Annotated in this window: 33 protein-coding genes and 1 pseudogene (2 of these 34 cut by a window edge); 19 read left to right on the top strand and 15 right to left on the bottom strand. The window is 74.0% G+C overall.

Annotated elements, in window-relative coordinates:
* The 7 genes from ACIPYS_RS09425 to ACIPYS_RS09455 form a co-directional block, all read left to right on the top strand.
* Nucleotides 1-3959 carry the end of an SDR family NAD(P)-dependent oxidoreductase gene (locus ACIPYS_RS09425; protein WP_400745061.1) on the top strand. It extends 7891 nt beyond the left edge of the window, so the window shows 3959 of its 11850 coding nt (coding positions 7892-11850); its start codon lies beyond the left edge, outside the window; it ends in the stop codon at nucleotides 3957-3959.
* 181 nt (nucleotides 3960-4140) lie between these two features.
* Nucleotides 4141-14337: a type I polyketide synthase gene (locus ACIPYS_RS09430; protein WP_400745209.1), complete on the top strand. Its 10197-nt coding sequence runs from the start codon at nucleotides 4141-4143 to the stop codon at nucleotides 14335-14337.
* A gap of 31 nt (nucleotides 14338-14368) precedes the next feature.
* Nucleotides 14369-20830 (top strand): type I polyketide synthase, encoded by a 6462-nt coding sequence (locus ACIPYS_RS09435; RefSeq protein WP_400745063.1) that lies wholly within the window; start codon nucleotides 14369-14371, stop codon nucleotides 20828-20830.
* 17 nt (nucleotides 20831-20847) lie between these two features.
* The gene (locus ACIPYS_RS09440) at nucleotides 20848-21717 is read left to right on the top strand and encodes a 3-hydroxyacyl-CoA dehydrogenase family protein (protein WP_093858290.1); all 870 of its coding nucleotides are present in this window, start codon (nucleotides 20848-20850) and stop codon (nucleotides 21715-21717) included.
* 35 nt (nucleotides 21718-21752) lie between these two features.
* Nucleotides 21753-22034, top strand: coding sequence for an acyl carrier protein (locus tag ACIPYS_RS09445; RefSeq protein ID WP_400745065.1), 282 nt, complete (start codon nucleotides 21753-21755; stop codon nucleotides 22032-22034).
* A complete protein-coding gene (locus ACIPYS_RS09450; RefSeq protein WP_400745067.1) occupies nucleotides 22027-23142 on the top strand; it encodes an acyl-CoA dehydrogenase family protein in 1116 nt (371 codons plus the stop codon). The genes ACIPYS_RS09445 and ACIPYS_RS09450 overlap by 8 nt, the downstream gene beginning before the upstream one ends.
* 35 nt (nucleotides 23143-23177) lie before the next feature.
* Nucleotides 23178-24278, top strand: a complete 1101-nt coding sequence (locus tag ACIPYS_RS09455; protein ID WP_400745068.1) for an HAD-IIIC family phosphatase — start codon at nucleotides 23178-23180, stop codon at nucleotides 24276-24278.
* 56 nt (nucleotides 24279-24334) lie between these two features.
* Here ACIPYS_RS09455 and ACIPYS_RS09460 read toward each other — a convergent pair whose 3' ends face one another.
* A complete protein-coding gene (locus ACIPYS_RS09460; protein ID WP_400745069.1) occupies nucleotides 24335-24997 on the bottom strand; it encodes a class I SAM-dependent methyltransferase in 663 nt (220 codons plus the stop codon).
* A 140-nt stretch (nucleotides 24998-25137) separates the two neighbouring features.
* Nucleotides 25138-26970, bottom strand: coding sequence for a BTAD domain-containing putative transcriptional regulator (locus tag ACIPYS_RS09465; RefSeq protein ID WP_400745210.1), 1833 nt, complete (start codon nucleotides 26968-26970; stop codon nucleotides 25138-25140).
* 676 nt (nucleotides 26971-27646) lie between these two features.
* On the opposite strand from ACIPYS_RS09465, the gene ACIPYS_RS09470 reads away from it, so the two are divergent.
* The 4 genes from ACIPYS_RS09470 to ACIPYS_RS09485 all read left to right on the top strand — a co-directional run bounded on the left by ACIPYS_RS09470 (nucleotide 27647) and on the right by ACIPYS_RS09485 (nucleotide 31650).
* Nucleotides 27647-28408: a thioesterase II family protein gene (locus ACIPYS_RS09470; RefSeq protein WP_400745071.1), complete on the top strand. Its 762-nt coding sequence runs from the start codon at nucleotides 27647-27649 to the stop codon at nucleotides 28406-28408.
* Between the two features lie 30 nt (nucleotides 28409-28438).
* Complete coding sequence (locus ACIPYS_RS09475; RefSeq protein ID WP_400745073.1) at nucleotides 28439-28792, top strand: helix-turn-helix transcriptional regulator; 354 nt, start codon at nucleotides 28439-28441, stop codon at nucleotides 28790-28792.
* A 304-nt stretch (nucleotides 28793-29096) separates the two neighbouring features.
* Nucleotides 29097-30389, top strand: a complete 1293-nt coding sequence (locus ACIPYS_RS09480) for a hypothetical protein (RefSeq protein WP_400745074.1) — start codon at nucleotides 29097-29099, stop codon at nucleotides 30387-30389.
* 76 nt (nucleotides 30390-30465) lie between these two features.
* Nucleotides 30466-31650, top strand: a complete 1185-nt coding sequence (locus ACIPYS_RS09485; RefSeq protein WP_400745075.1) for a macrolide family glycosyltransferase — start codon at nucleotides 30466-30468, stop codon at nucleotides 31648-31650.
* 95 nt (nucleotides 31651-31745) lie between these two features.
* Here the strand turns inward: ACIPYS_RS09485 and ACIPYS_RS09490 are convergent, their stop codons facing one another.
* Both ACIPYS_RS09490 and ACIPYS_RS09495 read right to left on the bottom strand, forming a co-directional pair.
* Nucleotides 31746-32768, bottom strand: coding sequence for an ArsR/SmtB family transcription factor (locus tag ACIPYS_RS09490; RefSeq protein ID WP_400745077.1), 1023 nt, complete (start codon nucleotides 32766-32768; stop codon nucleotides 31746-31748).
* Between the two features lie 92 nt (nucleotides 32769-32860).
* A complete protein-coding gene (locus tag ACIPYS_RS09495; protein ID WP_400745078.1) occupies nucleotides 32861-34123 on the bottom strand; it encodes an alpha/beta hydrolase family protein in 1263 nt (420 codons plus the stop codon).
* A 262-nt stretch (nucleotides 34124-34385) separates the two neighbouring features.
* Between ACIPYS_RS09495 and ACIPYS_RS09500 the strand changes: the two genes are divergently transcribed.
* The 3 genes from ACIPYS_RS09500 to ACIPYS_RS09510 all read left to right on the top strand — a co-directional run bounded on the left by ACIPYS_RS09500 (nucleotide 34386) and on the right by ACIPYS_RS09510 (nucleotide 36930).
* On the top strand, nucleotides 34386-35588 hold the full coding sequence (locus tag ACIPYS_RS09500; protein ID WP_093858278.1) for a sensor histidine kinase: 1203 nt from the start codon (nucleotides 34386-34388) through the stop codon (nucleotides 35586-35588).
* Complete coding sequence (locus ACIPYS_RS09505) at nucleotides 35585-36241, top strand: response regulator transcription factor (RefSeq protein WP_093858277.1); 657 nt, start codon at nucleotides 35585-35587, stop codon at nucleotides 36239-36241. Before ACIPYS_RS09500 ends, ACIPYS_RS09505 begins: the two co-directional genes overlap by 4 nt.
* A gap of 119 nt (nucleotides 36242-36360) precedes the next feature.
* A complete protein-coding gene (locus ACIPYS_RS09510; RefSeq protein WP_400745081.1) occupies nucleotides 36361-36930 on the top strand; it encodes a hypothetical protein in 570 nt (189 codons plus the stop codon).
* A gap of 156 nt (nucleotides 36931-37086) precedes the next feature.
* On the opposite strand, the pseudogene ACIPYS_RS09515 reads toward ACIPYS_RS09510, so the two are convergent.
* Nucleotides 37087-37318, bottom strand: a pseudogene (locus ACIPYS_RS09515) (transposase); the annotation flags it as partial.
* A gap of 180 nt (nucleotides 37319-37498) precedes the next feature.
* Nucleotides 37499-38854: a glycosyltransferase gene (locus tag ACIPYS_RS09520; protein WP_400745083.1), complete on the bottom strand. Its 1356-nt coding sequence runs from the start codon at nucleotides 38852-38854 to the stop codon at nucleotides 37499-37501.
* Nucleotides 38855-39038: 184 nt separating this feature from the next.
* On the opposite strand from ACIPYS_RS09520, the gene ACIPYS_RS09525 reads away from it, so the two are divergent.
* Together ACIPYS_RS09525 and ACIPYS_RS09530 are read left to right on the top strand one after the other, a co-directional pair.
* The gene (locus ACIPYS_RS09525) at nucleotides 39039-41144 is read left to right on the top strand and encodes a glycosyltransferase (RefSeq protein ID WP_400745085.1); all 2106 of its coding nucleotides are present in this window, start codon (nucleotides 39039-39041) and stop codon (nucleotides 41142-41144) included.
* Between the two features lie 377 nt (nucleotides 41145-41521).
* The gene (locus ACIPYS_RS09530) at nucleotides 41522-41740 is read left to right on the top strand and encodes a DUF6480 family protein (protein WP_400745086.1); all 219 of its coding nucleotides are present in this window, start codon (nucleotides 41522-41524) and stop codon (nucleotides 41738-41740) included.
* Between the two features lie 248 nt (nucleotides 41741-41988).
* Here the strand turns inward: ACIPYS_RS09530 and ACIPYS_RS09535 are convergent, their stop codons facing one another.
* The gene (locus ACIPYS_RS09535) at nucleotides 41989-44298 is read right to left on the bottom strand and encodes an ATP-binding protein (RefSeq protein ID WP_400745087.1); all 2310 of its coding nucleotides are present in this window, start codon (nucleotides 44296-44298) and stop codon (nucleotides 41989-41991) included.
* Nucleotides 44299-44526: 228 nt separating this feature from the next.
* Between ACIPYS_RS09535 and ACIPYS_RS09540 the strand changes: the two genes are divergently transcribed.
* Both ACIPYS_RS09540 and ACIPYS_RS09545 read left to right on the top strand, forming a co-directional pair.
* Entirely contained in the window at nucleotides 44527-46353 is a 1827-nt protein-coding gene (locus ACIPYS_RS09540; protein ID WP_400745088.1) for a PP2C family protein-serine/threonine phosphatase, read from the top strand.
* Nucleotides 46350-46784, top strand: a complete 435-nt coding sequence (locus ACIPYS_RS09545; protein WP_093858270.1) for a response regulator — start codon at nucleotides 46350-46352, stop codon at nucleotides 46782-46784. Before ACIPYS_RS09540 ends, ACIPYS_RS09545 begins: the two co-directional genes overlap by 4 nt.
* A 107-nt stretch (nucleotides 46785-46891) precedes the next feature.
* Here ACIPYS_RS09545 and ACIPYS_RS09550 read toward each other — a convergent pair whose 3' ends face one another.
* Nucleotides 46892-48724: a stealth conserved region 3 domain-containing protein gene (locus ACIPYS_RS09550; RefSeq protein ID WP_400745089.1), complete on the bottom strand. Its 1833-nt coding sequence runs from the start codon at nucleotides 48722-48724 to the stop codon at nucleotides 46892-46894.
* A gap of 913 nt (nucleotides 48725-49637) precedes the next feature.
* On the bottom strand, nucleotides 49638-50405 hold the full coding sequence (locus ACIPYS_RS09555) for a hypothetical protein (RefSeq protein WP_400745091.1): 768 nt from the start codon (nucleotides 50403-50405) through the stop codon (nucleotides 49638-49640).
* Between the two features lie 418 nt (nucleotides 50406-50823).
* Between ACIPYS_RS09555 and ACIPYS_RS09560 the strand changes: the two genes are divergently transcribed.
* Nucleotides 50824-51018 (top strand): hypothetical protein, encoded by a 195-nt coding sequence (locus ACIPYS_RS09560; protein WP_400745093.1) that lies wholly within the window; start codon nucleotides 50824-50826, stop codon nucleotides 51016-51018.
* A 250-nt stretch (nucleotides 51019-51268) separates the two neighbouring features.
* On the opposite strand, the gene ACIPYS_RS09565 is transcribed toward ACIPYS_RS09560, so the two are convergent.
* From ACIPYS_RS09565 to ACIPYS_RS09590, 6 genes are all read right to left on the bottom strand, one after another.
* Nucleotides 51269-51415 (bottom strand): hypothetical protein, encoded by a 147-nt coding sequence (locus ACIPYS_RS09565; RefSeq protein WP_400745094.1) that lies wholly within the window; start codon nucleotides 51413-51415, stop codon nucleotides 51269-51271.
* A 1318-nt stretch (nucleotides 51416-52733) separates the two neighbouring features.
* The gene (locus ACIPYS_RS09570; RefSeq protein WP_400745096.1) at nucleotides 52734-53015 is read right to left on the bottom strand and encodes a hypothetical protein; all 282 of its coding nucleotides are present in this window, start codon (nucleotides 53013-53015) and stop codon (nucleotides 52734-52736) included.
* 242 nt (nucleotides 53016-53257) lie between these two features.
* Nucleotides 53258-53608 carry a hypothetical protein gene (locus ACIPYS_RS09575; RefSeq protein WP_400745097.1) on the bottom strand — a complete coding sequence of 117 codons (351 nt, stop codon included), beginning with the start codon at nucleotides 53606-53608 and terminating at the stop codon, nucleotides 53258-53260.
* A gap of 228 nt (nucleotides 53609-53836) precedes the next feature.
* Nucleotides 53837-54406, bottom strand: coding sequence for a hypothetical protein (locus tag ACIPYS_RS09580; protein WP_400745099.1), 570 nt, complete (start codon nucleotides 54404-54406; stop codon nucleotides 53837-53839).
* A gap of 798 nt (nucleotides 54407-55204) precedes the next feature.
* Nucleotides 55205-55735, bottom strand: a complete 531-nt coding sequence (locus tag ACIPYS_RS09585; RefSeq protein WP_400745100.1) for a hypothetical protein — start codon at nucleotides 55733-55735, stop codon at nucleotides 55205-55207.
* Between the two features lie 89 nt (nucleotides 55736-55824).
* A protein-coding gene (locus tag ACIPYS_RS09590; protein WP_400745102.1) for a polymorphic toxin-type HINT domain-containing protein crosses the window boundary here: on the bottom strand, nucleotides 55825-57671 show its final stretch. 5341 nt of this gene lie beyond the right edge of the window; only the last 1847 of its 7188 coding nucleotides appear in the window; the start codon falls outside the window, past its right edge; it ends in the stop codon at nucleotides 55825-55827.

Consider the following 57671-nt stretch of genomic DNA (forward strand, 5'->3'; position numbering starts at 1 on the left):
CGGCGGAGGCCGCGGGTACGGATGCGGCGGTGCTGGGGACGTTGCGGCGTGGCGAGGGCGGTCGCGAGCAGGTGCTGCGTGCGGTGGGCCGTGCGTGGGAGCGGGGGTTGGGGGTGGACTGGTCGGGTGCGTTCCCGGGGGCCCGCCGGGTGGACCTGCCGACGTACGCCTTCCAGCGCACCCGCTACTGGCTCGACGTACCGACCACCAGCCAGGACATCGCCTCGGCGGGCCTCGCCACGACCGGGCACCCGCTGCTCGGTGCGGCGATGCGGGTCGCGGACTCCGGCGAGCTGCTGCTCAGCGGCCGGATCTCGCTGCGCACCCACCCCTGGCTGGCCGACCACGCGGTGTCGGGCGTCGTGCTCCTCCCCGGCACGGCCTTCCTCGAACTCGCGCTGCGCGCCGGGGCCGAGGCGGAGTGCCCGGTGGTCGAGGAGCTCACCCTCGGAGCGGCGCTCGTGCTCCCGGCCGAGGACGCCGCTCACCTGCAGCTCAGGGTCGCCGGGCCCGACGGCGACGGCCGGCGGCGGCTCAGCCTGTTCGCCCGGACGACGGCGGACGCCGACGCGCCCTGGACCGAGCACGCCACCGGCACCCTGGCACCCCGGCCCGCCGGGGGCCCGGCCGGAACCGCGGCCGCCCTGCTGAGCTGGCCGCCGACCGGTGCCGAGCCCGTGGACACCGGTGACCTCTACGAGCGCTTCGCCGGAGCCGGCTACCACTACGGCCCCGCCTTCCGCGGCATCCGGGCCGCGTGGCTGCGCGGCGGCGAGGTGTTCGCCGAGGTCGTGCTGCCGGAGCGGCAGCACGCCGACGCCGCCGGATGCGTGCTGCACCCGGCACTGCTGGACGCGGCCCTGCAGACCGCCGCGCTGCTGCCCGAGCAGGACGGCGGGGCCCGGCTGCCCTTCAGCTGGAACGGTGTGACCGGCGGGATCACCGGGGCCACCACGCTGCGCGTGCGGCTCGCCACCGCCGGGCCGGACGCCGTGACCCTGCACGCCCACGACCTGTCCGGACGGCAGGTGCTCGGCGTGGAGAGCCTGCTGCTGCGGCCTCCGGCCGCCGGCGGGCCGCTCTCCGCGACCGCCCACGGCGACCTGCTGTACCGCCTCGACTGGACCCCGGCCACCGACCCGGTCGACAGCGCCGTGCCCGGCTGGGCCGCCCTGGGCGGTGCCGTCCCCGGTGCGGTGTCGTGGCCGGACCTCGACGCCCTGGGGGCCGCCCTCGGAGCCGGCGCCGCCCTTCCCGAGGTGGTGGTGGCGGCCGTCGCCACCGCCGACCTGCCCGACCCCGCCGACCGGGTCCGCGCCACCCTGCACCAGGGCCTCGCCCTCGTCCAGCAGTGGCTGGCCGACGAGCGGTTCGCCGCCGCCAGGCTGGCCCTGCTCACCAGGGACGCGGTCCGTACCGGGCCGGTCGACCGTCCGGTCGATCCCGCCCAGGCCGCCCTGTGGGGCCTGGTGCGCAGCGCGCGGGCCGAGCACCCCGGGCGCTTCGTCCTCGTCGACGCGGCCGGCCCCGGCGGGCCGGGCGACGCCCTGCCCGCGGCGCTCGCCGCCGGGGAACCCGAACTCGCGCTGCGGAACGGCCCGCCGCTGCTGCCGCGGCTCGTCCGCGGCGGTCGGCCGGACGGCACGCTGTCCCTGCCGGAGGGCACCGCCTGGCGGCTCACCACCGACGGCCGGGGCTCCGCGGAGGACATCGTGGCGGAGCCCGCTCCGGCGGCCCTCGCCCCGCTGGGCAAGGGCGAGGTACGGATCGCGGTGCGCGCCGCCGGGCTGAACTTCCACGACGTCATCGCCGCGCTCGGCCTGGACCCCGACCCCGAGCAGCAGGGACTGGGCAGCGAGGGCGCCGGGACCGTCGTCGAGGTGGGCCCGGGCGTGGACGACCTGGTGCCCGGGGACCGGGTGATGGGGATCTTCGGGGGCGCGTTCGGCCCGACCGCCGTCGCCGACCGCCGCACCGTCGCCCGGATACCGGCGGGCTGGTCCTTCGCCCGCGCCGCATCCGTGCCGGTGGTGTTCCTCACCGCCTACTACGGTCTGTTCGACCTCGGCGGACTGCGGCGCGGGGAGTCGGTCCTGGTCCACGCGGCGGCCGGCGGTGTCGGCACGGCGGCGGTGCAGCTGGCCCGGCACGCCGGTGCGGAGGTGTTCGCGACGGCCTCCCCCGCCAAGTGGGAGGTCCTGCGGGCCGCCGGACTGGACGACGCGCACATCGCCTCCTCCCGTACCACCGACTTCGCGGAGGAGTTCCTGACGGCCACCGGCGGGCGGGGCGTCGACGTCGTACTGGACAGCCTGGCGCGGGAGTTCGTCGACGCCGGTCTGAGGTTGCTGCCGAACGGCGGCCGGTTCGTGGAGATGGGCAAGACCGACGTCCGTGACCCCGAGGCGGTGGCCGGGCAGCACCCCGGGGTCCGCTACCGGGCGTTCGACCTGATGGAGGCCGGTCCGGAGCGCATCGGCGAGATGCTCGCCGAGCTCCTCGACCTGTTCGAACAGGGGGTGCTGCGTCCCCTGCCCGTCACCGGCTGGGACGTCCGGCAGGCCCCGGCCGCCCTGCGCTCGCTCGGCCGGGCCCGGGGCATCGGCAAGAACGTCCTGCTGCTGCCCGCTGCGCCGGACCCCGAAGGGACCGTCCTGATCACCGGGGCCACCGGCACCCTGGGACGGCTCCTGGCCCGGCACCTGGTCGTCGCGCACGGGACCCGGCACCTGCTGCTGGCCGGCCGCCGGGGCGGATCCGCCGACGGCATGCCGGAGCTGGTGGGGGAACTGACCGGGCTCGGGGCGTCGGTGACCGTCGCGGCCTGCGACGTCGGCGACCGCGCCGCGCTCGCCGCCCTGCTCGGGTCGGTGCCCGCCGCGCACCCGCTGACCGCCGTCGTCCACGCGGCCGGTGTCCTGGACGACGCCACGATCGCCGGACTGACCCCGGACCGGCTCGACCGCGTCCTGCGGCCCAAGGCGGACGCGGCGCTGGCCCTGCACGAACTCACCCGGGACCTCGACCTCGCGGCGCTGGTCCTGTTCTCCTCGGGCGCCGCCCAGTTCGGAGCGGCCGGGCAGGCGAACTACGCGGCCGCCAACGCGGTCCTCGACGCCCTCGCCGCCGAACGCCGGGCCGAGGGGCTGCCCGGGCTGTCCATCGGCTGGGGCCTGTGGGAGGAGCGCAGCGGGATGACCGCCGCGGTCACCGCGGGCCGGGGCGCCGGGGCGGGCGCACTGACCTCGGCGGAGGGCCTCGCGCTGTTCGACGCGGCGCTGGACTCCCCGTACGCCTACCGGCTCGCGGCCAGGATCGCCCCGTCCGTGCTGCGGGCGGACGACCGACTGCCCGCCGTGCTCCGCGGTCTGCTCCGCCCCGCCCGGGCCGGTGCCTCCGCCGCCGCGGAACCGGTCCGCTCGATGGCGCGGCAGCTCGCCGAACTGCCCGAGGCCGAGCTGCACCGCACCCTGCTCGACCTGGTGCGCGGCACCGCCGCGGCGGTGCTCGGCCACAGTTCGCCGAACCTGGTCCGGCCGACCCGCCCGTTCAAGGACGTCGGCTTCGACTCCCTCACCGGGGTCGAACTGCGCAACCGGCTGGCGTCCGCGACCGGGCTGCGGCTGCCGGCGGCGCTCGTCTTCGACCACCCCACGCCGGAGGCGCTGGCACGTCACCTCGCCGAGCGGGCGACCGCTGCCCGCCCGACCGGCGACGCGGCGGTCCGGGCCGGGCTCGACACCCTGGAGACCCTGCTCGACGCCCTGCCGCCGGACGGCGTCAGCGACGAACTCGCCGCCCGGATCAGGGAAGTGCTGTCCCGCCCGCTGCCCGGCGGGACCGCGGCCGGCAGCGTCCGCCCCACGGGCGAGGTGGACGACCTGGCCGCCGACCTGATCGAGGCGGCCAGCGACGACGAGGTGTTCGACTACATCGACCGGCAGTTGGGATCCGCATGACCGGGGCACCGGTCCACGCCGTCCGCGCACCCCGCGCACCCCGCGCACCCCGCGCCCTCCCGGCCGTCCGCGCACCCCGCGCACCCCGCGCCCTCCCGGCCGTCCGCGCACCCCGCGCGGCCAGGGACGAGACCCGAGCAGCCCGAGACGAAAGCAGCGGTGTCCAGTGAGCGACCAGAGGATGCGCGACTACCTCAACCGGGTGACCATCGACCTGCGGGACACCCGGTTGCGGCTCCGGGAGGCCGAGGCCCGCGCGAGCGAGCCGATCGCGATCGTTGCGATGAGCTGCCGCTTCCCGGGCGGTGTCCGCACCCCGGAGGACCTGTGGGACCTGCTCGCCGAAGGCCGCGACACCGTCGGGTCCGTCCCCGGGGACCGGGGCTGGGAGACCGCCTGGCCGTCCGGCGGCACCGTCCCCGGGCGGGGGGCGTTCCTCGACAGCGCGGCGGACTTCGACCCGGAGTTCTTCGGCATCTCGCCCCGTGAGGCGGTCGCGATGGACCCGCAGCAGCGGCTGCTGCTGATGGCGTCCTGGGAGGCCGTCGAGCAGGCCGGCATCGACCCGCTCACCCTGCGGGGCAGCCGCACCGGGGTGTACGCCGCGGCCATCGACCAGGGGTACGCGACGCTGGGCTCCGGCGCCGCCGAAGCCGTCCAGGGGTTCCTGATGACGGGGAACTCGATGAGCGTGATGTCCGGGCGGGTGTCCTACGCGCTCGGGCTCGAAGGCCCCGCCGTCACCGTGGACACCGCCTGTTCGGCCTCGCTGGTGGCGCTGCACCTCGCGGCGCGGGCCCTGCGGGCCGGTGAGTGCTCGCTCGCCCTGGCCGGCGGGGTCAGCGTGATGGCGCTGCCGGCGGTGTTCGTCGAGTTCAGCCGCCAGGGCGCGATGTCCGCCGACGGCCGCTGCAAGCCGTTCGCCGCGGCCGCGGACGGCACCGGCTGGGGCGAGGGCGTGGGGATGCTGCTGCTGGAGCGGCTGTCGGACGCGCGCCGCAACGGCCGTACGGTGCTGGCCGTGCTGCGCGGTTCGGCGATCAACCAGGACGGCGCCAGCAACGGCCTGACCGCCCCCAACGGCCCCTCCCAGCAGCGGGTGATCCGAGCCGCCCTCGCCGACGCCGGCCTGACCGCGTCCGAGGTGGACATGGTGGAGGCGCACGGCACCGGTACCACCCTCGGCGACCCGATCGAGGCCGACGCGCTGCTCGCCACGTACGGCCAGGACCGGCCTGCCGGGCGTCCGCTGTGGCTGGGGTCGCTGAAGTCGAACATCGGGCACACCCAGGCCGCCGCCGGGGTCGCGGGGGTGATCAAGGCGGTCCTCGCGCTGCGGCACGGCGTCCTGCCGCGCACCCTGCACGTGGACGCGCCCACCCCGCACGCCGAGTGGTCCTCGGGCGCCGTCGAACTCCTCACCGAGGCCCGTGACTGGCCCGCGCTCGACCGGCCGCGCCGGGCCGGGGTGTCCTCGTTCGGCATGAGCGGCACCAACGCGCACGTCGTCCTCGAACAGGCACCGGAGCCCGAACCGGCCGACGGACCGGAAGCAGCGACCGACGGGCCGGACACCGCGGCCGCGCCGGGCGCTCCCGGGGCCGTGCTGCCCTGGGTGCTCTCCGGCCGCACCGCCGCCGCGCTCGGGGACCAGGCGGCCCGGCTGCGTGCCCGGCTCGCCACGGACACGCCCGCACGGCCGGCCGACATCGGGTTCTCGCTGGCGACCACCCGGTCCGCCTTCGAGCACCGGGCCGTGGTGATCGGCGACGGACACCCCGAACTGCTGGACGGCCTCGCCGCCCTGTCCGGACCGGGCACGGACGTCCTCACCGGCGCGGCCCCGGATCCTGCCCCGGCTGCGCCCGCCGATGTCGTAGCGGGCACCGGCCGGGTCGTCGAGGGCCGGACGGCCCTGGTGTTCCCCGGCCAGGGCTCCCAGTGGGCCGGCATGGCACAGGACCTGCTCGCCACCAGCCCCGCCTTCCGGGACCGCCTCACCGCCTGCGACGCCGCCCTCTCCGCCCATGTCGACTGGCGGCTCCCCGCCGTCCTGGAGGGCGCGCCCGGGGCACCCTCGCTGGAGCGGGTGGACGTCGTGCAGCCGGTGCTGTGGGCGGTGATGGTGTCCCTGGCCGCGCACTGGGAGTCCTGGGGCGTCCGGCCCGACGCCGTGGTCGGGCACAGCCAGGGCGAGATCGCCGCCGCCGTGGTGGCGGGGGCGCTGAGCCTGGAGGACGGGGCGAAGGTCGTCGCCCTGCGCAGCCGGGCCATCCGGGCCCTCGCCGGACTCGGCGGCATGGTCGCGGTGTCCCTGCCCGAGGACCGGGTCCGCGCCGAGATCGCCCCCTGGGCCGGGAAGCTGTCGCTGGCCGCCGTCAACGGGCCCGCCGCCGTGGTGGTCTCGGGGGAGCCGGGTGCCCTGGCCGAACTGCTCGCCCACTGCGCCGCCCGGGGCGTACGGGCCCGGTCCGTACCCGTGGACTACGCCTCGCACTCGGCCCAGGTCGAAGGAATCAGGTCCGAGGTGCTGACCGCGCTGGCCGGCGTACGCCCGCTCCCGGCCCGGATCCCGCTCTTCTCCACCGTCACCGGCGACCGGCTCGACACCACGGTCATGGACGCCGACTACTGGTACCGCAACCTCCGCGGGACCGTCCGCTTCGACGCGGCCGTACGCGCCCTGGTCGAGCAGGGCCACGAGGTCTTCGTCGAGGTGTCGCCGCACCCGGTGCTCACCATGGCCCTCCAGGACACCGCCGAGGCCACCGGCGCCGAGGAGCCGCCCGTGGTCGTCGGCACCCTGCGCCGCGACGACGGCGGACTGCGCCGGGCCCTGCGCTCGGCCGCCGAACTGTGGGTGGAGGGCGCGGCCGTCGACTGGTCCGCGGTGTACGCCGGCACCGGCGCCCGCCCGACCGCCCTGCCCGGATACCCCTTCCAGCTGCGGCGCTACTGGCTGGAGCCGGAGGCCGCGCCCGACCCCGGACCGGCCGCCGCCGACCCGCACGACACGGCCTTCTGGCACATGGTCGACCACGACGCCCCGGCCGAGATCGCCGCCCACCTCGCCGTCGACGAGGAGGCCCTCGCCCCCGTCCTGCCCGCCCTGCGCGGCTGGCGCAAACAACGGCGCGACGAGAGCGTCGTCGACTCCTGGCGCTACCGCGTCGGCTGGCAGCCCCTGCCCGACCCGCCGGCCGCCACCCCCGCCGTCGGCACCTGGCTCGTCGTCCTGCCCGCCGGACACGCCGACGACGCACGGGTGCGCGGCCCGCTGCTCGCCCTCACCGAGGCGGGCGCCACCGTCGTCACCGCCGAACTCACGGCCGACGCCGTCCGCCGCACGGACCTCGCGGACACGCTCGCCACCGCCCTCGGCGACCGCGTCCCGACCGGTGTGCTGTCGCTGCTGGCCGCCGACGACCGGCCCCACCCCGACCACCCGGCCCTGCCCACGGGGACGGCACTCACCGTCGCCCTGGTGCAGGCCCTGGGCGACCTCGCCCTCGCGGCACCCCTCTGGTGCGCCACCACCGGGGCCGTGTCCACGGGCCCGGACGACCCGGTCACCCACCCCCGCCAGGCACTGGTCTGGGGCACCGGACTGGTGGCCGCGCTGGAACTGTCCGCCCGCTGGGGCGGCCTCGTCGACCTGCCGCCGGACCTCGACGCCCGCGCCGGGGCCCGGCTCGTCGCGGTACTGACGGCCCACGGCCCCGGCACGGACGGCGCCGGCCGCGAGGACCAACTCGCCCTGCGCCCCACCGGCCTGCTGGCCCGCCGGCTGCGGCGCGCCCCCCGGACCGACGGCCGTACGGAGCACTGGAAGCCCCGCGGCACCGTCCTGCTGACCGGCGGCACCGGAGCCGTCGGCCCGCACCTCGCCCGCTGGCTGGCCCGCGGCGGTGCCACCCACCTCGTCCTGCCCGGCCGCCGCGGCCCCCAGGCACCCGGCGCGGCCGAACTCGCCGCGGAACTGGCCGCCCTCGGCGTACGGCTGACGCTGCCCGTCTGTGACCTGGCGGACCGTCAGGCCGTTGCGGCGCTGCTCACCGGCCTGGAGACGGCGGGCGACCCGGTCACCGCGGTCGTCCACGCGGCCGCCTTCGTCGCGCTCGCCCCCCTGGACGCCACACCGATGTCCGCGTTCGAACAGATCGTCGCGGCCAAGGCCGCCGGCGCCGAACACCTCGACGCGCTGCTCGACCGCGAACTCGACGCCTTCGTCCTGTTCTCCTCGATCGCCGGGGTCTGGGGCAGCGGCGACCACGGCGCCTACGCCGCGGCCAACGCCTACCTCGACGCCCTGGCCCAGCACCGCCGGGCCCGCGGCCTCACCGCCACCACCGTCGACTGGGGCATCTGGCAGGCCGAGAACCCCTGGCAGGACCGCCTCGCCGGAGCGGACGCCGACCTGTTCAACCTGGAGCAGCACGGCCTGCCCAGGATCGCCCCCGACCTCGCCGTCCACGCCCTGCAACAGGCACTGGACGACGACGAGACCGTACTCGCCGTCGCCGACGTCGACTGGGAGCAGTTCGCCGCCGTCTTCACCTCCACCCGCCCCAGCCCGCTGCTCACCGGCATCCCCGAAGCCCGACGTGCCCTGGAGGCCTCGACCGGCGACACGGCGGCACCCGCCGCCGCGCTGCTGCGCCAACGGCTGGCCGGCCTCGCCGAGTCCGAACAGCACCGCCTGCTGCTCGACCTGGTCCGCACCCACGCGGCGGCCGTCCTCGGCCATCCCTCGGTGGACGCGATCCGGCCCGGCGCGGCCTTCCAGGACCTGGGCTTCGCCTCCCTCACCGCGGTCGAACTCCGCAACCGGCTCAACACCGCCACCGGACTGCGGCTGCCGTCCACCCTGATCTTCGACCACCCGTCGTCCACCGCGCTCGCCCGGGAGGTCCGCGCCGAACTGCTCGGCCGGCAGGCCGGCGAGCCGCGCCCCGGCGACCCGGACGCCGCCGCGAACCCGCCCGCGCCCGCTTCCGACGACGAGCCGATCGCGATCGTGTCCATGGCCTGCCGTTTCCCCGGCGGCATCGGCACCCCGGAAGACCTGTGGAGCCTGCTCGCCGCCGGTGGCGACGCCGTCTCGGACCTGCCCGTCGACCGCGGCTGGGACATCGAGTCCCTCTACGACCCCGACCCCGACCGCGCCGGCACCTCGACCACCCGGCGGGGCGGCTTCCTGCACGACGCGGCGGACTTCGACGCGGAGTTCTTCGGCATCTCGCCGCGCGAGGCCCTGGCCATGGACCCCCAGCAGCGGCTGCTGCTGGAGACCACCTGGGAGGCGATCGAACGCGCCGCCATCGACCCGGTCGCCCTGCGCGGCAGCCGCACCGGCGTGTTCACCGGCGTCAACTACGCCGACTACGCGGCCGTCGTCGCCCGGTCGGAGGAGGGGGACGGCCACCTGCTCACCGGCAGCGCACCCAGCGTCGTGTCCGGCCGGGTCGCCTACACCCTGGGCCTCGAAGGCCCCGCGGTGACCGTCGACACGGCCTGCTCCTCCTCGCTCGTCGCCATGCACTACGCCGGCCGGGCCCTGCGCGGCGGCGACTGCTCCCTCGCCCTGGTCGGCGGCGTCGCCCTGATGGCGACGCCCGGCGCCCTGATCAGCTTCTCCCGTCAACGGGGACTCGCCGAGGACGGCCGCTGCAAGGCCTTCTCGGACGACGCGGACGGCATGGGCATGGGCGAGGGCGTCGGCGTCCTGCTGCTGGAGCGGCTGTCGGACGCCCGCCGCAACGGACACCCGGTGCTTGCGGTGGTCCGCGGCTCCGCCGTCAACCAGGACGGCGCCAGCAACGGACTCTCCGCCCCCAACGGTCCGTCGCAGCAGCGGGTGATCCGGGCGGCGCTCGCGGACGCGGGGCTGTCGGCGTCCGAGGTCGACGTGGTGGAGGCGCACGGCACCGGCACCACCCTCGGCGACCCCATCGAGGCGCAGGCCCTGCTGGCCACCTACGGTCAGGACCGGCCCGCCGAACGGCCCCTGCTGGTCGGCTCCCTCAAGTCCAACCTCGGCCACGCCCAGGCGGCGTCGGGTGTGGCGGGGGTCATCAAGACGGTGCTGTCCATGCAGCACGGGCAGGTGCCCCGCACCCTGCACGTCGGCACGCCCTCCAGCCACGTGGACTGGACGCGCGGCGCGCTGGTCCTCGCGACCGAGCAGCAGCCCTGGCCGCGCCACGACCGCCCCTTCCGGGCCGGGGTGTCCTCGTTCGGCCTGAGCGGCACCAACGTCCACGCCATCCTCGAACACACCCCTCCGGAGGACGACGGTCCGCCGGCCGAGCGCACCCCCCTGCCGGCGGTGCCCTGGCTGCTGTCGGCGAAGAGCCCGCAGGCACTTCGTCTCCAGGCCGACCGCCTGCGCCGCCACCTGGACGGCAACCCCGGCGGCGACCCGCGTGACATCGGATCCGCCCTGCGCACGCGCACCGCCTTCGAGTACCGGAAGGCACTGGTCGGGAACGGGGACCGACTTCGCACCCTGCTGGGCCAGATGGCCGACGACGATTCGGGAACGTGGGACGGCGGTCGCCCGGTCGAGGGTCGTTCGGTGCTGGTGTTCCCGGGTCAGGGTTCGCAGTGGGTGGGGATGGCCGCGGAGCTGTTGGCCGGGTCGGGGGTGTTCGCGGGTCGGATGGCGGAGTGCGAGCGGGCGTTGGCGCCGTATGTGGATTGGTCGTTGGTGGAGGCGCTGGGTTCGGAGCGGTTGCTCGCCCGGGTGGATGTGGTGCAGCCGGTGCTGTGGGCGGTGATGGTGTCGTTGGCGGAGGTGTGGCGTTCGTTCGGTGTGGTGCCGGACGCGGTGGTGGGTCATTCGCAGGGTGAGATCGCGGCGGCCTGTGTGGCTGGTGGTCTGAGCATCGACGACGGGGCGCGGGTGGTGGCGCTGCGTTCCCGTGCGATCAAGGTCGTGGCGGGTCGTGGCGGTATGGCGTCGGTGCCGTTGCCGGTGGAGGCGGTGCGGGAGCGGCTGGGGGGCCGGTTGTCGGTGGCGGCGGTGAACGGTCCGTCGTCGACGGTGGTGTCGGGTGACGCCGACGCGGTCACCGCGTTCGTCGAGGAGTTGGTGGGGAAGGGGGTGCGGGCACGTCTGATCGAGGTCGATTACGCGTCGCACTCCGTCCATGTGGAGGAGCTCCGCGAGCGTCTGCTGTCCGACCTGGACGACATCACCCCTGTCACCGGTTCGGTGGCGTTCTTCTCGACGGTGACGGGTGGTTGGCTGGACACGAAGTCCCTTGACGCGGAGTACTGGTACCGCAATCTGCGGGAGACCGTGGAGTTCGAGCGGGCGACCACGACGCTGCTGGGCGAGGGCTTCCGGTTCTTCGTCGAGTCCAGCCCGCATGCGGTGCTGTCGGTCGCGGTGGGGGAGTCGGTGGAGGCCGCGCGTACGGATGCGGCGGTGCTGGGGACGTTGCGCCGTGGCGAGGGTGGCGTGGAGCAGGTGTTGCGTGCGGTGGGCCGTGCGTGGGAGTGCGGGTTGGGGGTGGACTGGTCGGGTGCGTTCCCGGAGGCCCGCCGGGTGGACCTGCCGACGTACGCCTTCCAGCGCACCCGCTACTGGCCCGAGTCCGCGCCCACGACGGCGGCCGATGTCAGCTCGGCCGGGCTCGACCCGGCCGACCACCCCGTCCTCGGAGCGGCCGTCGAGCTGGCCGACACCGGTGAACTCGTGCTCACCGGCCGGCTGTCGCTGCGTACCCACCCCTGGCTCGCCGACCACGCCGTGGCCGGTACGGTCCTGCTGCCCGGCGCGGCCTTCGCGGAACTCGCGGTCCGCGCCGCGGACGAGGCCGGATGCCGCACGGTGGAGGAACTGACACTTCAGTCACCGCTGTTGATACCCGCCGACACCGCCGTCCGCCTGCAAGTGCGGGTGGGCGCCGCGGACGCGCACGGCAGCCGCTCGCTGGACCTGTTCTCCTGCCGGGAGGACGCGGCGACCCAGCACTGGACCGCGCACGCGACCGGCGTACTCACCGCCGACGCCACGACCCGTGAGCCGGGGTCCGCTCCCGCACCGGACGACGCCGGCGCCTGGCCCCCGCCCGGCGCCGTCCCGATCCCCGTCGACGACCTGTACGAGCGGTTCGACGCCTCCGGGTACGGCTACGGACCCGCCTTCCGCGGGCTCACCACGGCCTGGCGCCGGGGCGAGGAGATCCTCACCGAGGTACGCCTGCCCGAGGACCAGCACCGGTCCGCCTCCGCCTACGGTGTGCACCCCGCCCTCCTGGACGCTGCCCTCCAGGGGCTGTTCCTGCGCGCCCAGCAGGAGGACGGACCCGACCCGGACCGGCCCTCCGCCGGACTGCCGTTCTCCTGGAGCGGAATCAGGCTGCACGCCTCCGGAGCCACCGTGCTCAGGGTGCGGCTCGGTCTCCGGCCCGACGGATCGGTGTCGATCGACGCGACCGACCCGAACGGCCTCCCGGTCGCGTCGGTCGAGGCGCTCGCCGTCCGCCCGGTCGACCTCGACACCCTCCGCCCGGGCGCGGGCCCGGAGTCCCTCTACCGGCTGCGGTGGTCGGCGGCGCCCGCCACCGCACCCGCCGACGCCCTCGGGCACTGGGCGGTCCTCGGCGGCCGGGACCTCTTCCCGGACAGCTATCCGGACCTGGCCGCGCTCGGTGCCGCGCTGGACGGCGGAGCGCCGTCGCCCGCCGCCGTGCTGGCGTGGTGCGACCACGCCCCGGAACTCCCGGTCCCGCCCGACGCCGCATCCGTGCACACCGCCCTCGACGACGCCCTGCGGCTCGTCCAGGACTGGCTGGCCGACCCGCGGTGGGACGACGGCACCCGGCTCGTGCTCGTCACCCGGGGCGCGGTGTCCACGGCGGCCGGTGAAGAGGTCATCGACCTCACCGGCGCGGCGGTCCGCGGCCTGGTCCGCTCCGCCCAGTCCGAGCATCCGGACCGCTTCCTGCTGATCGACACCGACGACCCGGCGGCCGTGACCGGCCTGCTGCCCCGGGCACTGGCCGGAACGGAACCCCAACTGGCGATACGCGGCGGGGAGCTGCTCGCCGCCCGCCTCACCAGGGCCACCGTCGCGACGGACCCTGACCAGGCCCCGGACACGCCGTCCGGCATCGCCGCGACCGGGGGAACCGTCCTCGTCACCGGGGCCGGCGGCACGCTCGGCGGCCTGGTGGCACAGCACCTCGTGACCGCGCACGGCGTACGGAACCTGCTGCTCGTCGGCAGGCGGGGCGCGGACGCCCCGGGCCTGGCCGACCTCGCCGCCGAACTGCGCGGCCTCGGCGCCCGGGTGGACGTGGCGGCCTGCGACGTCGCCGACCGGGACGCGCTCGCCGCGCTGCTCGCCGGTGTCCCCGCCGACCGTCCGCTGAGCGCGGTCGTCCACGCGGCCGGCGTCCTGGACGACGGGACGGTCGAATCGCTGACCCCCGGGCGGATGCGCCACGTCCTGCGGCCCAAGGTCGACGCGGCCCTCAACCTGCACGCCCTCACCCGTGATCTGCCGCTGTCGGCCTTCGTCCTGTTCTCCTCCGCGTCCGCGACGGTCGGCAACGCCGGGCAGGGCAACTACGCGGCCGCCAACGCCTTCCTCGACGCGCTCGCCCAGCACCGCCGGGCCCTGGGACTGCCCGCCCAGTCCCTCGCCTGGGGCCTGTGGGAGCGCCGCAGCACCATGACCGGCACGCTCACCGCCGCCGACCTGCGGCGGATGTCCCGGGGAGGTACGGCGGCCATCGGCAGCGACGAGGGTCTGGCCATGTTCGACGCGGCGCTCACGCTGGACGAACCGCTGCTCGTCCCGGTCAGGATCGACCTCGGCCGGCTCCGGACGGCTGCCCGGACCGGACCCGTTCCGGCCCTGCTCTCCGCCCTGGTCCCCGGCACCGCACGCCGCCCGGCGTCCGGGGCCGACGCCGCCGGAGCGGACTCGCTGCGCCGCCGGCTGACCGGCCTCACCCCGGAGGAACGCGTCGCCACCCTGCTCGAGCTGGTACGGAGCCGGGCCGCCGAGGTCCTCGGCCACGGCGGAGCCGGGGCCGTCGACCCGGACCAGGCGTTCAAGGACCTCGGCTTCGACTCGCTCACCTCCGTCGAACTCCGCAACCGCCTCAGCGCCGCCACCGGCCGCCGGCTGCCCGCGACCCTGGTCTTCGACCACCCCACCCCGGCCGCCGTCGCCGCCCACCTCAGCGGGCGCCTGGTACCCGACGGGGCGGGCGACCCCGTCGGCACCGGGAAGGCCACCGAGGCGCACCGCGCGGACCGGCCGGAGACACCGGACACGCCGGCTCCCGCCGCCGCCGACATCAACGCCATGGCCGTCGACGAACTCGTCCGGATGGCCCTGGGCGGCGAACGTGATTGACCGACAGCCGCAGAAGGAGAAGGCCAACCCCATGCCCACCGACACGGACCAGGTGGTCGCCGCCCTGCGAGCCTCGCTGCTGGACAACCAGCGCCTGCAGCAGGAGAACCGACGGCTGCGCGACGAATCCGCCGAGCCCATCGCCGTCGTGGCGATGAGCTGCCGCTACCCCGGTGGCGTGCGTACCCCGGAAGACCTGTGGGAGCTGCTGCTCAAGGAACGCGACGCGGTCTCGCCGTTCCCCACCGACCGCGGCTGGGACGTCGAGGGCGGTTTCGACGCCGACCCCGACGCCCCCGGCACCTTCTACGTCCGTGAAGGCGGCTTCCTCCACGACGCGACCGGCTTCGACGCCGGCTTCTTCGGCATCTCCCCGCGGGAGGCCCTGGCCATGGACCCGCAGCAGCGGCTGCTGCTGGAAGCCTCCTGGGAGGTGGTGGAACGCGCGGGCATCGACCCGACGACCCTGCGCGGCAGCCGCACCGGCGTCTACACCGGAGTGATCTACAGCGAGTACGGGTCCCGGCTCGGCCGGGTGCCCGAGGAAGTGGAAGGCTTCCTCGGCACCGGCACCATTCCCAGCGTGGCCTCGGGCCGGATCGCCTACACGCTGGGCCTGGAAGGCCCGGCGGTCACCCTGGACACCGCCTGCTCGTCCTCCCTGGTCGCCGTCCACCTCGCCTGCCAGGGGCTGCGCTCCGGCGACACCACCCTCGCCCTGGCCGGCGGTGTGACCGTGATGTCCACGCCCGGCCTGTACGTCGGATTCAGCCGCCAGCGCGGCCTGGCACCCGACGGGCGCAGCAAGTCCTTCTCGTCCGCGGCGGACGGAGCCGGGTTCGGGGAGGGCCTCGGCCTGCTCCTGCTCGAACGGCTCTCGGACGCCCGCCGCAACGGGCACCCGGTCCTGGCCGTCGTCCGCGGCTCGGCCGTCAACCAGGACGGCGCCAGCAACGGCCTGACCGCCCCGAACGGGCCCGCGCAGCAGCGCGTCATCAACGCGGCGCTCGCCCGTGCCGGACTCGCCCCGTCCGAGGTCGACATGGTGGAGGCGCACGGCACCGGCACCGTCCTCGGCGACCCCATCGAGGCGCAGGCGCTCATGGCCGCGTACGGGCAGGGCCGGCCCGCCGGGCGGCCGTTGCGGCTGGGATCGCTGAAGTCCAACCTGTCCCACACCCAGGCCGCCGCAGGTGTCGGCGGGGTGATCAAGTCGGTGCTCGCGATGCGTCACGGCGTGATGCCGCGCACCCTGCACGTCGACCGTCCCTCGCCCCGCATCGACTGGACCGAGGGAGCCGTCTCCCTGCTCACCGAGGCCGCCCCCTGGCCGGAGACGGGCCGTCCGCGTCGGGCCGGGGTGTCCTCCTTCGGCGCCAGTGGGACCAACGCCCACGTCGTCCTCGAACAGGCCCCGGCCGACCCGGCGGCCTCCGACGGGCCCGCCACGCCGGAACCGGTACTCCCCGCCGTTCCCTGGATCCTGTCGGCGCGCACTCCGGACGCGCTGCGCGCCCAGGCGACGGCGCTGCACGAGCGGGTGGTGGCGGACCCGGGCCTGAGCGTGGCGGACGTGGGTCTCTCACTGGTGGCAGGGCGTTCGCGGTTCGCGGAGCGTGCGGTGGTGGTGGGGGCGGACCGGGGCGAGCTGCTGGCCGGTGTCGCCGCCCTGTCGCGGGGCGTGGGCTCGGCGGCCGTGAGGGTCGGCGGTGGGCCGGTCCCGGGCCGTTCGGTGCTGGTGTTCCCGGGTCAGGGTTCGCAGTGGGTGGGGATGGCCGCGGAGCTGCTGGCCGAATCGGGGGTGTTCGCGGGGCGGATGGCGGAGTGCGGGCGTGCTCTGGCGCCTTACGTGGACTGGTCGTTGGTGGAGGCGTTGGGTTCGGAGGCGCTGTTGGCGCGGGTGGATGTGGTGCAGCCGGTGCTGTGGGCGGTGATGGTGTCGCTGGCGGAGGTGTGGCGTTCGTTCGGTGTGGTGCCGGACGCGGTGGTGGGCCATTCGCAGGGTGAGATCGCCGCGGCGGTGGTGGCGGGCGGTCTGAGCATCGACGACGGGGCGCGGGTGGTGGCGCTGCGTTCCCGCGCGGTGGGGGCGTTGGCGGGCCGTGGCGGTATGGCCTCGGTGCCCCTGCCGGCGGACCTGGCACGGGAGCGCATCGCCCCGTGGGCGGGCCGGCTCTCGGTGGCGGCGGTGAACGGCCCTTCGTCGGTGGCGGTGTCGGGTGACGCGGACGCGGTGGCGGCACTGGTGGCGCAACTCCTTGAGGAAGGCGTGTGGGCGACTCGCATCGAGACCGACTTCGCGTCGCACTCCTCGCACGTGGAGCAGATCCGCGAGCGCCTGCTCTCCGACCTGGACGGGATCACCCCCCTCGCAGGTGCCGTGCCGTACTGGTCCAGCGTGACCGGCGGCCTGCTGGACACGAAGTCCCTGGACGCCGAGTACTGGTACCGCAACATCCGGCAGACCGTCGAGTTCGAGCGGGCGACCCGCTCGCTCCTCGCGGCCGGGCACCGCGTCTTCGTCGAGTCCGGCCCCCAGCCCGCCCTGATGTACGCGATCGAGGACACGGCTGCCGACGCCGGCGCCCCCGACACGCTGCTGCTCGACACCCTGCGACGCGGGGCCGGAGGGCTCCACCGGTTCCAGCTCGCGCTCGCCGAGGCACACGTCCGGGGCCTGCGGGTCGACTGGGAGCGGTTGTTCGCCGGAACCGGCGCCCGGCGGGTGGACCTGCCCGCCTACGCCTTCCAGCGCCGCCGCTACTGGCTCGACGCTGTGCTGGCCGACCGGGACCAGGCGGCCGTCGGCCAGTCCGCCGTGGACCACCCGCTGCTCGGCGCCGCGGTCGAACTGCCCGACGACGCGGGCACCCTGTTCACCGGCCGGCTCTCCCCGGCCACCCACCCCTGGCTCGTCGACCACGCCGTGGCCGGAGCCGTGATCGTGCCCGGCGCGGCCCTCGTGGAGCTGGCCGCGCACGTGGGCCGCCGCCTCGGCTGCGCCCTCGTGGAGGAGCTGACCCTCGCCGCCCCGCTGCTGCTGCCCGACGATCAGGCTGTGCAACTGCGCGTACGGGTGGGTGCCGAGGACGGCACGGGACGGCGCCCGGTGGAGTTCCACTCCCGGCCCGAGGCCGCTCCCGGCTCCGCCGAACGGCCCTGGACCCGGCACGCGACCGGCGCGGTCGGCCCCCGGGAGCCCTCGGCCGACCAGGACAACACGACCGGCCGGGACAACACGACCGGCCGGGACGACACGACCGGCCGGGACGACACGACCGGCCGGGACGACACGACCGGCCGGGACGACACGTCCGAACCGGTCGGCACCTGGCCCCCGCCCGACGCGGTCCCCCTCGACGTGGACGCACTGTACGGGCTGCTCGAAGCCCGGGGCGTCGCCTACGGCCCGGCGTTCCGGGGACTGCGCGCCGCCTGGCGCACCGAGGACGCGATCCACGCCGAAGTGGCCCTCCCCGACGGCCTCCCCGGCACCGGGGCGGACACCTTCGGCGTGCACCCGGCCCTCCTGGACGCGGCCCTCCAGACGACCGGTCTGCGCGAAGGCGTCGTGAGCCCGGAGCCCGCCGACGGCGTCCCGCTGCCGTTCTCCTGGCAGCGGGTCGCGATCGAACCCTCCGACGCGACGGTCCTGCGTGTCCGGCTGCGCCCCGGCGGCCCCGACGCCGTCACCGCGCTGATCACCGATCCGTCGGGGAGCACCGTGGCGACCGTCGGCTCGCTCACCCTGCGCACGGCGTCCACCGCCGCCCTGCGGGCGTCCTCCGGCTCCGTCTTCCACGTCGGCTGGACGCCGGTCGCTGCCGGGCCCGGTCCGCGCCCGGTCACCCGCTGGGGCCTCCTCGGCCCGCGGGACGAGCGGCTGCTGCCGGCCGCCTTCCCCACCGAACCCCCGTCCGCGACACCCGACGCGATGCTGCTGACCTGCCCCCCGTCCGCCGGGACCGTGACTGCCGACACCGTGACCGCGAACGGTGCGACCGCCGAAGCCCCCGCCCGGGAGGCGGACCCCGCGGCGGTGCACGCGGTCGCGTCCGGGGTCCTGGACCGCCTCCGGGCCCACCTGGCCGACGACACCACCGCCCGGACACCCCTGGTGGTGCTCACCAGGGGTGCGACCGGCCCGTTCGGCGCGCAGCCGCGGCCGACGGACCTCGGCGCGGCGGCCGTCTGGGGCATGCTCAGGGCCGCTCAGCTCGAACACCCGGACCGGTTCGTGCTGTTGGACGTCGAAGGGCCGGACGCTGACGGTCTCGGCGACGCGCTCGCCGACCTGCTCGCCACGGGCGAACCGCAGGCGGCCCTGCGCGGCGGCGTCCTGTACGCGCCCCGACTGGTGAGGCCGCCGGCCACCGCCACGAACGCCACGAACGCCGCCCCCGCGTCCACTCCCGCGCCCACTCCCGGGACAGCGGCCCGGCCGGCCGGCGCGTTCGGACCGGCCGACGGGACGGTCCTGCTGAGCGGCGGTGGCGCTCTCGCGGCCGTCCTGGCGCGCCACCTGGTCGCCGCGCACGGGGTGCGCCACCTCCTCGTGCTGAGCCGCCGCGGCGCCGACGCCCCCGGCATGCCGGAGCTGACGGCGGAGCTTTCCGGGGCCGGAGCGGAACTGACCGCCCTCAGCTGTGATGTGTCCGACCGTCAGGCCCTGGCCACCGCCCTGGCAGGCATCCCCGAACACCGTCCCCTGTGCGCCGTGGTCCACACCGCCGGAGTGCTCGACGACGGTCTGCTGGACGGGCTGACGGGGGAGCGGATGAGCAGCGTCCTGCGGCCCAAGGTCGACGCCGCCCACCACCTCGACCGGCTGACGCGCGGAGCGGACCTCGCCGCGTTCGTCGTCTTCTCCTCCGCCGCGGGCGTGCTGGGCAGCCCCGGACAGGCGTCCTACTCGGCCGCCAACGCCGCGCTGGACGCCCTCGTCGCGGAACGCCGACGGCTCGGGCTCCCCGGCCTGTCCCTGGCCTGGGGGCCCTGGGAGCGGGTGAGCGGGATGACGGCGGAGCTCGGCGGCGCCGAACGGCGGCGCATCGACCGGCGCGGCGCCCGCGGCCTCTCCGACGAGGAGGCCATGGCCCTGCTGGACAGCGTGTGCGTCCCGGACGCCGCCCCGTCGGCAGGCGGGAGTCCCGTCGTCCTGGCCCACCTGGACCTGACCGTGCGCGGCGACGGCCCGGTGCACCCGATGCTGCGCTCCCTGGTCCGCCGCGGCCCGACCGCGACGACCGGGGCGAAGGGGACGCCGACCGCCGCCGCAGCGCTCCGGCATCGGCTCGACACCGCCGCCGACGAACAGGGACGCGAGCTGGTCCTGCGCGAACTCGTCCTCGCCGAGGCCGCCGAAGTCCTCGGCCACAGCGACTCCGGGGCGCTGTCCGCGACGGTGCCCTTCCTCTCCGTCGGATTCGACTCGTTGACCGCGGTGGAGCTGCGCAACCGGCTGGCCGCCGCCACCGGACTGCGGCTGCGGCCCTCCGCCGTCTTCGACAGCGGCACCCCCGCCGCGCTCGCGGCGCGCCTCGCCGCCGAGGCCCGGCCGGAGGACACCCCCAGGGCCGGAACGGCACCCGCGGCCGGAACCCCCGCGGCCGGAGCCTCCGTGTCCGGCACCGACGCCGTCGACAGCGACCCGGTGAGCGTGCTGTTCCGCCAGGCCTGCGCACTCGGCCGGATCGACGAGGGCATCGCCCTGCTCAAGAACGCCTCCGCCCTGCGCCCGGCCTTCCACCGCGGCAGCGACCTCGCGGCCGCCGGCACCGGCCCGCGGCTGCTGCGCCTGAACGAGCGAGCCGACGCCCCCGTACTCGTCTGCTTCGGCTCCGTCGTCGCGCTCGGCGGCGCCCACCAGTACGCCCGCTTCGCCGCCCGCTTCCGGGACCGCTACGCCGTCGCCGCCCTGGACGCCCCCGGATTCGTCCCCGAGCAGGAACTGCCCGCCGACATGTCGGCCCTGCTGGACTTCCAGGCGACGACACTGCTCCGGGAACTGCCCGGACGGACGCTCGTGCTGGCCGGCTCCTCCTCCGGCGGCACGCTCGCCCACGGCGTGGCCGCCGCGCTGGAACAGCGCGGCGAGGGCCCGGCGGCCGTGGTGCTGCTGGACACCTACCTCTCCGACAACCAGGGCATCACCCAGTTCAACGACGTCCTGCTGGGCGGCATGTTCGCCCGCGAGGACCGGGCGGCCCCGATGGACGGGACCAGGCTGACCGCGATGGGCGGCTACTTCCGTCTGCTCGACGACTGGAAGCCCCCGGCGGTCCGCGCCCCGCTGCTGCTGGTCCGCGCTTCCACCCCGCTCGGTCGCCCGTCGGCCGAAGCGGGCGACTGGCGCTCGACCTGGGCCGGCGCCGACAGCGTCGTCGACGTCCCCGGAGACCACTTCTCGATCATGGAACAGCATGTCGCGACCACCGGCGACGCCGTCGCCGGCTGGCTCGACAGCACCCTCCGCACCCCCGGTGCCCGGTGAAAACGAAGGAGAAGCCGTTGACCACGGCCCCGTACGACGATTCCCCCCCGCGACAGGCCCTCACCGTGCTGGGAGCCGGGGTGATGGGCGTCGGAATCACCGTCCTCGCCCTCGGACACGGCCTGCCGGTCCAGCTGGTCGACATCGACCGCGAACGGCTCGACCGGGCCGCGGACCTGATCGACGGCGAACTCCGGCTCGCCGAACTCATGGGCGCCCTGCCCGCCGGGACGCCCCTCGGCGCCCTGGCCACCGGCACCTCGCTCGAGGCCGCCGCCGGAGCCACCGCCGTCGTCGAGGCGGTCACCGAGAACGCCGCGACCAAGGCCGCCGTCCTGTCCGAGGTCTCCAAACTGGTCCGGCCCGGAACCCTGCTGATCACCAACACCTCCTCCATCCCCGTCGACGAACTGGCCGGGGCCCTGGAGCGGCCGGAGGAACTGGTCGGCACCCACTTCATGAACCCGCCCTACCTGATCGGAACCGCCGAAGTGGTCCGCGGCGCCAGGACCGGGGACGCCACGATGGCCGCCGTGGCGGCCCTGCTCACGACCCTGCGGCGGCGCGCGGTGGTCGTCCGGGACGCGCCCGGCTTCGTGACCAGCCGCATCCTGCACCCGATGATCAACGACGCGGCCCGGGTCGTGGAGGAGGGAACGGCGACCGCCGAGGACGTCGACGCCCTGATGCAGGGCTGTCTGGGACACCCCACCGGCCCGCTGCGCACCGCGGACCTGATCGGCATCGACAACCTTGTCGACTCCCTCACCGTGCTCCACGAACGCACCGGCGACGACGGCTGCCGCCCGACCGAACTGCTGCTCCGGCTGGTCCGCGAGGGGCGGTTGGGCCGCAAGTCCGGACGCGGCTTCTACGACTACGCCTGAGCACCCCACCTGTTCACCCCGACGAGGAGAAGGCCATGACCGCAGCGAACACGCCCGACACCCAGGACCTGGAGAAGGAACTGCTGGGATTCCTGGAAGCACGCACCGGAACCGCCTGGGACGCCGACACCGACCTGTTCGGCGCCGGCGGCCTGTCGTCCCTCTTCGCCATGCAGGTGGTGGTGCACCTGGAGAAGACCTACGCCGTCGCCGTCCGCGGCGCGGACCTGCGGCTGGACAACTTCCGCACCGTACGGCGGATGGCGGAGCTGGTGGAGCGGCTGCGGGTGCCCGCCGCGGGCGGCCTGAATGGGTGAGGACCTGAGCGGTGCGATGACCTCCGTCACCCTGCGGGTCGGCGACCTGGCGGGGGAGTGGGACCGCACCGGCCTGATCCCGCTGGACCTGCTCCGCGAACTCGGCGCCGAGGGCAGGCTGTGCGCCGAAGTCCCGGAGCAGTACGGCGGCTGGGGGCTCAGCAGCACGCGCAGCGGCGCTTACACCGCTCACGTGGGCGGCCTGTGCAGTTCGCTGCGCAGCGTGATGACCTCCCAGGGCATGGCGGCATGGACCGTCCAGCGCCTGGGCACCGCCGCGCAGTCGGCCGTCCACCTCCCCCGGCTGACCGGCGGCGCACTGGCGGCGGTCGGCTTCAGCGAGCCCGGCGCCGGCAGCGACCTCGCGGCGATGACGACGACCGTCCGCCGCGACGGGGACGCGGTCGTCGTCGACGGGCACAAGAAGTGGGTGACCGCCGCCCACTACGCCGACCTGCTGGTCGTCGTCGGCCGCTACGAGGACGGCGCGGCGGCCGTCGTGGTGCCCGCCGACACGCCCGGCGTGCGGATCGAGCGGATCGCCGACCCGCTCGGCTGCCGCGCGGCCGGGCACGCCGACGTCCACCTCGACGGGGTGCGGCTGCCGGCCGACAGCGTCCTGGGCGGTCACGGACTGCCGCCCGCCCTGCTGGTGACGACCGCGCTCGCCTACGGGCGGATGTCCGTCGCCTGGGGGTGCGTGGGCATCCTGCGGGCCTGTCTGGCGGCGGCCACCGCGCACGCCGCCGGACGGGAGCAGTTCGGCAGGCCGCTGGCGGAGCACCAGCTCGTCGCCGGACACCTCGCGGACCTCTACACGGCCGAGCAGGTGGCCACGCGGGTCTGCGAGCACGCGAGCCGGTGCTGGGACGAAGGGTCGCCGGACCAGGTGGTGGCGACCGTACTGGCCAAGCACGTCAGTGCGACCCAGGCCGCCCGGGGCGCGGCGACGGCCGTCCAGGTACTGGCCTCGGCCGGGTCCCGGGACGGGCACGCGGTGGCCCGGGCGTACCGGGACGCCAAGCTGATGGAGATCATCGAGGGCAGCAACGAGCTGTGCCGGCTGATGCTGGCACAGCACGCCCTCGCCGGTACGGGGGCACCGTGACCGGGCCCGCGGACGCGACGACGAGGAAGGACGACATGGCCGAGATCGTCAAGTGCCTGGTCTGGGACCTGGACGACACCCTCTGGCAGGGCACCCTGCTGGAGGACGGCGAAGTGCACCTGCCGGACGAGGTGCGCAAGGTGGTGATCGAGCTCGACTCGCGCGGCATCCTCCAGTCCGTCGCCAGCCGCAACGACCACGAGCACGCCTGGGCCCGGCTGGAGGCGTTCGGCCTGGCCGAGTACTTCGTCCTGCCGGAGATCGGGTGGGGCGCCAAGTCCGAGTCGGTGCGGCGGATCGCCGACCGGCTGAACTTCGCGCTCACGGCCGTCGCCTTCATCGACGACCGGGCCGCCGAACGCGCCGAGGTGGCCTTCCACCTGCCCGACGTACGGTGCTACCCGGCCGAGGAGGTCCTCGGCCTCCCCGAACTCGCCGAGTTCACCCCCGCGACCAGCACTGTCGACTCCCGGCGGCGGCGCCGGATGTACCAGGCGGGCTTCCGCCGGGAGGCCGAGCGGGCGGCCGCCCCCGGTTCCGACGAGGAGTTCCTGCGCTCCCTGGACCTGCGGATGCGGATCGGCCGGGCCACCGGCGAGGAGCTGTCCCGGGTCGAGGAACTCACCCTGCGCACCAGCCAGATGAACGCGACCGGGGTCCACTACCCGGACGCGGTGCTGCGCGGCCTGATCACCGACCCCCGGCACGAGGTCCTGGTGGTCACCCTCACCGACCGCTTCGGCCCGCACGGCGCGGTCGGCGTCCTGCTGCTGGAGCGGCACCCGGGTCTGTGGCACCTCAAGCTGCTCGCCACCTCCTGCCGCGTCGTCGCCTACGGCGCCGGTGCGACCCTGCTGAACTGGCTGGCCGACGCCGCCGCCCGGTCCGGGGCCCACCTGGTCGCGGACTTCCGGGCGACCGACCGCAACCGGATGATGGAGATCGCCTACCGGTTCGCGGGCTTCGAGGGCCTGGACGAGGCCCCGTGCCCGTGCGCGGCCGTCCTCGACCCGGCTCCGGAGGGCACCGGGCTCCAGCGCCTGCACCTCGCGCCCGGCCCGCGTGTGGTGTCCACCGTCATCGACGTGGACGCACCCGACCTGAGCGTGCCGGAAGGGGGCCCGGGAACGTCGTGACCGCCGCGGGGCCGGCGCTCCCGGGCCCCGGGAGCGCCGGCCCCGGCCCGCCGTCCTCAGCGCTTGCGGACGAGCGTGATCCCGTCGGCCATCACCAGCAGGGACAGCTCCACCCGGGGGTCCTCGTGCAGCAGCCGGTTCAGAGCCCGGACCCCGGCGGTCTCCGGGTCGACGGCGGCCGGATCGACGACCCGGCCGAAGAAGAGGGTGTTGTCGACCACGATCAGTCCGCCGGTGCGCAGCAGCGCCAGCGAAGTCTCGTAGTAGGAGACGTAGTTGGTCTTGTCCGCGTCGATGAACACCAGGTCGAAGCTCTCCGGCCCGCGCTCTGCCAGCAGCGCGTCCAGGGTCGCGGTGGCATCGCCGATCCGCAGGTCGATCCGCGAGTCGACCCCGTCCCGCTTCCAGAAGTCGGCGCCGATGGCCGGCCACCGGTCGTCGATGTCGCAGGACACCAGCACCCCGTCGGCCGGGAGCGCGCGGGCCATGCACAGGGTGCTGTAGCCGGTGAAGGTGCCGATCTCCAGCACCGCCCGCGCCCCCGTCAACCCGACCAGCAGAGAGAGCAGTTGGCCCTCCTCCGCCATCACCTGCATGGCGGTTCCGCCCGGCAGCTCCGCGGTGGCCTCCCGCAGTTCCCTGAGCAGATCGTCGTCACGGAGGGAGACCTCCCGGACGTAGGCGAGCAGGTCGTGGGTGGCTTCTGTCTGGTGGGCCATGGCGCGGGGGTCCTCTCGAGGCAGATCGGGACGGAGCAGATCGGGACGGAGCAGATCGGGTCGAAGGAGATCGGGTCGAAAAAGCGTGGCGGGCAGGGGAACCGGGCCGCCGGGTGCCCGTCACCGGGCCGCCGGGACGGTCACCCGGCGCGCATGTACGGGTGGTCGTGCTGCCGCACGGCGACCGCCTGCGCCCGCTCGCGGGCGTACGCCCGCAGCAGCGCGTCCAGCCGGTAGCGGCCCCCCGCCGGCTCACCCAGCAGATTCGCCTCGACCAGGGCCTCCAAGGCCTCCTCGGCCTGCGCCTCGGAGCAGCCGAACATCACCGCGACCTTGCTGCTGGAGACCGAACGCGATCCGGTGGCCCCCAGCGCGCTGAACACCTCGGCCGGGTCGACCCCGGTCCGGGCCGTCCGCCGGAGCCCGGCGTGGTCGGCGTCGAGGCAGGACCGGACGCCGAGGTCGCCCGCGCTCAGTTCGTCCAGCAGCCGCGGGGCGTCCGTGAGCCGCCGGGCGAAGTGCCCGATGGTCCAGTGCGGGCGCTCCAGCAGCCGGGTCCCCGCGATCCGGATCGCCAGCGGCAGGCCCGCGCAGACCGTCAGTACCGAACGGGCCGACCGCGGTTCGGCACCGATCCTGGCCGGGCCGACGATGCTGCCCAGCAGCTCCAGCGAGCCGGCCTCGTCCAGCGGGTCGAGCACGAGCGGGGACGCCCCCTCCAGATCGGCCAGCCGCCGTCGGCTGGTCACCAGCAGCCTGCTGCCCCCGCTGCCCGGGATGAGCGGCCGCACCTGCGCGGCGCTGGAGGCGTTGTCGAGCACCACCAGCAGACGACGGCCCGCGGTGAGCGAGCGGTAGAGGCTCTCCCGTTCCGACTCCTCCCCGGGTATCTCGTCCCGGGGCACACCGAGGTCCGCCAGGAACCGCGGCAGCACCGCCCGGGCGGTCAGCGGCCGCTCGGCCCCGCCGAGATCCGCGTAGAGCTGGCCGTGCACCGAGGAAGCGCGCACGGCGTGCGCCGCTTGCAGGGCCAGCGCGCTCTTGCCGACACCGCCCCGGCCGGTCACCACCGCCGTCGCCACCATGCCCGCAGGCATGGTGGCGGTCGTCAGGAAGTGCTGCAGCCGCGCCAGTGCACCGGAGCGGGCCGCCAGCGGCAGCGGAACCGAGGGCAGCTGCGCCGGGCTCGGCCAGCGGGAACTCTCCCAGGCGGCGGCCGGCGCCGGTGCGACGGCCGCCGGTTGGGCCTTCGCGGGCTGCTCCAGCGGGTCGGGCGCGCGGGGCCGGTCGTGGGCCGAGAGGATGTGCTGGTGGACCTCGCGCAGATCGCTGCTCGGCTCGGCGCCGAGCTGCTCGACGAGCAGCGCCCGGGTGCGCTGGTAGAGGTCCAGGGCCTCCGACTGCCGTCCCGAGCGGCTCAGCGCCAGCATCAACTTGCCCGCCAGGGCCTCCCGCAAGGGGTGCTTGCGTACCAGCCGCACCAGCTCCGGCACGACCTCGGCGTGCCGCAGCAGCGCCAGCTCCGTGTCGAACCGCAACTCCATGGTCTGCAGGCGGAGCTCCTGGAGGTAGCGGCCCTCGACGTCGCGCAGCGTCTGCGACGGGATGTCCGCCAGCGGCTCCTCGCGCCACAGGGCGAGCGCCCCGGCCAGCTCGGCGGAGGAGCCCTCCAGATCTCCGCGCTCGGCGAGCTCCGCCGCGCGCCGCCGGTGGGCCGTGAACTGCCCGAGATCGCTCTCGTGCTCGCCGAGTTCGAGGAGGTAGCCGGGTGCCCGGGTGAGGATCCGGGCGGAGGCGCGCTCGCCCAGCGACTGCCGCAGGCGCATCACATAGGTGCGGACGGTCGCGGCCGCACTCGGCGGCGGGGAGCCGTCCCAGACGTACTCGGCGATCCGGTCGACCGAGATCACCCGGTTGGCGTTGAGGAGGAGCGCTGCCATGACCACGCGCTGCCTCGGCGCCGACACGTGCACCTCGCACGCGTTCAACCGGACCGAAAGCGGGCCCAGCAACAGGAAGTTCAAGGGGGAGTCCTCTTCGTCGTACGACCGGCGGGCAAGACTGCCTACAGCCTCTTGGGCGACCGTGTACGGGTCAACGCGGTCCCGTCGGGTCTAGGTGTATTCCTAGAGCGCAGGTCTTGTGCTCGTGCCGGGTTTACGCTGCGCGGTACCGTCACGGCGGTCACGACCGGGCCGCCCGCCACGGTCCACCGGCCGGTGAAGCCGCTCGCCACCGCATCGTCGCCGACCCCGTGGCCCGCCACGGGGTGCCGTCGCCTCCTCGGCCGGATCCGCGGTGCACGGTCCTGCCGGACTGTCACCGCCGAGCCGGAGCCGAGCGAATCCCCCAGGATTGCCCCGCGCCGCAACGCTCCGCTCCCGTCATTCACCGAAGCGACGGCCCGAATTGAATCCGGACCCGAGTGGCCGGATTCGTACCGATGCGCACTTGCTGACATTCCGAGTGGCATGGCAGGCTGTCATATGCGCTGTCCGTGACTCGCCGATCGCCGCCGGTCACCGTCGCTCGGAGCCTCCCGTATCACCGCGTAACAGGCGGTCCGCCGGTGCGGAGGACGTCCCGCGTGGTCACCACACCCTGCCCGCCGGCACTGCGCGGATTTCGAGAAAGGAATGTAAGGCCGACATGACCTCCCCCTCCTTGGACAGCGACCTGTGGTGCCGTCGCTTCCATCCCTCGCCGACGGCCGCACGCCGACTGGTCTGCTTCCCGCACGCCGGCGGCTCGGCGAGTTTCTACTTCCCGGTGTCCGCCGCACTGAGCGGCCCGGTCGACGTCCTGGCCGTGCAGTACCCCGGCAGGCAGGACCGCCGGGAGGAACCCGGCGTCCAGGACCTGCACCGCACGGCCGACGAGGTGGCCGAGGCGCTGCGCCGCCGGGACGACCTCCCGCTGACCCTCTTCGGACACAGCATGGGCGCGCTCGTCGCCTTCGAGGTGGCCCGGCGGATCGAGCGCGCGGGAGGTCGGATCGAGCACCTCTTCGTCTCCGGCCGCAAGGGGCCTTCCGCGGACGGGCCCGGGCCCTCGCACCCGCTCGACGACGAGGGCATCCTGGCCGAGGTCAGGGCCATGAGCGGCACCGACGCCCGGTTCCTGGAGGACCGGGAACTGCTGGGGATGGTGCTGCCCGCGCTGCGCGGCGACTACCTGGCCCTGGGGGCCTACCGGGCCGACCAGGAAGCCGCGGTGGGCTGCCCGCTCACCGCGGTGGTCGGGGACCAGGACGCCTGGACACCGGTGGCCGAGGCCGGGCACTGGCGCGACCGCACGACGGCCGCGTTCGACCTGAAGGTCTTTCCCGGCGGGCACTTCTACCTCAGCAGCCGGGCGGACGAGGTGACCGGCATGCTCCGCGACCACCTCGCCGGCACACTGCGCACCTGAGAGCACCGACGACAGGGAAGGGGGGCGGAAGTGACACCGTCAGCGACCTCCGAGGAGACCAAGCCCGCCCGGCGGCCGCCGCGGTCCGGGCCCGCCGGCCACGCCCGTCCGGCGGGCGGGGGCCCTGCCGGAGGCGGGGGCGTGCGGCGGCTGACCACCGTGGACGCCCGCATCCTGGAAGGTGTCGCGGTCGGCACCTCGACCGTGCAACTGGCGGCATCGCTCTATCTGAGCCGGCAGGGCATCGAGTACCGCGTCGGGCTGCTGATGCGCCGTTTCCAGGCCGCGAACCGGCCCGCCCTGGTCTCCCGGGCGCACTCCCTCGGAGTGCTGAGCGTCGGGGCATGGCCACCCCGTGTCCTCCCGGAATTCCTCGAGTCCTAGCCGAGGGCGGGGCACGCCGTTCTCCCGCCCTCGCGGGCCCGCTCCGGAGGACGGGCCGAAAAGAAATCAGTTCCGAAGGCGGGGAGCGACGCGGACGATATGCCGCCGGATATCTTCCGGGGCCTGGATATCGTATCGATATCGCGCGACGAGACATGTTCCCGCGCGTCCGGTCGAACAGCGGATTCTGCGGCATTGTGTCTGCCGGGCCCCGCTTCTGCCGCACCGTGTCCGGGCCGCACCACCGACCCCTCCTTTCGCACCGGTGCCCGTCCTCCCGAATCCCTCGTGGAAAGGCTCACTCATGACCGCCCTCACCGGACAGCACGAGAACGGCCGGCACGTGAACAGCCCGTCGGACCGGGACCCGGACCCGCACGAGAGCGACCTGCGCCGGATCCGCGCCCTGATCCTGGCGGCGGACGGGCCCGAGGAGCAGCTCGCGGCGGTGATCAGGTCGGCGGGCGCCGAGCGGACGGCCGCCGCCCTGGTGGACGAACTGGCCGGCCGGGCCGACCTGAGCGAGCAACTCGCCGCCGCGGCGGTGGTGGTGGAGTTCGAACTCGCCTTCGACGGCCAGGTGCTCCGGCATCACCTGCTGACCGGCCCCAAGGCCGAGCACCGCGCCGGGCCGGCCGAGGAGCCCGGTGCCACCGTCGCGCTGGACCTGCTCGACCTGGCCCGCGCCGTCTTCGGCGCCCGGCACACCGCGGGCCACCGCGCGCCCGTGATCACCTGGCACGGTATCGAGGACCCGGCCCGGCTGGTGTCCGTGCTGGCGGCCTTCCCGGTGGTCCAGCAGCTGCTCCGCGGTCTGGCGGAACAGCCGGTCGACCTGGCCGAGTTGTCGCTGCGTCACGGTTCGGACAAGTGGGGGCTGCACTACTACACCGATCACTACGCCCGGCACTTCGCCCCGCTGCGGGACCGGCCGCTCACCGTCCTGGAACTGGGGATCGGCGGCTACGCGGACCCGGCGGCCGGCGGTGGCTCGCTGCGGATGTGGAAGCGCTTCTTCCGGCGGGGCCTCGTCTACGGGGTCGACGTGTACGACAAGACGGCGCTGCGCGAGCAGCGGATCCACACCGTCCGGGGCGACCAGGCGGACCCGGCCTTCCTCACCGCGCTGGCCGAGCGGATCGGGCCGATCGACATCGTCATCGACGACGGCAGCCACCACTGCCCGGACGTCATCGCCGCCTTCGGTGCGCTCTTCCCGCACGTGGTCCCGGGCGGGCTCTATGTGATCGAGGACCTGCAGACCTCCTACTGGCCGGGCTTCGGCGGCAGTTCGGAGCGGCTCGGCGACCCGACCACCAGCATGGGCTTCCTCAAGCAGCTGCTCGACGGCCTCAACCACGAGGAGCACGAGCCGACGACCGCGCACCGTCCGAGCGGGACCGACCGGACGCTGGCCGGCGCGCACTTCTACCACAACCTGGCGATCCTCGACAAAGGCCGGAACGAGGAGGGCACCCTCCCCGCCTGGATCCCGCGCCGGGAGCTGAGCGCCGAGGAGATCGCGGCCGCCCGGCAGGCCGCCGAGCAGCAGTTCGAGCAGCAGTCCGAGGCCGGCCCGGACCAGGACCACAGCTGAGCCGCGCCCCTGCCGCGCCGCTCCTCCTTCCCCGTTCCACTCCCGCGTTCCTCTTCCCGATACCGACGGAGTCGCAGTGAGTCACATCCTGATGGTCAACATCCCGACCCACGGCCATGTCTTCCCCACTCTGGCGGTCGTCGGTGAACTGGTGCGCCGAGGGCACCGGGTCACCTACGCGGCGGTCGACGAGTTCGCCGAGGCGCTGGCCGAGGTCGGCGCGGAGCACCTGCGCTACGACTCCACCCAGCCGCTGGAGAGCGTGGGCGGCCCCGACAACGGGCGCGCGCCGCTGGTCTTCCTGGACGAGAACATCGCCGTCCTGCGCGCGGTCCAGGAGCGGTTCGGCCAGGCCGGGCCCGACGCGGTGGTCTACGACGCCGTGGCGTTCCAGGCGGGCCGGGTTCTGGCGCACACCTGGGGGATCCCGGCCGTCCAGTCGACGCCGTTCTTCGCCTCCAACGACACCTACTCCTTCGTGCAGCAGATGATGGAGGCGGACGGTGCGGTCCCGCTCACCGAGGAGGTGCTGGTCGATTTCGGGGTCCGGATGGCCGAGTTGCTGGCCTCGCACGGCGTCGACGAGCCGGTGCAGGAGTTCATGACGCGCACCGAGCGCCTCAACATCGTCCATGTGCCGCGGTTCTTCCAGCCGCACGGCGAGAGCTTCGACGAGCGCTTCGCCTTCGTCGGGCCGTGTCTTGCGGAGCGCTCCTTCCTGGGGGAGTGGCAGCCCCCGGCGAGCGGCCTGCCGGTGGCGCTGGTCTCGATGGGGACGGTGCACAACCGGCATCCGGAGTTCTTCCGGCTGTGCGTGGACGCCTTCGCCGAGCTGCCCTGGCACGCCGTCGTCTCGGTCGGCGGCGGGATGGACCCGGCCGACCTCGGTCCGTTGCCGGACAACGTCGAGGTCCACCGCTGGGTCCCGCACCTGGCGGTGCTCCGGCACGCTCGGCTGGTGATCACCCACGGTGGCGTGGGCGGCGTGCTGGAGGCCCTGGACGCCGGCTGCCCGATACTCGGAGTGCCGTCCTGGCCGGACGTCGCCGCCAACACCGCGCGGGTGGCCGAGCTGGGCCTCGGCCGGGAACTGCTGCCGGCGCAGGCCGACGTGAGCGTGCTGCGGGCCGCGATCACCGAGGTGGCCGCCGACGAGGCCGTGCGGGAGCGGGTCGTCGAGGCGCAGCGGCTCGTCCGGGCGGCCGGCGGTGCCACCCGCGCCGCCGACGAGATCGAGGCCTACCTGAAGCGCACGAGCTGATCCCACCACAGGGGTACGGCCCCGCCACCCCCGCGTTCGCACGTGGGGCGGCCACGGTCCCGGGCGGTAGGAGTCCCGGGCGGGGGTGCGGGGGGTCACGGTCGTGGTTCCGGGCGGTCGAGCGCGCGGTCGTCGAGGAGGGCCCGGCCGAGAGGGGTGAGGGTGTGCCGGACGCCCGGCCCGGTGCGCTTGGTGGTGAGGAGGCGGGCGGTACGCAGGACGCTGAGGTGGTGGCTCGCGGTGGCGGGTGAACAGCCGCTGCGGCGGGCGAGTTCGGCGGTGCCCGCCGGGTCCGCTGCCGCGCCCAGCACACGGGCGCGGGTCGTTCCGAGCAGGGCGTCGAGCGTGCCGGGCGGCCCGTCCTCGGCGGCGGAGGAGCGGATCGCGCGGCAGGCGGGGAGGTCCGGGGCGAGGGGGTAGTGCAGGACGAGCGGGTGGTCGAGGCCGCGGTTGTCGGTGAGCGCGAGCGGTTCGGGCCAGAAGAAGGTGGGGACGAGCACGACGCCGGCGCCGCGCAGCCGCAGGTCGGCGTCGACGGGAGAGGGCAGCGTCAGCACCGGTGACTGCCAGCCGATGTCGGGGTGGAGGCTGCCCAGCAGTGCGTCCAGACCGCGGTCGACGGCGAGGGCGGCCCTGCGGGCGCGTTCGGTGTGTGCGGCGGCCAGCAGCTGCGACCAGTACGGCGCGACGGCGAAGGCGTGGTACTCGCGCAGCCGGCGGTCGACCGTCGCGCGCATTTCGCTTTCGCCGCTGCGCAGTTCGTGGACCCAGCGGGGTGCGCGGGGGCGTGTTCCGCTGAGGACGCGCAGGTCGGCGCTCCACCGCCGGCCGGGCAGCGACCAGATCTGCTCCAGGCTCTCGGACAGGGTGCGGCTGCGGGCGTGCAGGAGAGCCTCCGCGGCCTCGGCCACCCCGAGCGGCGTGGCCAGGTCGAACAGCACCCGGTGTTCCGGCCGCATACTGCCACGGGTCCTGCTGCGCCACCCCTCCAGCAGCACTCCGCCCGTGTCGCGGGTCTGCACCAGCGACAGACTCAGCATCGACTCCGCGAGCGGATCGGGTGCCCGCGCGATCCGGACCCTCGTCAGGTCGTCGTGGGTGAAGTGGATGCGCAACAAGTCCTCCCCCTTCCCCAGGACGTCTGCCGCGTTCCGGCCGCGCCGCTCCCGCCGGGCCGCCCGGCGCGACGGGGGGTGCCGGGCGGGCCGGTTCAGCGCAGCACCTCCAGCTCCGGCCAGTGGTCGCCGGGCCGGTCCAGGAGGTCGGTGGGCCGCCCTGTGAGGTACCGCGCGAAGAAGGCGGCGACGACGGTGCGCTGGGCGGCCAGGGAGCGCCGGGGGTCGACGGTGCCGATGAGTCCGGCCGGGTCGGGGACCGGGAGGCGGCGGACGAGCTGGGGCAGGAGGACCTGGAGGTCGGTGTACGAGCCGTGGGCGGCGTTCCGCAGCCGCAGCGCGTGCCGGGGGCCGGTGGACGCCGCCCAGCAGGAGGCCCAGCTCGGTTCGGTGCGCAGGGTCTTCGTACCGGAGGCCATCAGCAGGAAGGGCTTGGCGAGGCCGCTGTCGGCGACGGGTCCGAGGAGGGCGCCGTCGAGGTCGGCCGCCGCGCGGACGCGGGGCTCGTCGTGGGCGAGCTGGGCGGCGACGGAGCCGCCGAGGGACTGCCCGAGCACGCCGGTCCTGGCCGGGTCGGCGGCTTCGGCGAGCCCGTCCGGGAGCGGGTCGGTGCCGGTGTCGGGGCGCTCCCCGCGGGCGAGCCGGTCGAGTGCGCCGAGGACGAAGCGGGCGTCGGCGAGGCGGGCCCGGGAGTGCCCGGCGAGGAGGGCGGCGACGACCTCCGGGGTGAGGTCGTCGGGGAGCGGGAGGGCTCGTTCGACCCGGCCGCCGGGGAACTCGACCTGTTCGGCCTCGTACGTGGAGTCGAGGGCGACGACGAGGTGGCCGCGGCTCGCCAGCTCCTCGACCAGGGTGGTGCCCAGGGCGCGCGAGCCGCCGTCGCCGGAGGAGAACAGCACCACGGGCAGCCGGCCGGCACGGCGGGCGACGGGCGCGCCGGTGCGGGCGTGGGTCCTGATCCCCTGCCAGTCGGCGGCGCCGGCGGGGACACCGAGGGCCGGTGCGGAGTGCGTGTCCCAGTCGGCCGCCGCGGCCGGGGGCAGCCAGGGGGCCGCCGGGTGGCCGGCGCCGGGTTCCGCCGGGTACCAGAGGCCGGCCATGAGCTCCCGGTAGGGCCTGGCGGGGAGAATGGGGTCGGGGCGGCTGTCGTCGACCAGGTGCAGCGCGACGGTGCCGACGGGCCAGGGCCCGGTGGGGGCGGGCAACTGCAGCGGGACGGGGGTGCCGGGGGTTGGCACGGGGTCGGCACGCCCGTCCGGAGCGGGCGCGGCCGGGCGGTTCCCGGGGGCCGGGGCGGCGGCGGTGGCGAGCACGGCGGCGCCGAGCGTGCCGAGCAGGGCGCGGCGGGTCGGGGGCATGGGCGGGCTCCTTCGGCGGGTAGGGCTGCGGGGTCACCACCAGGGTTTCGCCACCGGGGGCGCGGGGCGCCCTGCCGGGGGACGATCCCACCGGTGGTCGCGGGTCGCCCCGGGGTGCGTCGGCTCCTTCGCTCGGAGGAGGCCCCGGTGTCCCGGGGTCTCCCCGGTCTCCGCCGGTGGGCGGACGCCTTCGCGCGTGCGCAGGCCCTACCGTTGGGCTCCGGCGAGGACGCCGGACGACGCGGACGCGAGGACGGACACGATGACCGAGAGCGGCGCGGTACGGACGGCCCCGCCGGGCGCCGTCGCCCGGCTGCCGGGGCGGGTGCCGCCCCTGGTGGCGGACGCCGCGCTCGCGGCGGCCCTGTTCCTGCTGACGCTCGGGCCGGGGCGGGTGGCGGACGGTACGGGTTTCGCCCTGCAGACCGCTCTGGTCCTCCCGTTGGTGTGGCGGCGGCGGGCGCCCCGGTCCGTGTTCGGCGTGATCGCCGCCGCGGCGTTCGCGCACTGGCTGCTGGGTGTTCAGCTGCCGGCGGACGCGGCGTTGCTGGTCGCCCTCGGGACGGTGACCGCGCGGGCGCCGTCCCGGTCGGCGTGGGCGGCGGGTCTGGTGGCGGTGGCCGGGGCGGTGCTGGCGGCGGCGCGCTGGGCGCCCGAGGGACGGTTCCTCGCCTCGGCCGCCGCGATGACGGCGGCGGTCGCCGCGAGCGCGCTGCTCGGGGCGAACGCCAGGATCCGGCGGGCCGCGCGGGCGGAGCGGCTGGCGCGGCTGGAACGGGACCGCGACGAGCGGGAGCGTCGGGCGGTGGAGGAGGAACGCGCCCGGATCGCGAGGGAGTTGCACGACAGCGTGACGCACGGCTTGTCGGTGGTGGTGGCGCTGGCGGACGCGCTCGGGCACGCGCGGCCGGCCGACGCCTCCGCCGTGACGGCCCGGATCGCGGAGACCGGGCGGCAGGCGCTGACCGACATGCGGCGGGCGCTGGGCCTGCTCCAGTCCGCCGCTCCGGACGCCGGGAGCGACGCCGGTCCCGAGGCCGGGCCGAGGGACGACCGGCGGTCGCCGCCGGGGATCGGGCAGCTCGGGGCGCTGTGCGAGCGGATGGAGGCGGCGGGCCTGGTGACCCGGCTGCAGGTGGACGGCGAGGCCGCCGGGGTGCCGGCCGCGGCGCAGCTGACCGTGCACCGGCTCGTCCAGGAGTCGCTGACCAACGTGCTGCGCCACGCGTCGCAGGGGGCGCGCGCCGAGGTGCGGGTGTCCTGCGCGCCGGGGGCGGTCACGGTCGAGGTGACCGACGACGGGCGGGCCGCAGGGACCGGGCGGACGGGATCCGCCGGGTCCGGGCTGGGCCTCACGGGGATGCGCGAACGCGCCGCTGCCTTCGGCGGAGTGCTGGAGGCGGGCCCGCGGCCGGGCGACGGCTGGCGGGTCTTCGTACGGCTGGATCCCGGGGGCACGCCGTGAGCGTCCGGGTGCTGCTGGTGGACGACGAGGAACTGCTGCGGCTGGCGTTCGGCATGATCCTGCGCGCCGAGCCGGACATGGAGCCGGTCGGGGAGGCGGCCGACGGGGCGGCGGCGGTGGAGCTGGCACGGCGGCTGCGGCCGGACGTGGTGCTGATGGACGTGCGGATGCCGGGAACCGACGGCATCGAGGCGACCCGGCTGCTGCTGCGGGAGGCGCCCGGGACGCGGGTACTGGTGCTCACGACCTTCGACCTGGACGCCTACGCCTTCGAGGCGCTGGGTGCCGGGGCCTCCGGCTTCCTGCTGAAGAACAGCCGGCCGGAGGAACTGCTCGGGGCGATCCGCGACGTGGCCCGGGGGGACGCCGTGGTCTCCCCCCGGGTGACCCGGCGGCTGCTGGACCGCTTCGCGCACCGGCTCCCCGCCGCCGGGGGCGACGCGGAGCGGCTGCGCGTGCTGACCGCGCGCGAGCGCGAGGTCCTGCTGGGGGCGGCCCGCGGCCTGACCAACACGGAACTCGCCGCCGCCCTCGGTCTCGCGGAGCCCACGGTGAAGAAGCACCTCGGCCGGGTCATGGCCAAGCTGGGCCTGCGCGACCGGGTGCAGGCGGTGATCCTCGCGTACGAGTGCGGGCTGGTCGGGCCTGGGTAGGCGCGGACGGCCGCCGGGCAAAGGCCGGCGGCTCAGCGGGCCGGAAGCGACGCGCAGCGGCGGGCCGCCCCTTCGGGGGCGGAGGCCGCGTGCGGGGGCGTGCCGCGTACGCTCGCCACATGTACGAACCGCATGACCGGGGGCAGGGCGACGGCGCGTCGGAACTCGGGCGGTCCGCTTCACCCGCCGATGTCACCGACCCAGGCACGGAGGCCGAAACGGTGATGTTCGTCTGCGCAACGTGCGACGTCCCGCTGACGGGACCGCTCACACGGCTGCCGGCGGTTCCCGAGGCGCCGTACTACGAGTGGTGGGACGCCGACGAACCCGGCCCGTCGCCGCCGACCGTACCGTCGGGCCACTTCGCGATCGAGCCGGAGCCGTACGGTGCACCCCTGGTCGTCGCCGAGGTGCCGGGTCCGGTGATGCCCCGTCACGGCACGACGTACAACGCGGAGGGCAAGCCGCTGGTGTCGCGGGGCCCGAGAGGCAACATCGTCATCAACCCGCACGACGCCCATGGCCTGGAGCTCCGCCACGCGTCCGCCGCATGCTGCGGAGCCACGCCGGACGGCGGCATGAATCAGCAGTGCGTCTGCGGGACCCTGGTCGCCACCCTGTGCTCCGACTGCTGCCTGCCCTACGAGCTCCACCTGTCGGCCGACCACGTCCGCACGGTTCACACCTGAGGCCGGCACCGGCCACTGCCACTTCCGCCGGCACTCACGGCCGGGACCCGCCCACGGAACCGACAGACCCCGTCCGTGCGGGGAGGACATCCCAGAAACCGACGTACTCCAGGACCCCCGGTCGACCCCCGCCTGCGCGGCGTGGACCGTTCAGGGCGGGAAGTCGTGCGGCAGGTACCCCCACGGGATACCGGTCCGGTCGACGTAGAGGACCGCGTTCACGATCTCCCGCAGGTCATGGACGCGGGCTCGCCGCGCCGGGGCCGGCGCGGCGAGCCCGCCAAGCTGTGAAGACCGGCTCGATCAGGCTCCAACGGGCATCGGACACCGGGCTCCGTGGTTCGAGGGGCCCTGTGACCGGTCGGTGATCGGACGTACCGGGCCTCACCAGGGGGCGGTGTCCTCCGACCTCGCCCTCCGGGGCCGGACCCGGATCGCGGGTGCCGTGGTGATCGTGCGGGTGCCGGCGCCCTGCGGTGCCCGGTTGGCTGCGGCGGACGAGGATCTGCTCGGCGGAGTCGCCCGCTGCCCGGCGGCGCGGCACTGTGTGCGGTTCGTGCCGAAGGCGTCAGGGGCGGGCCGGCACGGACCGCAGGAGTGCGGCGGCGGCCCATGCCGGGCCGTGCGGGACCGGACTCGGGCCGGTGCCGAGCGCGGTGGTGCGGCGGCCCTGCCCGGCGAGGAGGGCCGCCACCGCGTGGCCGACGGCGTCGGGGGTGACGGTGTTGGGGTCCAGGCAGCAGCCGGCCCCGGCGCGTTCGGCGTCGTGGGCGATGGCGAACTGGTCGCTGGAGAACGGCAGGACCAGGGCGGGCACACCGGCATGCAGGCATTCGGTGAAGGAGTTGTTTCCGCCGTGGTGGACCATCGCGGCTGCGTGCGGCAGCAGTTCCTGCTGCGGGATCACCGGGGCGACGTGCAGTCGTTCCGGTGAGGTGCCGCGCAGCAGGGGGTGCGCCGCGACGGCGTCGGTGCGTCGGCCGGCCGCCATGACCACCGAGGCCGGGGTGTGCCGGAGGATCCCGGCCGCGGCCGTGGTCAGGACGTCGTCGCGGGCGGACAGGAACGTGCCGAGGGCCAGGAGCACCAGCGGGCGTCCGCCGGTCGTGAGCCGGGCGAGCGCGCCCCGCCAGTGCTCGTCCAGCGGCTCCGGGCCCGTCTCGGGCAGCAGGTGCCCGGCATACAGGGCCCGGGGGCCGGCCGGGGGAGTCGGGAGCCACGGCAGGCGGGGGTAGTTGAAGACGACGGCGTGCGGCGAGCACAGGGCGAAGGCCCGCTCGGGAACGGGCCGCCCCGGGGCGTGGCGGCGGACGACCGCCCGGAACGCCGCGGTGAACGCGGCGTCGTTCGCCGCCGCCGCGGCGCGCAGCCGGTCGAGGTCGGCGGCGGCGGGGCGCAGGGCGTCCGGCCAGACCAGGGGGAGGCCGAAGTAGGCGTCGGGTCCGGTCGGCAGGTAGCTGGGGTGGCCCGGGCAGAAGGTGGCGTAGGGCAGGTCGAGGCAGTGCAGGGCGAGGGTCGCGCTGTAGGAGAGCTGGTCGACGAGGTACCAGTCGGGGCGCAGCCGCTCGTCGAGGGCGGCGAGTTCGCCGAGCAGGTGCTCCGGGTCGGGCAGCATGTCGGCGCGCCGGTGGCGGGCCTGGGTGAGGAGGGTCGCGGTCGGGCCCTGGCGCGTTGCGTCGAGGAACTCGCGCAGGCGCCGGCTCTCCGCCCGGTCCTGCCGGGTCGCCTCGGCGATGCCGGTGTTGGCGTTGCGGGTGACGGCCAGCTCGGTGAATCCGAGCCCGCTGCGGGCCGCGAGGTCGGCGAACGCCGGGGTGCAGGCGAAGTCGACGCGGGCGCCGAGCCCGCTCAGCGCGCGGCCGAGTGCGGCCAGCGGCCGGGCGTGGGAGTGGAAGGGCGGGCTGATCACGACGACGCGGGCCACGGTGTCCTCCGTCGGGGGTGACGCTGCGCATGCGGCCTTCGATGATGCCAGGCGCGGTGCCGCGTCCGGGAAACCGACAGCGGCCGGTTCCGAACGGTTGCGCCACCCGGCTCCGAATCCAAACCGTCGCGCCACCCGGCTCCGAACACGCCGTCGACTGGACGGCGGCACGGGAGGACGCGCGATGACCCACCACCTGACACCGACCGCCGGGGCGGCACCCCCGCGTGGCGGCCCCGGCGACGCCGGGGTCCTCACCGGGTGGCGCCGGTTCCACTGGGGCCAGGATGTCGGCGCGGTACCGGTCGCGGGCCTGCTCGACCGGCTGGCGCGGGCCGAGTACGGCGGGTCCTGCGGCCGCGCGGACGCGGTGCTGTCCGTCGCCGACCGGCGCACGGCGCGCCTTCGCGGGCTCGCCCGGCGCGACGGCGCCCTCCCGGCGCGGGTCCTGGCGGCAGTCGGTGCGGCGCCCGATCTCCGGGCTTTCGATCGGACCGCTCTCGCGGAAGCCTGGGAGCGCACCGCGCGCCTCGACGCGGGGGCCGCCGCCACCGTCGAGATCCGCCGTCGGCTGCTCGCAGGTCCCGGCTCCGCGGAAACCGGCTTCCTGCTGGACGTGGCCGACGCGAACGGTCTGCGACCGCTCTCCGCGGCCGAAGCCCACCGGCGTCGGCCCGCCGGCCGGCACGCGGCCCACGCGCTGTGGCGCTACCTGTCGGGCGTGCCCGGCGGCCACCTCGTGCTGCCCCACCCGGGCGAGGGTCGGGACGGCTACGAGCAGCTGCTGCTGGCCGCCTGCGCCGAGCGCGTACGCCCCGCAGGTCCGTCGGGCCACCTGTTCAGGGCGGCGTTCGCCGCCCTGGCCGAGCCCGCGCCCGGGTCCTTCGTGGTCGCGCAGTCGATGCTGCTGGGCCGTCCGGAAGAGCCCGGCGCCGGGCTCAGCGGCGGTATGAGCGTCCTGCTGACCGGGCTGGGCCGGGCCCTGACCGCCGAGGCGGGCGTCGCCCGGGTCCTCACCCTCACCACCGCCCGACCCGCGGAAGCCGACCGCGGCGACCTGGTCCGGCCGGCGGGCCGATCACATCTGCTGGTCCGGCTGCCCCTCGACTCGCCGCAGCCACTGGAGCCGCACACCGCTGTCGAGCACCAGGCCGCACTGGCCTGGTGGACCGCCCGGATCCTCGCCCTCCCGGGCGCCCGGCCGGACATCGTCCATGTCAGGTTCGCCGACGACGCCTCGCTCGCGGTCGCCCGCGCCACCCGCCGCCACGGCGCGCGGCTCGCGTTCACCGTCACTCCCGACCCCCACCGCACGATCGACGAACGGCACGGCCGCCTGCCGCCGGAGCACACCGGAGACGCGGCGCTCGCGCTGCGTCTGGACCTGCACCGCGTCTTCGTCGCCGACCGCCTGGTCGCCCGTGCCGATCTGCTGGTGGTTATGCCCGCGACACCGGGGCAGGAGCTGGTGGCGCACTTCCCCCAACTGGCGGAGCGCCCGGTCCACGTCCAGCCCGAGGGCATCGCCCCCTTCCGTCCCGAGGCGGGCGACGGTGCGGCGGGCGACCGCCTGCTCGCCCGTCTGTACGGCGGCACCGGCGCGGGCGGCCTCGATCCCGCCGACCGGGAACTGCCGCTGCTGCTGTGCGTCGGCCGGCTCCACCCCGTCAAGCAGCAGGAGCACCTGGTGCGCGCCTGGATGCTCGCGGGCCTGCACCACCGCACCACCCTGCTGCTGGTCGGAGGGTCTCCCACACACCCGACCCCGGTCGAAGCGGCGGTGCGTGCCCGGCTCGCCGGGCACCTCGCCACCGATCCGGTCGCCGGGCGCCGCGCCGTCGTGTGGCCCGCGCTGCCCAACCGGCAGGTGCGGCTGCTGGAGCGGGCCCTGGCACAGGGCCGGCCGGGATCGGTCCTCTATGTGTGCCCCAGTGCCAAGGAGGAGTTCGGCCTGGCGGTGCTGGAGGCCATGGAGGCGGGCCTCCTGGTGGCCGCGCCGCGGCGCGGCGGTGCCTCCCACTACCTGCGCGACGGTGTCAACGGCCGACTGCTCGACACCGCGTCCGTCGCCCGGCTGGCCGAGGGCCTGTGCTCGGTGCTGAGCACGCCGGTGCCGCGACGACTGGCCATGGCGCGCGCCGGCGCGGCGACGGTGCGCGAGCGGTTCGGCATCGACTCGATGGCCGAGTCCCTGGCCCGGGCCTACCGGGCCGTCTGCGGCCGAACGCACCCACCGCCCCGGCCGGGCCGTTCGGAGGGTGAAGACGGTGACCTGGACGGTCCGCGATGACCGCGGTCGGCTGCGGCGTCGAACCGGTGCGGGACCACCGGCGCCCCACGGGCTGTCCGCCCCGCGCACCCGGCGTTCCGCCCTGGCCGGGCGGACCGGCGCACGGTCGACGGCGGAACCACGCTCGGCCGACCACCGTTGCGATGATCGGCCCGCCGAGGGACCACCGGACCCGTCCGGCCGGTGAACACCCCGGCAGCGACGCCTGCCGCCACCCGCGACGATGCGCAAACGCTGCGACTGGATGCCGCGCACGGACGGGACGACCATGGACCCGTGACCCCGGTGGCGCGACCACAGCCCGTCGGCCACCGACCCGCGCGGACCGAAACACGACCGCCACCGCAGTGCCCGCATTCCGACAGCAGGAGGACGTCATGACCTCCGAGCGACAGAGCCCGGTCATCGAACGCGCCGTGCCCGCGAACCCTCCCACCGAGACTCCTGAGTGCGAGGCCTCCACGTGCTCGGGCATCTCGACCCCGGAGCCGGTCGAGCTGCACGACGCCTGGCCCTCCTGGATTCCACTGGTGGTGATCGCCGTCGTGGTGGTGTGCTGCGTCGGCTTCGCCGTGGGGAAGATCGCCGGATGGTGACACCGCCCTCCGCCCATGACCCACGCCCGCACGCGGCTCGCACCGCCGCTGCGCTCCCGACCCTCGGAGGGGTGGGCCCGCCGCCCCGCGCACGGCCCGGCGGCTCGCCGTGTCTCCCACCGCGGCCCGCTCCCGGGCACGGTCCCGCTCCCGGGTACGGCCCCGCTCGTCGACGCGACCGCGCGGACCCGCCCACGGCGCGGACCCGCCCACGGCGCGGACCCGCCCACGGCGCGGACCGGGACGGGTCAGTCGTCGGGCAGGGTGAAGCAGACCTCGGTGCCGCCGGCCGGTGGGGTCCGCAGCCAGACGCTGCCACCGTGCCGTTCGACGATGCGTCGGACGATGGCCAGTCCGGCGCCGGAGCCGCCGCCCTTCTCGGTGGGACGGTGCAGGCGCCGGAAGAGTCCGAACACCTCGTCCTGGTGTTCCGGGGGGATGCCGATCCCGTTGTCGCGGACCACGACGACGTCCTGGGCGGTTCCGTGCTCGTCGTCCCGGCGCTCGACATCGACGCACACGAATCGTGGTCCGTCCTCGCGTGCGTACTTGGCCGCGTTGACGAGCAGGTTGACGAGGACGTCCTGGAGCCGGTCGGGGTCGGCGGACACGACCGGCAGGACGCCGCGCATCACGCTGACCCCGTGCTCGGCGAGCCGCTCGCCGGCGATGTCGAGCGCCGCGTCGAGGGCGGTGGCGAGCGGGATCCGGACCCGGTCGAGGCCGACCGCGCTGACCTGCGAGTAGCGCAGCAGCGAGTCGAGGAGGCTGTCCATGCGGGCGGCGAGGCGGCGTACGGTGTCCAGTCGCCGCAGGCTGACCTCGTCCAGTGATGCCGCGGCGTCCTCGACGATGAAGATCGCCGCGTTGGAGATTCCTCGCAGCGGTTCCTTGAGTTCGTGGGCGGCGGCATGGGCGAACGCGTCGAGGTCGGCGTTGCTGCGCTGCAGGCGCCGGTTGAAGTCGGCGGTCCAGGCGGAGTGGCGGGCGAGGAGGTCGGCGACCGCACGGGTGGCCTCCCCGGCGCCCGCCCGGTCGGCCGCGGTCCACGGCAGGCTCCGGCCGCGGACCGTGGCACGGAAGACCGCCGAGGATCCGCGGGGCGTCAGCCGTTCGCCGTGCGGTCCGAGCCGTACGGGCAGTGCGGGGTCCGAGGCCCAGCACCGGGCGGTGGGCCGCTCGGTGCGGTACCAGGCCAGGAGGCCGTCACCCAGGGGGAGCAGGAGAACCCCCGCCGGCTCCGGGGCGTCGGTCGTGCCGTCGGTCGTGCCGTCGGCGTGCGGTGCCAGGATCTCGGGGAGCCGGTCGGTGGCCCAGACCTCGCCGGGCCGCAGGCCGGCGGCCAGGGACCGGAGCCGTTCCACCACGGAGCCGGCGACGGCGGGACCCCGAACGGTGGTCGCTCCGTCGTGCACCACGATCGTGCCGTCGGCGTCGACCAGGGCCCCGAGCGCGTCCGCGTGGTCGTGCAGCGATGCCGCGGGAGAGTCGGACAGGTCGGCCAGTAGGCGCTCCAGGGCCGCCCGGCGATGTTCGAGTGCGGTGGCCTGTTCGCGGTCGTCGATGGTGGCGAGCTGCACGGACAGGGCGCTTCCGAACAGCTCGCAGGCCGACCGGACGTCGGGGGAGAGCCAGACCGGTTCTTCACCGTGACAGGCGATGAGGCCCCACAGGGTGTCGTCGCGCAGGACGGACACCGACATGGAGGAACGGACGCCGATGTTGCGCAAGTACTCGAGGTGGAAGGAGGAGACGGTCCGCAGCGCCGCGGAGGAGAGGTCGAGCGGACGGCCGGTGGACGGCCGCAGCGGCGGGTCGAGGCCCGCGCCGGGGTCGTCGACGTCGCCGATGACGCGGATCCAGTTGCGCTGGTAGAGCCGGCGGGCCTGCGGCGGGATGTCACTGGCCGGGAACCACAGGCCGAGCCAGGGTTCGAGGTGCGCCGCGGCGTCCTCGGCGACGACCTCGCCGGGGCCGTCCTCGTCCTCGAAGCGGTAGGCGACCACCCGCTGGTAACCGGTCAGCAGCCGCACTTCCCGTACGGCCGCCGCACAGCAGTCGGCCACCGTGGTGCAGCGCTGGATCCGCAGGAGCGCCTGTTGGACCCTCCGGTGCAGGCCGGGCCGCGCCCGGGAAAGGTCCTGGCAGGGTTCGAGCTCCAGGACGAGCAGCGCGTCGCGGCGGTGTGCGGTGACATCGAAGAGCGCGCCGGACGCCGTGCGCAACGGCTCGGGGAGGAGGGCCGAGTTCTCCCCGGAGCGGACGGTCTCCCGGAGGGCGGCTTCGAGCACGTCGTGGCCGAGCACGTCGTGGCCGAGTACGTCGTGCGCCGGGCGTCCCAGGAGTTGCCCGGCCGTCAGGCCGAGCCGGTCGTGGACGTTGTCGGAGGCGACCCGGACGATGCCGTCGTGCAGACCAACTGCCAGCAGGACGCCGAACGACTGCACTCTGCCCAGGAGGTGGATCGGCTCGCGGACGCACTCGGTGAGATCGAAGCCGCCTCCGGCCGCGCTCTCGGCCGCCCGGGCGCGGGGGGACAGCCAGTCGTCGTCGGCCAAGGGGTGTCCGTTCTCCGGTGCCCCGGGGGCCGAGGCGGCTGGACGGCAACCCTACGCGCCCACCGGCCGGGTGCGGTTCCCGTATGCGGGTTCCGGCCGATAGAGTTCCGGGGCGGTACGTGCCGGCCTTCCAGGACCGGTCGGCCACAAGCATCGACCTCGTGAGCGTCCCCGGAGCCCGGGGCCCCGTGCGGGCGTGCGCGGCAGCGTCGGTGGAGGCCAGGAACGATGATCAGCTCGGACGTGTGGACAGTGGCCGGCGAGAACCTGCCGGCACCGCGTACCTCCGGCGCGCCGCGGTCGGACTGGGCCGCCGGGCTCCACCGGATCTGGCTGCGGGCACAGACCACGACCGATGTCACCGGTCTGTCCGACGAACTGTACGACCTGCTGCTGACGGTGCCCCGGGTGACCGTGGTGACCGGCTGCCGTTTCTCGTCGAACGGCCGGGCCCTCTACCTGCGCAGCAGCGCCGAGGCCGGGAGCCCTCCGGTCCGCGTCCTCCTGCCCGCCGGCGACGCCTGGAGCCGTGCGGGCGTGCCGCCCGCCCACGGGGAGGTACGCCGGTTCCGCGCGGACGACAGCCACGGCCGCGCCCGCCCCGAACAGCCCGTGTGGGAGGCGGCGTCGGCGACCCACGTGGTGGAGTGCACCCTCCCCCTGGAGGACGGCGACTGGGCCGCGGTCGCGGTCGGCCTCGCGGGCGACGGGCAGGCCCCTCCGGCCCTGCCCGCGATGCTCGGCCAGGTGTGCGACGTGGTGGCGTCCTGCAACACCCGGATCCTGCACGAGCGGGAGAACGCCCGGCGGCAGGCGCGCGACGCCCTGCTCGCTGAGGCCTCGCTGCAGATGGACTCCTCCCTCGACACCGAGGAGACCCTGCAGCGGGTCGCGCGGATGACCGTTCCCGCGGTCGCCGAGGGCTGCCTGGTCCATCTGCGGTACCCCACCGGCTACCGGCTGGTCGCCGCCGCACACCTTGCCGCCGACGCGCGGGAGAGCTTCGAGGCGGCCGGCCGTGATCCGGTCTGGCTCGCCGAAGTCCTGCCGAAGGTGTCCGACCTGCGCGAGGGCGTCGTCCTGACCGGTGAGCAACTCGCGGGAACGCCCTTCGCCGGTCACGGCGCCGCACCCAGCGGGACGGTCACGGTGAACCCGCTGCGAGCGCGCGGCCGACTGCTCGGCACGGTCACCTTCGCCTACCAGCGCGGCGCCGCCGAGATCGCCGGGCCCGCCTTCCTCGCGGACCTGGCCCTGCGGGCCGCCCTGGCGATCGACAACGCGACGCTGTACGAACAGCGGCGGCAGAACGTCAGATCGCTCCAGCAGCACCTGCTCCCGGCCGTCCTGCCCGAGTACCCCGGCCTGGAACTCGCCGCCGCCTACGAGGTGGGCGACGCCGCGCTGGACGTGGGCGGCGACTTCTACGACGCGGTCGCGGGGGCCCGCTCGTTCTCCCTGGTGGTGGGCGACGTGTGCGGGCGCGGCGCGGAGGCGGCGGCACTGACCGGTCTCGCCCGGCACACCCTGCGGACCCTGCTGGAGGACGACGTCGCGCCGGCCGCGGCCCTGACCCGGTTGAACCGCTCGCTGCGCGCCAGCGCGTCCTCGAAGTTCGTCACCGCGATCGTCGCGGCCCTCGCTCCGCGGGGCGACGGCTCCTTCGCCCTGCGCATCGCCACGGCCGGCCACCCGCCGGTGCGCGTGCTGCGCGCCGACGGGACCGTCCACTCCCTGAACAGCGCCCCGGGCCCCCTGCTCGGAGTCCTGGACGACTACGCGCTGCCCGAGGCCACGGAGGTCCTGCGACCGGGCGACACCGCCGTCCTGCTCACCGACGGCATCACGGAGTCCCGGGCCGCCGACGGAGCGTTCTTCGAGGACCGCCTGTCCCGGGTGCTAACCGGCCTGGCCGACCACGGCCCGCGGGAACTGGTGACCGGCCTCGCCCGGGCGGCCCTGGACTTCGGCCGGGGCTGCGCCGACGACATGGCCGTCCTGGCCGTCCGGGCCGGGACGGCGACCAGCCGCGACGAGAGGCGTGCCGAGCGATGACCATGCAGGAGGGCCTGGTCCTGGTCGTCGAGGACTCCGAGGAGGACATCGAGGCCGTGGCCCGCGCGCTGGGCCGCTCGCACCCACTGGTCCGGCTGGAGTTCACCGCCTCCCCCCGGACCGTCGTGCCCCGGCTGCTGGACCCCGGGGCCGAACGGCCCGCACTGGTGCTGCTCGACCTCAACCTCCCCGGCTACAGCGGGCACTCCCTGCTGCGCGACATACGGCTGCGGCCGGAACTCGCCAAGGTGCCGGTGGTGGTCTTCACCTCCTCGACCGCGCCGGCCGAGGTCGAGGACTGCTACGCGGCCGGCGCGGACAGCTACATCTTCAAACCGCTGAACTTCGACCTGTTCCGCACCGTCCTCGGTAGCACGGTCGACTTCTGGCTCGCCGACCGGCCGGTGCCCCGCGACCTGCCCACCGCCTGACCACCCTGCCGTCCCACGCGCCCGCGCCCGCGCCCGCGCGCTCGCGCTCGCGTTCCGTCGCGGTGCGGCATCCGGCGGTCGGCATCCGTTGTCCGTGTACCGGTGGATCATCGGACCGTCGTACGCGCGGGCCCCGTCTCGAAGGGGGAGGGGACGGGGAAGTACTCGCTCAGGAAGCCGGTGAGGGCGTCGTGCTGCGCCTGGGGGGAGATGCGGTCGCGGATGCCGTCGGCGAGGCAGAAGTAGTCGGCCCAGCGTTCCTCGTGGAGGTCTGCGAGGCGGGCGAGGTCCTCGTGGCTGTCCGTGACGAAGTAGCCGCCGTAGAGATGCCCGTCCACGGCGCGCGCGGTCGCGTGGGCGTAGTACGCGGCCAGGGTCACCGGTGCGAGATCGGTGCCGGCCCGGAACGGCGAGCGGACCGTGGCACGGAGCTCGGCCGCGAACCGCTCCGCGCTTTCGGCCATGACGCTGCGGCGCAGCGGGTGGGGGGCGTGTTTGAGGGTGCGGGGGTAGGTCTTGCCGGTCGAGGCGGTCAGGGCCGCGCGTGTGTTCTTCAGGGCGGCGACGTAGATCGAGTCGTCGCTCCGGGCGTCACCGGGGGGAATGATCCGGTCGTCGGGGAAGCACAGGGGCAGGCCGTTCCCGAGGAAGAAGTCCTCGGGCGCGACGGTGCGGCCGAGGAAGACGTCGTCGTTGATGTACAGGAAGTGTTCGGCGAGGCCGGGGATCAGGTGCAGCCGGCTCTCGATGGCATGGGAGTTGAACACGGGCCCGGCGTCGGTGCCGGCGAACAGGTCCCGGTGCGGGACGACGGTCAGGCCGGGCCGGTCGGTGTCGAGCCACGGAGGCGTCTGGTCGTCGGTGACCAGGTGGACGTGGCGGATCCAGGGAGCGTGCGCGGCCAGTGCGCGCAGACAGTAACGGAGTTCGTCGCGGTTGCGGAAACGCTGGTCGGCGTCACCGGCGATGCCGCTGGCGGCGTCGCCGTCCTCCGGCGCGACCGGTGCGGCCGTGCGGGCGAGGCCGGCCCGGGCGGTGTCACGCCGCCTCTGCCAGGCCGGGTCGGTGTCGTCGACCCAGGTGATGACGGCGTCCACGGGAAAGGCGACGCGGTCCGGCAGGTCGACGGCGAAGGCGTTGACCAGTGGGTACACCTGCCCGCCGACAGCCGTCCTGGCCGTGGCCTCCAGCGAGGGCACCCACCAGCCGAGCGGGGTCTCGTCGATCGAGGCAACGGCCCCGGGGGCCTGCGGGGCAGGATCCCAGAATTCGACGTCGCACGCGGCCTCGGAGCCGTACAGCAGGGTCCCGACCACGGCGGGCCGGTAGATCCGCAGCCCCTTGACCCGGTCCGGCGGGGTCGCACCGGGTTCCGCGTCGAGGAGCTCGCCGGGGCCGGTCGCCTCGCGTTCCACGACCGCGACGGCGGTGCGTACCTGCTCGGCCAGGACGGTGGCGAGCACGCGCCCGTGCTCCAGCAGGTCCGCGTACACGGCCTGCCCGGCGAACGGCACCGAGAGCGCCTCCAGCGCTGCGGAGCGGTCGCCGGCCGCTACGGCCAGGCGGTGACGCCTGCCGCGGTCGGGCACGATGCCGTGGTCGATGCCCGCCGCGCCCAGCGCCCCGGCCACCTCGGCGAGGTTGTCGTCCAGACGCTGACCCGGCAGCCGTATCCGGTCCGCCTGCGCCAACAGCCCGCCGTGACGGACGACACCGGTCAGGGTGGCAGCGAGCTCGGCCTCGCGCTCACGACGCCCCGCGGCCAGCCTCTCGCCCGGTGGGGCAGGTTCCGGGAGTGGAGACGGGGGTTCCGTGGATGCCTGCTCCTGCTCGGGCTCCGGGACTGGTTCGAGGCCGGTGAGCCCGGTGCGTCGCGGGCGGTGCACCAGGAAGGCGAGCCGGCGCACTGCGGTGGTGAGACGGGCCGGGCGAAGGGGCATGGAAAGCTCCAGCGAGGGTGGGGGATGTTCGGCAGAAGAGCCCAGGCACGGCACCGCCCTCGCATGTGCCGTGCCGGGCCACGGTGGCGTCGCGCTGTCGGGCGGGCGCACGACGGGCGTGGGGTCGGCTCGCGCCGGTGGGCAACGCTTCCCGCAGGGAGGTCCGCCAGGAGGACCCGGCTCGGTCGTCCGGGGAAGGTCCGGGCTCGGCGACGCCGCTCGGCCACGGCCGGTTCCGGCGTCCGGCAGGCGGATGCCCGGATGAAGCCGGCAGAGCGCGGTCGGCCGGTCTGCTACGCGGCCGGCGTGGGCGGTCGCCGCCGTAAGCCGAGGCGAACGGGAGCGATCCGGACCGGGATCGGATTCATGGATTCAGTCATCAAATATGAGATCGAGTCGGTATCGGCGCCTGCCACACGGATGCGCCGGGCACGAGTGCCAATCCTGCGTGCCCGCACGGCAATACCGGGACCCCCGACAAGCTGGATTGCACCGCCGATCGGCCTGCTTGTCTCTGCCACCTGGCCGGCCCGAGCGGCAGCATGTCGGCCCGGGCGGTCCTGCGACGCCTGTCTCCGCGGGTCCGGTTGCCGCGCCCGCCCGGGTGCGCACCTGCCCGGTTCTGCCGCCGCGCCCGCGAACGCGGCGGCCACGACCTGGACGGCCCGCACCCTGGCGGGCAGCGGCCGTGGATCTTTGTCCGCCCCACGGCGAGCGAGCGGAGGCCGTCCTCCGGCGCGGCCGGCCTCGATGCTCCCCGAGTGAGGGAACGCGGAGCAGGGCGCGTCCCGGCCGCCTCTCCGCCGGTGGTGAGGTCCACCGGAGAGAACGTCGCGTGGTGCGTGCGTCAGTTCGTCGGGCAATCAGCTGCGCGGGCGGGGCGTCCGCGACGGTGCCCCGATCGTCCTCGTCGTCACGGCTTCCGGAGCCGTCGGCGCGGTCGTGCCGGCCGTCGCCGGTATCCGGGAGGAGGCGTGTCCTCGGGAGGCCGGGGCGAGCGGAACAGGACGGGGCCCTGCCGCCCGGCGAGGTGCGTGCCCAGACCGGCGGCGCCGACCGCGGTGGCGGCCAGGCTGACGTTGCGCCAGGTCGTGCCGGGAGGCCCGGGCGGCGGACCCAGGCGGGGCTGGGCAAGCCCCTCGGGGTCCAGCGTGACGGTGGTCCTGTCTCCAGGGCGGGGGTGCTCGTCGCCCACCGGGACATTCGCATGCCTCGTCCCGTCGGCGAGCCGCACCTCGGCGAAGGTCGAGGACTGCCAATGGCCCTCGGACACCTCGACGACCACGGCGGGGACGGGCTCGCCCCGGTCGTGGAGCGCCTGCCGGCCGGCCATGAACACGCAGCACAGTTCGAGGAACAGCCAACCGGCCGAGAACACGGTCGACGACACCACGGACAACCGCCACGGCCGCCGCGTGCCGGCCACGGCGGCCGCGATCCCGAGAAGCAGGAACACGAGAAGCACGATCACGTCGACGACATGGACCAACCGGTAGGGCGCCCAGTGGTAGACGAGCCACGCCGACGCCCACCCCAGCCCGACGACGGCAACCGTCAGCCCCGCCGCCAGGCCCACCGCAACCACGATCCGCCCCACCGCCCACAACCGGCTCCCGCCGCTGCGCCCCTCCTGCTCCCCACTCCCGCCGCTGTGTTCGTGCGCCCCAGCCGACACTTCCACCACTCGTTCCTCCCTCCCCGGCCCATCGCTCCACGAGGGCGCCGAACCCAGCGTGCGCGGTCGTGCTGAACGGGGGCAAGAGGCGTGCCGCCGCACCCGATCGCGGCGATCGACGGTGCGGGGACGCCGGGCGGGATCCACCGGCCTTCATGGGGAGGAGCGTGTCGGACGTTCCGGACTCGATCTTCCGGACGCGACCGCGTCGGGCCGGCGGGCCGCCCCGACGTGCTGCGCGTCGATGCCGGGCGGTCCTTGTGGCACGGAGGAACCCCCGAGGTCCCTGCCCGACCGGCAGAATGTCCGGACGACCCTCTTCACCTGCGCGAACTGCGGCCTGCCACTTACCGGGGAACTCAGGCGAGCACGGCCGTCGCGGGACGGCGAGAAGCGGTCCGGCCACCGGATCGCCCCGCCCCGGATGGCCCGGGGCACCTACGCGATCGGTGACGATGCCGCTGCCTTTGTCCTGCATCCCGACGACCTGCCGGGAACGGCTGCGCACCCCGACCTCGGCCGTCGCAACGGCTGCTGCGGACTCGACGGCCGGGACGGGCCCAATCTCGTCTGCGCGGCCTGCGGCACCGAGGTCGCCACCGAGCAGTCGGACTGCTGAACGCAGAACCTGGTGCTGCTGACCGCCGCCGCAGTCGTCGACGGAGCCGGGTCGCCTTCCCGGACCCGTTGACGTTCGGTGCCGCTCGCACCCGTTCGCCGGACCGTGCGTGTTCCGCCACGCAGGTGTCGCGCGCCGGATGCCATGGTCGGGATGTCGCGGCTCGTTCTTGTTCTCGACCTCGTTCTCGACCTGGTCCCCGTCCCGGTCCGCGACGGCTCCGCCGCGGGCGGCCGGCCGGTCGAGAGCGTCAGTGCCAGTAGCTGGGGGTGCCGTTGCCGGGCTGGTTCCAGGCCCAGACGAGGAAGGCGACGAGCGCCGTGGCGACGAGGAGGGCGAGGACGAGGCAGCCGAGGCCGCTGCCTCGCCGGTTGCGGCGGTGGTTGGTGGCGTCCAAGGAACCCCCCAGGTGTCGAGTCCGACCTGAGTCCGAGCGTGGCGGCCGGGAGGGTGCGCGGCAAGGGGCCGGCGTCACTGACGTACTCGGCGATCGGCCCGCAGTTCTTTCTCGGCAGGTCCGCGAGCAGGCCGAGTACGAACGCCCGCACCCGGCCGCGACGGCTCCTTCGGCTGAGCCCGCACGCGAAGCGCGTCCGTACTACTGGCAAGGCCAAAGCTCTGCCACGAGCCCATCACAGGTCGAACGTTGCCTGATGAGGCACCAGGGGGAGCGGCGCGGGGGCCCACAAAGCCGCGCTCAAGAGTATGGCAAGGACCAGGACGAGAGCGAAGAGGAGCCGTCCGAGGCGCCGCACGTGCTCCGCGAGCCGTCCGGGATTCGAGTCAGAGCGCACGACGGTCCGCGCGTGCAGGGCTCCAGGAGCCAGCGACGTGAAGTTCAGGGACTTCCGGCAACCCGCCTGGCCGGAACACGGGGGTTGGATCGGTCGCCGGAGAAAGCACCGGCCACGTCCGGCGCAGCGGCGGCGGCCATTGCTGCCGATCGCGCGTCCTGCGGACCGGATGAGCGAGACCGTCATGGTGGCGATGCCAGCGGCTCCCGTGGCTGTCCTGAGGTTGTGCATGGGTGAAGAGGTCCTGTTCCAGAGGCGAGGGCGTGAGGTCGGTTCTGAACGGGTGCGGGCGGCCACCGACCACTTGCCCGTGGCCGACACCAGGAGCCGCTTTCCGAGGTGGCGGACCGAGTTGCGGTGGTATGCGACGGTGACGATCCACGCAGTGGTGGGGTGTGCGCAACCTGTCGAGCGGCCGGAGAAATTCAGCCGCCCGGCCGACTGCCGCCGCCCGCCCGGCCGACCTGCCCCTGGAGCGGGTACTCGGCGACGGCCGCGCGATGCGCTCCTCGGCATCGTGAAGGCGTTGATCTTGTGACGGGCCCTCGGATGATCGGCGACTCACGCCGTCCCCCCGCACCGGATCGCGGCTGGCTGCGAGGAGGTCTCGAAGCCGGCCGCGAGGGCTGGGGACGACCCGGGGGTGGTGTTGGCGGCGGGGCTGGCGGAGATGGAATTCGAGGTCGAGTTGTGTCCCGATGCGAAGGCGGAGGCGGCTCCAAGCTGCAGGCGGTCGGCGTCGAGGCTGAGGCCGGTGTGAACGACCGCGCACAGGAGCCACTCCTGTCAGTGCACTGCACATGCATGACAATCTGGCGGGCCATTGCAGCAGAAACACCCAGATCTCCAATGCCGTACGGGCGCCAGGAAAGCTTCCTGGCGCCCGTACGGCACACTGGCAGGATTCAGATCAGAGCAAAGTCAGTCGACAGGGCCTGTTCCGGCGGCGTCCTGGTCGATCGTCTTGGATTCCAGAAAGTACGTCAGGGATTCATCCCGATCGGGCCAGTCGAAGGTAAGTGCCAGGTCCAACCAGATTTCTGACGTGATCTCCCATCGGCCGAGATCACCGTTGGGGGCGCCGAGGTCGACCATGGAGCGGGTGATAGCCAACTGCTTTCGGCTCGACGGAATCCGGAGCTGCACAAACCCGTCAGAATCGTAACCAACTAGAATGTATCGCCGCTCACTGGTCGATGCCATACCTATCCCTTCGTACCAATTCGACTCAACCACCTGGATGAGATCCAACGGACTGGCAGGGTTCTCGTACGGGAATCGAGCGGCTGCCACCATCTCCTTCGGCAGCTTCCCTTGTCCTCATACGTGTGGACGCAGGAAAATCAGCAGACGGCAGAGTGAAGCCGAGATGGCACCGGATCCGAGTCAGAATTAGCTGTGGCGGCCTGCCAATCGAACTGGCGGGCCGCCACCAAGAGTGTCGATTATTCGCTACTCGCCCAAGGGGCCCTGGGGAGAGTTCCCAGCAGGGACTCGACTCTCTTCACAACGGCCCGCATCGCGGCCGTGAGTTCACCGGTCGAAATTTCGGAACGCTTCCGTGCATTGTACGAATTGAACAGCATCTCGTGCTGCTCGAGAAAGCTGTCCAGGAGCTCGAGGTCTTTATCTGACGAGCCACTGCTGGAAAGCTTCCCCACTGCCGAATGCCACCAGGACAGGCGCGCGTCAGCCACGATGATGCGCGCTGCCAGCTCTCGCGTCTGGTATTCCCATCCTTCCGGCGAGGTCAGTAGTTCGATCATCATTTCAGTGAACGATGGAAGCTCACTCACGGGAACATTTCCTCCCTTCTCGAGCTTCAGCCAAAGTTCCGACGAATCCAAGGGATTAGACCTCGCCCACTCGGAAGAGCCTCGCCGCCGCCAGCCTGAATAACTCTGCTGCAATACGTCAGGCAGTTTTTTGTTAGCGCGTCATAACTGCCCTGACCTGCGCTTCCTCGGGCGGCCTTCTTGGTATGCGGCCTGGGCGTCGACCCGACCTTCCGGCCCGGTACTTGGCTACGCAAGCAGGCGGCGGCCCGCACCGACGGAAAGCTGACGGACCAGCAGGCCACACTCCTGGCCGCGCTCACCCGGTACACCGAGAAGACTCGCCCAAGCCCAGGCAGTCCCGTTCCGAGACGTCCTCCTCGGTAACGGCAACGTGCCGCTGGTGGCGGGTGCCAGCCGCGACCTGATTCCCTCACCGGTCCGACGAAGCACATTGACGTTGCGGGTGAGCTCCTTGCTTCCCTTGCCGAGAGCGGGAACTGCGCCCCCTGCAGCCTGGAATGCTTCGACGTCACCCGCGATCGCCTCCTCGATCTCGTCCGGGGTGAGATCAGTGTCGAGTTGGAGCCAATTTTCCTCCGGTGTCCCTTCCTTGTGTGCTCGGTAGAACCCGTGCCCCGTGTTGAAGTTCCACTCCTGACCGTTGGATGCGGTTGTGCTGCGCCGGAGGTCCTTACCCGACTTGCCATTCTCACGATACGTCCCGAGCGACCTGGGCTTCGACGCGGGCTTGGAACTGGCTTCCTTCCCTGCCTTGGGCGCGACCTTCGAAATCACCTTGCTGATGAGTTTTCGCACCGCGCCTGGGTGTTTGGCGACCGCCTCCACGCCGCGGACCGCCGCTCCGGCGGCCGTGAAGCTGGACGACTACGCGGTGGGCACTTGGATGCGCCGCCGGTGCAAGATCGCGGGCCTCACCGCGGACCGGGCCGCGAAGCTCGACGCTCGGGACGAAGTCTGGCGCCTGGAGCCGCTCCTACCGCCGCTTGCTCGCCTACCTAGCCGGCGGCGGCACCCTCGACGGCCCGGCCAACTGAACCGGCCTGGGCGACGACCCGGCTCTCAGGCTCTGCTCACCCGGGGCACGATGCCCGCTCAGCCGACCTTCGTCCACCCCGTCAACCAGTGCACCTGCAGTCAGCCGAATCGCCGTCATCACCGGTCGAGCAACCTGGATCGCGATCTACCGCTGGAGTATTAGGCAGGAGAAAACTTCTTCAAGCCACCGGATCTTTTCCTGATCCTCGAGAAAGGAGCGCAAGAACAGACAGATGGCTCCTCACTGTCTCCACGCTTTCGCGATGGGTGGTGCGCCGAGATTTTTGGCGCACCACCCGTAGAGAGTCAGCCCGTGAAGCCACTGCCCGGGCAGGACGACGCAAACCGATGGCTTGTGCAGCCACCTCCATTGTCGTTGCCGCCAACTGCCGCCGCAAAAACACCAAGAGGGTCTGCCAGGGAAATTCCGGCAGACCCTCTTGGCGTTCACTGATCGTCGATCCGGCGAGAAATTAAAATCTCTTCCGGTCCGAATATCCAGCAGCATCTTGCCGCCGGATATTCATGGGACCTATTGCGCCAACGAAACTCCGATGCTCACGCAGCGCCAGGCGAGCCGTCGATCTCTGAAGGATTCTGATACTTGGAAATTGCTTTGACTTGCAAGCGGATAGATTCACTGCATCGCTCATCATTCTCTTGATCCTCGAGAGTGGCGCGACCAGTCAGTCGTGACATGAGAATCGATTCATAGCACGAGGATAGGATCTCCATCGCATCATCCACAGACAGCGACAGAGGACCCGCCTCGAAAAGGCGAACAATTCCCATGAGAAACGGTCCGACTGCGGGCCGGACTGCAACCTCGGGCAGCGAGTCGTACCGCAACAGAATTTCTTCGACGAAATCCTGGTCAAAGTTCCACTCGCCCGACCCAGGGGAGCGCGCTTGAATTACATGACCAATCAGTTCGGCATGCTCCGGCGGAAAAAATCCGGGAAACGGCGGATCAAACAGGCGGAGCGTAGACTCGACCACGTCGAGAGACAGGCCAAGAAGATCGGAACTCCCAAGTCTCTCTAGAACTGGCCCATAGGGCTCGATGGTGCGATCCCAAAGAAGTAGCATGCTCCCCACCTTTAAATGGTGTGTGTCGCAACTTGAAGTTGATTCGTGATGCACAAGCAGGTCGAATTCATCCGCAGGGCGGCCCTTTGCTACCTACTCCTGTCCCAGAGCTGAACACCTGGATATCGAGCACCCCTACCCGCGCAGTCCTGCCGCTCTATGCCGCATGCCGGACGGGATGATGCGATGATTCCATCACCCGTGTACTCGGCCTCGTCGATCGCATTGAAGAGAATCTGCTCGGCGTCAGTGTGAACTTGCGGAGTGAGGTCGGTTTCGTAGACTTGACGGTAGCCGAGGCTCTCAGCCAAATTACGCAGAGAACGATTCGTTCCATTGTTCGCCACTGAATAGACGAGTTCACCCCCAAGCTGGCCTGTCGCAACGGTCGTTCCCTTGTCTGCCCGTGTCCCCACACCAAAAGTGTCATGAAGTGCCTTCGCATCATCAAGCAACTTCTGTGGAGAGACCGTTGCAGACGCGGCCGTTCCATCGGAAACAAGGCGGCCTCTGCAAATATTGTGGACCAGGACCGGCGTGATACCGGCAACCACATAATACGTGTGGAGGTCGGCGACGGTGAGGTTGTACATGGCCTGCTGGCCAGGGATCTCGCTGACGGAGGTAACGGTGACTGCCGATCCGTCGTCCGTCTCGAGCATGTGGCCGGCCTGAAGTTCGCCTGCAGGGGTCCACCGCCGAGCCGTAGCGTCCCAGAAGGGATGCTCGACGGTCGTATGGATGGTCTCCTCGCCGTCTCGCGTGGTGACGCCAACGTCGACCCGGTCACTGTCGTCGTGCTTCCACGTGGCGGTGACGGTGTGGCCGTTGTTGTCCCCGGTCTGGGGATCGGCAGCCTGGACCTGGTCGCCGGGCTTGATCTCGCTGATGTCCCGGGTGCTGCCATCGGCCATGAGGACCGGTGTGGCGGCTGCGAAGCTGCACGGGCCGGCCTTCGGCCGGATCTTCGAGACGATCTTGGAGACGAGCTTCCTGACCGCGCGCGGGTGTTTGGCGACCGCCTCCACGCCGCGGACCGCCGCTCCGGCGGCCATCGCGGGGGCGACGACGGGCAGGGGCGGCCCGAGGACCTGGACGATCTGCTGTCCGGCCTTGTACCAGTCGCTCTGGGTGCGCGGCCCGTCCAGCGGGCCGGCGATCCCGGAGACGATGGAGGTGAGGTTGAACGGCGACTGCGGGTTCTCGCGTTCCTGGCGGAAGCGGTTGGCGGTGTCGTCGTCGCCGGTGAGCCTGGCGACGCCCTCGGCGAGCTCGTTGTAGGTCTTGACCGTCTCGTGCCAGGCTCCGGCCGCGAGGTCCTTGCCCCGGTCGATCCACTTGTCGCAGGTCTTGCAGTCGAAGCCCAGGAACAGGCCGCTCGGGTCGCTCGCGTTGACGGGGTCGTTGTTGCTGTAGGCGTAGCCGTTCCACTGCTGCGGATCAGCCGGGTCGAGGATCGGATCGGGGTTGATGAAGCGCCCGCGCACCGGGTCGTACTGGCGTGCGCCGAGGTTGGTCAGCCCGGTGGCCTCGTCCTTGGTGCCTCCGACGAAGCCCTTGCGGCCGGCCCAGTCGGAGGTCGCGGGCTGGCTGCCGCGCGGGTTGCCGAAGGGGTCGGTGTTCCGGCGGGTGACGGTCTGGCCGGCGTCGGTGCCGATCTGGACGCCGTTGGTGCCGTGCGGGTCGGCGGCCTGGATGACGACGTTTCCGCCGCCGATGGCCGAGGTGACCCGGGTGTAGGTGAGTCCTTCTCCGGCGCCGATGGAGCGGACGTTGCTCAGGGTGCCGGTGGCCGTGTCGAGGGTGAGCTCGTCGGTGGGCAGGTTGAGGGTGGTCCGGCCGGGGTTGCGGCGGATGAGCTGGTTGCCGTCGGCGTCGTAGACGTAGCTCGTGGTTCCGGCCGTGCCGGTGGAGCCGATCGAGTCGAGCTTGCCCT

It is taken from the genome of Kitasatospora sp. NPDC089913 (assembly GCF_044748625.1).
Lineage (GTDB): Bacteria > Actinomycetota > Actinomycetes > Streptomycetales > Streptomycetaceae > Kitasatospora.

Coding starts and splice junctions, on each gene's coding strand:
- ACIPYS_RS09445 (WP_400745065.1), top strand. CDS start 21,753: ATGACCGCAGCGAACACGCCCGACACCCAGGACCTGGAGAAGGAACTG.
- ACIPYS_RS09435 (WP_400745063.1), top strand. CDS start 14,369: ATGCCCACCGACACGGACCAGGTGGTCGCCGCCCTGCGAGCCTCGCTG.
- ACIPYS_RS09560 (WP_400745093.1), top strand. CDS start 50,824: ATGGCCCGGGGCACCTACGCGATCGGTGACGATGCCGCTGCCTTTGTC.
- ACIPYS_RS09480 (WP_400745074.1), top strand. CDS start 29,097: ATGACCGCCCTCACCGGACAGCACGAGAACGGCCGGCACGTGAACAGC.
- ACIPYS_RS09450 (WP_400745067.1), top strand. CDS start 22,027: ATGGGTGAGGACCTGAGCGGTGCGATGACCTCCGTCACCCTGCGGGTC.
- ACIPYS_RS09540 (WP_400745088.1), top strand. CDS start 44,527: ATGATCAGCTCGGACGTGTGGACAGTGGCCGGCGAGAACCTGCCGGCA.
- ACIPYS_RS09500 (WP_093858278.1), top strand. CDS start 34,386: ATGACCGAGAGCGGCGCGGTACGGACGGCCCCGCCGGGCGCCGTCGCC.
- ACIPYS_RS09570 (WP_400745096.1), bottom strand. CDS start 53,015: ATGGCATCGACCAGTGAGCGGCGATACATTCTAGTTGGTTACGATTCT.
- ACIPYS_RS09495 (WP_400745078.1), bottom strand. CDS start 34,123: ATGCCCCCGACCCGCCGCGCCCTGCTCGGCACGCTCGGCGCCGCCGTG.
- ACIPYS_RS09550 (WP_400745089.1), bottom strand. CDS start 48,724: ATGCCCCTTCGCCCGGCCCGTCTCACCACCGCAGTGCGCCGGCTCGCC.
- ACIPYS_RS09530 (WP_400745086.1), top strand. CDS start 41,522: ATGACCTCCGAGCGACAGAGCCCGGTCATCGAACGCGCCGTGCCCGCG.
- ACIPYS_RS09460 (WP_400745069.1), bottom strand. CDS start 24,997: ATGGCCCACCAGACAGAAGCCACCCACGACCTGCTCGCCTACGTCCGG.
- ACIPYS_RS09525 (WP_400745085.1), top strand. CDS start 39,039: ATGACCCACCACCTGACACCGACCGCCGGGGCGGCACCCCCGCGTGGC.
- ACIPYS_RS09510 (WP_400745081.1), top strand. CDS start 36,361: ATGTACGAACCGCATGACCGGGGGCAGGGCGACGGCGCGTCGGAACTC.
- ACIPYS_RS09585 (WP_400745100.1), bottom strand. CDS start 55,735: ATGCTACTTCTTTGGGATCGCACCATCGAGCCCTATGGGCCAGTTCTA.
- ACIPYS_RS09455 (WP_400745068.1), top strand. CDS start 23,178: ATGGCCGAGATCGTCAAGTGCCTGGTCTGGGACCTGGACGACACCCTC.
- ACIPYS_RS09545 (WP_093858270.1), top strand. CDS start 46,350: ATGACCATGCAGGAGGGCCTGGTCCTGGTCGTCGAGGACTCCGAGGAG.
- ACIPYS_RS09430 (WP_400745209.1), top strand. CDS start 4,141: ATGCGCGACTACCTCAACCGGGTGACCATCGACCTGCGGGACACCCGG.
- ACIPYS_RS09470 (WP_400745071.1), top strand. CDS start 27,647: ATGACCTCCCCCTCCTTGGACAGCGACCTGTGGTGCCGTCGCTTCCAT.